Here is a 55,992-nt window from a genome sequence, read left to right as displayed (position 1 = left end):
CAGCGACTCGGCATGCCACTCGGCGGCGGGCTCGCGACGCACGGCGTCGATCATCACCTGGCACAGCCGGAGCAGCTCCCGGCGTCCTCCGCCACAGCACGACGTACTGGTCTCATGCGGCCTACGGTACTTACATCGCGAGCTCATGTCCCCCTGTTTTCTTACGGAATCCGCTTGCTTGGAGTGCACTCCAAGGCCATAGCGTGGGGGTCATGACGGTGATGCAGACCACGGTCACGGCCATTCAGGAGGCCGAGGACACAGCCACCCGAACGAACATCTGCTCCGCCCCGCCCCCGCGGCACCCCCGCCCCGACGGGCAGGACCGCTACACGATCAGCGAGGTCGTCGCCTTCACCGGCCTGACCGCCCACACCCTGCGCTGGTACGAGCGGATCGGACTGATGGACCACATCGACCGCTCGCACACCGGCCAGCGCCGGTACAGCAACCGCGACCTGGACTGGCTCGACCTCGTCGGCAAGCTGCGGCTGACCGGGATGCCGGTCGCCGACATGGTCCGGTACGCGCAGCTCGTGCGCGAGGGGGACAGCACGTACGCCGAGCGCCACGAGCTGCTCGAGGCGACCCGCCGGGACGTCCTGGCCAGGATCGCCGAGCTGCACGACACCCTCGCGGTGCTCGACAGGAAGATCGGTTTCTACGCGGAGGCCGGACGGCCCCGCGAGGCGGAGAGGACACGATGACCGACGCCAGGATCCCCACGGCACGACTCGGCGACCACGGCCCCGAGGTCGGCGTACAGGGGCTCGGCTGCATGGGCATGAGCTTCGCCTACGGCCCCACCGACGCCGAAGAGGCCAGGGCCACCCTGGAGCGGGCGCTGGACCTGGGCGTCACGCTGTACGACACGGCGGACGCCTACGGCGACGGCGACAACGAGCGCTTCCTCGCCCCCTTCGTCAAGGCGCACCGCGACGACCTCGTCATCGCCACCAAGTTCGCCCTGTCGATCCCGCCGGACGACCCGACGAAGCGGATCATCCGCAACGACCCGCCCTATATCCGCCAGGCCGTCGAAGCGAGCCTGAAGCGCCTCGACGTCGACGTGATCGACCTGTACTACATGCACCGGCGCGACCTGAACGTACCGATCGAGGACAGCGTCGGCACCATGGCCGAGCTGGTGCGCGAGGGCAAGGTCAAGCACCTGGGCCTGAGCGAGGTCACCGCCGACGAGCTGCGCGCCGCGCACGCCGTCCACCCGATCGCCGCCGTGCAGTCGGAGTGGTCGCTGTTCAGCCGGGACATCGAGGCGAAGGTGGTGCCGGCCGCCCGCGAGCTGGGCGTGGCCCTCGTGCCGTACTCCCCGCTCGGCCGGGGCTTCCTCACCGGCGCCTTCACCAGCGCCGACACGGACCTCAGTGCCGACGACTTCCGCCGCCAGCAGCCCCGCTTCACCGGCGACAACGCCACCGCCAACGCGGCCCTGCTGGACCCGATCCGCACCGTGGCCGCCTCCCACGGCGTCTCCCTCGGCCAGGTCGCCCTGGCCTGGGTCCAGCAGCAGGCGGCCGTCCACGGTCTCCCGGTGATCCCGATCCCGGGCACGCGCAAGCGGAGCAGGGTGGAGGAGAACACGGCGGCGACGAGGATCAGGCTGACGGACGAGGAGCTGTCCCTGCTCGACCCGATCGCGGCGAAGGTCGCCGGCGACAGGTACGCGGACATGACGTTCACGTCGGCGGGCAGGGAGTAGCGGAGCCGCCCTGGACGAGAAGGCGCCTACAGCTCGGAGAGCAGTTCCGCCTTCTTCATGGAGAACTCCTCGTCGGTCACCAGCCCCGCCTGATGCAGTTCCCCGAGGTGCCGGATCCGCTCGGCGATATCCGCAGGGTCACGCCGAGCGGCCGGCACCGACACCGCCGGCCGGCGGTCCCGCACCGCGGCCAGTACGGCGGCCGCGAACGGCAGCGATTCGTGCACGGGCCCGTACCCCAGCCCGAACACGACCGCGGCCGGATCCTGATCCGGGGGGACGGGCGCCCCGGTGTCGCCGTCCCGCGGTATCAGCCGCAGGTGCCCCTCGAAGACCTCGGGGGAGCGCCACTCCACCCCGCTGAGGCCGTCCACCGGAAAGCTCTGGTCGCCGGCCTTCCACTTCGCCGACGACGCACCCGTCCACGACCAGCGGAAACGAACCGTCGTCCCGTCGAAGGACGCCTTCGCGTCGTACGCCTTGAACGCCCGCGGCGGCCCCGGCGCCTCGATCAGGAACCGCCCGGCCGGGCCGGACTCGGTCAGCAGGCCGCGCAGCTCGTCGGCGTAGTACTCGGCGAGCGTCTCCTTCTCGGCCGGCAGCACCAGCCGGTAGGGGTCGCCGGCCTCCTTCAGCTGACCGTCGGCCGCCTCCAGCAGCGGATCGGCCCCGGGCCGCGGCACGGCACGCAGCACGACCGTGCCCCGTTTGCCGGGCGCCAGCGTCACCGACTCCAGCGCCGCGAGCGGGACGCGCCGCTCGCCGAGCGCCTGGAACAGCTTCGGTGTTCGAATCCCCCGTTCGTAACGGATGAGCACGGAGTCGGACTCGAACTCCCAGGCGGCATGAAATCCGGCCAGTACGTCACCCATGCGGCTCATCGTAAGCGGCTCCGCTTCTTCGGCCCATCCCCCCGCAGACCGCACTTCCTGCTGTCTCTACGCGCGTCCGGCCATCGAGGCACCGGACAAACCCACCCGGCAGGCGCCGTCGTCGTCGCCGCAACTCACCGAGTCATATGCGCCGACGCCGATGTCGGCGAAGTTGCGCAGGCTGTCCGTGCCGGGTTCGAAGTAGCCCGCGTGTCCGTCCGCGTCCCGCGCCGACAGCACCCGCGCGCCGAACGCCGGCGACACCGGGTCCGCGCCGTGGCCGAGACCGCCGAACTCCAGATACGGCACGTCCTGGATCCAGTCGGTGGCGTCCCGCATCGCCCACACCTGGGCGGAGGTGCCCAGACGCGCCGCCTTCGTCACCCGCATGCCGGGGCTGCCCGCCACCGCGATGTCGGACACCCGGCCCGGCAGCGCGCGCGCGGCGACCCCGCACACCACGGAGCCGTAGCTGTGGCAGAACAGCGAGACCGGTGAGCGTCCGGGCAGTGCGCGCACCAGCGCGTTCAGGCGTACGGCGCCGTCCTGGGCGCGCATCGCGGTCGCCGAGTCGATGCCGAGGCCGGCGGGCGCGGTGTAGTCGGCCCAGGCGATGACGGCCGTACGGGTCGAGGGGCTCGCCGCCCGCTCGGCGGCGTACAGCGAGCCGGCCATGCCGACCGGGGCCGAGTATCTGCGGTAGGTGCGCTGGAAGGTGGACAGGTCGGTGTCCACGCCGGGCACGATCACCGAGATGCGCTCGGCCTTGTCGAGGTCGCCGAAGACCTCGGCGGCGCGGCCGGAGCCGTCCGGGTCGAAAGCGAGGATCTGCCGCCCGTCACGCAGCATCGACTCGTACCGGTGCATCCGCTTGCCCGCCGCCTGCTGCCCGGCCCTGCTGAGCCGGGTGTCGTGCATGCGGTCGCGCTCGGTGCTCGCGGCCTGGGCGAGCGCGACGCGGTTGGCGTGGTAGCGCAGCTGGGCCGGGGCGCCGTTCATATTGCCGACGGCGAGCGGATAGCGGCGGGCGAGCGACGCCCGCTCCTGCGCGGTCAGCGAGGTGAAGAACCGCGTGAGGCGGGCGGGGCCGGCGGCCGGGTCGGGCAGCCGGTGGCCGTGCACCCGGCCGTGCTCCCAGTCCGAGAGCGACGCCTGCAGTGCGGTGCTCTCCGGCCCGTGGCGCAGGGCCGTCCAGCCGGTGGTCGCCAGCATCACGAAGACGACGGCCAGCGCGAGCAGCATGCGCCAGACGTTCAGGTGTGGGGAGGTGTCGAAGGAAGTCACTGGGAGGACACACTAGGAGAACGAGAGGGTCTCGCGTGAACCGAGTGACGGGGATCACGTTTCGTAAACGCGCCGCGGGGTCAGGTGGTGCGCCAGTTGCCCCTGATGGCCGGGCCCACCTGATCGAGGTACCGGGCGGTGAGTTCGCGCATCGCCTCCACGCTGCCGTCCTCGCCCACGCTCCACTGCCGCTCGGTGACCCTTATCACCCCGCCGAAGACGGCCACCACGAGCCGCGGTCGCGGGTCGGCGTCCACGTCGACGCCCTCACGATCGGCCAGCACCCGCGCGATCTTCTCCTCCGTCTCGGCGGAGCGGCGCAGATGCGCGGCGAGCAGCACCGGGGTCGACTCGATCATCCGGTACATGCGCAGGTACAGCTCGACCGGGACGACCGCCTCGATGGACTCGCCGATCCGGTCCCAGCCCTCCACGATCGCCTGACGCAGCGCCTGCATCGGCGTCTCGTGCGGCGGGCGGCCGCGCACGGCCTCCAGGAAGTACGCCTCCGTCATGGCCTGCAGGGCGAGGGCGGCGTCCTCCTTGCTCGCGAAGTAGCGGAAGAAGGTGCGCTGCGAGACGTCGACGGCCTCGGCGATCTCGTCGACGGTCGTCTGCTCGTAGCCCTGGGTGGTGAACAGCTCCAGGGCGGCCCGCACCAGCGCGTCCCGGGTGCGCTGCTTCTTGATCTCGCGCAGCCCCGGCCGCGGTGCCGTGCGCGGGGTCCCGAGCGTGCCCACAGTCCTCCTTCACAACGGTTGCCCCAGTTCAGGCTATCCGTCAGTGTCGTGTCAGTTACCGGCTTGTGAATTGGTTTGTCAATTGTCAGTGACTGTCACTAGCCTCGAACACATGACTAGTCAGATCACCCTCGACAAGACGGGACCGGGGGACGGCGGCCCGTCGGACGCGTCGGGGCAGGCGCCGGGCGCCAGCGGCCTGCGCGGCCATCCGTGGCTCACCCTCATAACCGTCGCGGTCGGGGTCATGATGGTGGCCCTCGACGGCACGATCGTGGCCATCGCCAACCCGGCGATCCAGAAGGACCTCGGCGCCACCTTCCAGCAGGTGCAGTGGATCACCAACGGCTACTTCCTGGCCCTCGCCGTCTCGCTGATCACGGCCGGCAAGCTCGGTGACCGCTTCGGCCACCGCCAGACCTTCCTGATCGGTGTCGTCGGCTTCGCCGCCGCCTCGGGTGCGATCGGGCTGTCCGACTCCATCGCGCTCGTCGTGACCTTCCGCGTCTTCCAGGGCCTGTTCGGCGCGCTGCTGATGCCGGCCGCGCTGGGCCTGCTGCGGGCGACCTTCCCGGCCGAGAAGCTCAACATGGCGATCGGCATCTGGGGCATGGTCATCGGCGCCTCCACCGCCGGCGGCCCGATCCTCGGCGGTGTGCTGGTCGAGCACGTCAGCTGGCAGTCGGTGTTCTTCATCAACGTGCCGGTCGGTGTCCTCGCCCTGCTCCTCGGCCTGCTGATCCTGCTCGACCACCGCGCGCAGAACGCCCCGCGCTCCTTCGACATCCTCGGCATCGCCCTGCTGTCGGGCGCGATGTTCTGCCTGGTCTGGGCGCTGATCAAGGCCCCCGAGTGGGGCTGGGGCGACGGGAAGACGTGGCTGTTCATCGGCGCGTCGGCCCTCGGCTTCGGCCTCTTCGCTCTGTGGGAGACGAAGGTCGCCGAACCGCTCATCCCGCTGAAGCTGTTCCGCTCGGTGCCGCTGTCCGCGGGCGTGGTGCTGATGGTCCTGATGGCCATCGCCTTCATGGGCGGCCTGTTCTTCGTCACCTTCTACCTGCAGAACGTGCACGGCATGAGCCCCATCGACGCCGGCCTGCACCTGCTGCCGCTCACCGGCATGATGATCGTCGGCTCCCCGCTGGCCGGCGCGCTGATCACCAAGCTGGGCCCGCGCGTGCCGCTCGCGGGCGGCATGGCCGTCACCGCGATCGCCATGTACGGCATGTCGACGCTGAAGGTGGACACCGGCAGCGGTCTGATGTCGCTCTGGTTCGCCCTGCTGGGCCTCGGCCTCGCCCCGGTCATGGTCGGCGCCACCGAGGTCATCGTCGGCAACGCGCCCATGGAGCTGTCCGGCGTCGCCGGCGGTCTCCAGCAGGCCGCGATGCAGATCGGCGGCAGCCTCGGCACGGCCGTGCTGGGCGCCGTGATGGCCTCCAAGGTGGACAGCGACCTGCCCGCCAACTGGAAGGACGCCGGCCTGCCGCCGCTCACCGGCCAACAGCTCGGCCAGGCCTCCGAGGCCGTCCAGGTGGGCGTGGCCCCGGTCCCGCCGGGCACCCCGGCGCAGATCGGCGAGAAGATCGCCGGCGTCGCGCACGACACCTTCATCTCCGGCATGAGCCTCGCGTCACTGGTCGCCGCCGGCGTTGCCGTGGTCGCGGTCTTCGTCGCCTTCCTCACCAAGCGCGGCGAGAACGCCGACGCGGGCGCGGGTGCGGCACACATCTGACGCAACGTCAGGAAAGTTCGCTCATCAGGGTGACAGCGCGGAGGATCCCACCCCTCCGGCGCCGGGCACACGTCACATTGGGTCAAGCCCTCCGGTACGGCACGTTCTCCGGGCATCCTCGCCCGACATGTGCGCGCCCCGCCGGAAGGCGGGCCCGGACGTCGCCGCGCTGCCGGAGGGGGACAGCGCGCCGACTCCCGGGTTTTTTCTTGAAATCCGAACTCCCGGCGGCATGACCGCGCCAAGCCGGGTTACTCGAAGCGACAGAACCCCGATCCACTTCAACTGACCCCGGGGTTCTGGGAGTTGATGATGACGGGCTTCGGCAACGGAACGCGCGGATACCCCCGGTCACGTGGCCGGATGTGGTCACGGACCGGGCCGGACCGCGCGACGCTCGGCATCATCGGAGCCGTCTGTGCGGTCGCCGGTTTCTTCACCCTGGGGATCGTCCTCGGTCCCGCGGCGATGGCCTGTGGATGGTTCTCCTTGGGCCGCACCTGGTCGGGCGCCTCCCGCCAGACCCCGGCCCTGGTCGCCTTCGTGCTGGGCGCCATCGACACGCTCCTGGCCCTGCTGTGGCTGATCGGAGCGACCACCCCGGGCAGCGGTCTGCTGTAACCGGGGACAAACCGGGAGCGAACCGGCGAAGAAAGCCGGGGAGGAACCGGAAAGAAAAGGGAAGGACCCCTGGCACCGGCCGGGGGCCCACCCCTGCGCGGACGGCCGCGACGGTCACCCGGTCATCCGCGCCCCGACAGCGCCCGCAACTCCGCGACCTCGGCCCGCAGCGCCCGGACCTCCTGCGTCAGGGACTCGATCGCCTCCGTCTGGCGCCGCTCCTCCACGTCGTCCTTCTCGAACCGGGCGATGAACCACGCCGCGATGTTCGCCGTCACCACACCGAGCAGCGCGATCCCGGACAGCATCAGCCCGACCGCGATCAGCCGCCCCAGGCCGGTCGTCGGCGCGTGATCCCCGTACCCCACGGTCGTCATCGTCGTGAACGACCACCACAGCGCGTCACCCAGCGTCCGGATGTTCCCGTGCGGAGCCGACCGCTCCACCGACAGCACCGCCAGCGAGCCGAACATCAGCAGTCCGACGACCGCCCCGACGACGTACGTGGTGAGCCGGATCTGGTTCGCCATCCGCGCCCGCCGGCCCACCAGCAGCAGGGTCGCGACGATCCGCAGCAGGCGCAGCGGCTGCAGCACCGGCACCACGACCGCGCACAGGTCCAGCCAGTGCCTGCGCACGAAGCGCATCCGGTCGGGGGCGAGCACCAGCCGGACGAGATAGTCGGTGGCGAACGCCCCCCACACGACCCACTCGACGACCGTGCAGGCGAGGGTCACGGGCCGCCCGGCGGAACCGTCCACGATCGGCACGGCGTAGGCGACGGCGAACAGCACGGCGAGCGCCAGCAGCGGCCGCTGGGTGCGCTGCTCCCAGCGGGTCTGCGCCGTTTGTGCGTCCATGCAACGCATCGTAAAGAACACATAAGGGCGGTGGAGACTCGAGCTCCACCGCCCTCAGGTCCGGCGGAGCCCTGAGCCCCACCGCCCTCAGGTCCGGCGGAGCCCCGAGCCCCACCGCGCCTCGCCCCCGGTAGGGGTTACGCGTCGCCGCCCGCCGCCCCCGGGTCCGCCGCCGTGACGTCGAGCAACTGGTAGCGGTCGACGGCCTGCTTGAGCACCGACCGGTCGATCCTGCCCTCACGCGCCAGCTCGGTCAGCACCGCCACCACGATCGACTGCGCGTCGATGTGGAAGAACCGCCGGGCGGCGCCCCGGGTGTCCGCGAAGCCGAACCCGTCCGCGCCGAGCGACTGGTACGTGCCGGGCACCCATCGCGCGATCTGGTCCGGCACCGACCGCATCCAGTCGGAGACGGCCACGAACGGCCCCTGCGCCCCGGACAGCTTGCGCGTCACATAGGGCACGAGCTGCTCCTCCTCCGGGTGCAGCAGGTTGTGCTGCTCGCAGGCCACCGCCTCGCGGCGCAGCTCGTTCCAGGAGGTCGCCGACCACACATCGGCCTTGACGTTCCACTCCTCGCCGAGGATCTTCTGCGCCTCGATCGCCCAGGGCAGCGCCACGCCGGAGGCCATGATCTGCGCCGGGATCGAGCCGGCCGTGCCCTCGGTGAACCGGTAGATGCCCTTGACGATGCCCTCGGCGTCCACGTTCTCCGGCTCGGCCGGGTGCTGGATGGGCTCGTTGTAGACGGTGAGGTAGTAGAAGACGTCCTCGCCGTGCGGGTGCTCCTCGGAGCTGCCGTACATCCGGCGCAGCCCGTCCTTGACGATGTGCGCGATCTCGAACCCGAAGGCCGGGTCGTACGCCACGCACGCCGGGTTCGTGGAGGCCAGCAGCTGCGAGTGGCCGTCGGCGTGCTGCAGACCCTCACCGGTCAGGGTCGTACGGCCGGCGGTCGCGCCCAGGACGAAACCGCGCGCCAGCTGGTCGGCCATCTGCCAGAACTGGTCACCGGTGCGCTGGAAACCGAACATCGAGTAGAAGACGTACACCGGGATCAGAGGCTCGCCGTGCGTGGCGTACGCCGAGCCCGCCGCGATCAGCGACGCCGTACAGCCCGCCTCCGAGATGCCGTCGTGCAGCATCTGCCCGGTCGGCGACTCCTTGTAGGCGAGCAGCAGCTCGCGGTCCACGGACTCGTACTGCTGACCCAGCGGGTTGTAGATCTTCGCACTCGGGAAGAAGGAGTCCATGCCGAACGTGCGGTACTCGTCCGGCGCGATCAGCACGAACCGCTTGCCGAGTTCCTTGTCCCGCATGAGGTCCTTGAGCAGCCGTACGAACGCCATGGTCGTGGCGATCGACTGCTGACCGGAGCCCTTCTTCACGGTCGCGTACGTCTTCTCGTCCGGCAACGACAGCGGCTTGGAGCGCACGAGGCGGGTCGGGACGTACCCGCCGAGCGACTTGCGCCGGTCGTGCATGTACTGGATCTCCTCGGTGTCCCGCCCCGGGTGGTAGTACGGCGGGGGCCCGCTCTCCAGCTCCTTGTCGGAGATCGGCAGGTGCAGCCGGTCGCGGAAGCCCTTGAGGTCGTCGACCGTCAGCTTCTTCATCTGGTGCGTGGCGTTGCGGCCCTCGAAGTTCGGGCCCAGCGTCCAGCCCTTGATCGTCTTGGCCAGGATGACCGTCGGCTGGCCCTTGTGCTCCTTGGCCGCCTTGAACGCCGCGTAGATCTTGCGGTGGTCGTGGCCGCCGCGGCCCAGGTGCAGGATCTGGTCGTCGGTCATGTTCTCGACCATCGCGCGCAGCCGGTGGTCGTCACCGAAGAAGTGCTCGCGGATGTACGCGCCGGACTCGGTGGCGTACGTCTGGAACTGCCCGTCCGGCGTCGTGTTCATCCGGTTGACCAGCACACCGTCGCGGTCCTGGGCGAGCAGCGGATCCCAGGTGCGGTCCCAGATGAGCTTGATCACGTTCCAGCCGGCGCCCCGGAAGACCGACTCCAGCTCCTGGATGATCTTGCCGTTGCCGCGCACCGGACCGTCCAGGCGCTGCAGGTTGCAGTTCACCACGAAGGTCAGGTTGTCCAGGCCCTCGCGCGCGGCGATGGACAGCTGGCCGAGCGACTCCGGCTCGTCCATCTCGCCGTCGCCGAGGAACGCCCACACGTGCGAGCCCGAGGTGTCGGCGATGCCGCGCGCCTCCATGTAACGGTTCATGCGCGCCTGGTAGATCGCGCCGATCGGGCCGAGGCCCATGGAGACCGTCGGGAACTCCCAGAAGTCCGGCATCGAGCGCGGGTGCGGGTAGCTGGACAGGGCGTTGGGGTACTTCGACTTCTCCTGGCGGAAGCCGTCCAGCTGCTCCTCGGTGAGCCGGTCGAGCAGGTACGCGCGCGCGTAGATGCCCGGCGAGGCATGCCCCTGGAAGAAGACCTGGTCGCCGCCGTCGCCCTCGTCCTTGCCGCGGAAGAAGTGGTTGAAGCCCACGTCGTAGAGCGAGGCGGAGGAGGCGAACGTGGCGATGTGCCCGCCGACGCCGATGCCCGGGCGCTGGGCGCGCGAGACCATCACGGCCGCGTTCCAGCGGGTGGCGTTGAGGACCTTGCGCTCGATCTCCTCGTTGCCGGGGAAGAACGGCTCGTCCTTGGTGGCGATCGTGTTGACGTAGTCCGTGCTGCGCATCTCGGGCACGGCCACGCGCTTCTCGCGGGCCCGCTCGATCAGCCGCAGCATCAGATAGCGCGCCCGCTCCCGGCCGCGCTCGTCGATGGCGGCATCGAGCGAGTCGAGCCACTCCTGGGTCTCTTCCGGGTCGAAGTCGGGGACCTGACTCGGAAGGCCGCCAATGATGATCGGGGTGCGATCGGATCCGGAAGCCACGCTGATCCTTACCTGTCGAGGGACCTGTCGAAAGGGACCTGTCCACCTGGCCGTGTTGCCGCCGACCCCATCGTCCACCCCGGGTGGGGCGCACGTCATCTCCGACGCCGTCACTACCGCGAGGTAATCCGAGGGTCGGCCGGGGTGCGAAACTCATTCGAGTCTCGTACCCACGCGTGGTTCCCAAACGCCCAAAGGGGGCAGAAAGGTGTGGTGCGCATCACCCGGGTCTGAGATCCTGTGCCGTAAGTTGCGGCGACACGGCCTGGAACGTCACCGTTTCGGCGGTCCGAACCGCCGGGTACTTGCGCGATCCGTCCCGCCCGTGTGGACTACGGCCAATGCTTCGCGCACGCGCGTGGCTGAGAAATCCCCCAAGCTCTTGAGGAGCAGGGGGTACCCCCAACCAAGACATGATCAGGAGGCAACCCGTGAGCGCGACCGCGGACCACGCGGAGGAGCGGACGAACCCTGCCGGCAGGCTGGGGTTCCAGCCCGGGCAGGTGGTCCAGGAGATCGGCTACGACGACGACGTCGACCAGGAGCTCCGCGAGGCCATCGAGGAAGCCATCGAGGGCGACCTGATGGACGAGGACTACGACGACGTGGCCGACGCCGTTGTGCTGTGGTTCCGTGACGACGACGGCGACCTGACGGATGCGCTGGTGGATGCCACCACGTACATCGAGGAGGGCGGGGCGATCCTGCTCCTCACGCCGAAGACCGGCCGTTCGGGATACGTCGAGCCCAGCGACATCTCGGAAGCCGCCACCACGGCAGGGCTGACGGCGTCCAAGAGTGTCAGCGTGGGCAAGGACTGGAGCGGCAGCCGGCTTGCCACGCCGAAGGCGGCCAAGTCGAAGCGATGAACCACGTGCCCGGGCGGGCCGGCCGACGCCGGCCCGCCCGCAGGCCTGCCGTCGCCCCCAGGTGATCGCCTCGTAGGGTGGAACCGAGCGTTCTCACCCGAACAGCGCACCGAAAGGGACGTAACGACGATGGCGATCCAGGTCGGCGACAAGGCCCCCGACTTCGAGCTGAAGGACAACCACGGCCGGACCGTGAAACTGTCCGACTTCCGCGGCAGCAGCAACGTCGTCCTGATCTTCTACCCGTTCGCCTTCACCGGCGTGTGCACCGGCGAACTGTGCGAGGTCCGCGACAACCTGCCGCAGTTCTCCGACCGCGACACCCAGGTGCTCGCCGTCTCCAACGACTCCATCCACACCCTGCGCGTCTTCGCCGAGCAGGAGGGCCTGGAGTACCCGCTGCTCAGCGACTTCTGGCCGCACGGCGAGGTCTCCCGCGCCTATGGCGTCTTCGCCGAGGACAAGGGCTGCGCGGTGCGCGGCACCTTCGTCATCGACAAGGAGGGCGTCGTGCGCTGGAGCATTGTCAACGCCCTGCCCGACGCCCGGGACCTGAGCGAGTACGTCAAGGCCCTCGACACCCTCTGATCCGGGCCGACACCCGGCGATTGTTGCGCTCCAGGGCCTGCGGGGTGCGGGAACCCGTTACTAGGATCGGTTCGTTGATCCGATGTCACAGCACGACGGGGCTCCCCGCCCCCGAACACCAATGGAGGACTCGTGGGAGTCAGCCTCAGCAAGGGCGGCAACGTATCGCTGACGAAGGAGGCCCCGGGCCTGACCGCGGTCATCGTCGGTCTGGGCTGGGACGTGCGCACGACCACCGGCACGGACTTCGACCTCGACGCCAGCGCGCTGCTGCTGAACAACTCCGGCAAGGTCGCCAGCGACCAGCATTTCGTCTTCTTCAACAACCTCAAGAGCCCGGACGGCTCCGTGGAGCACACGGGCGACAACATCACCGGTGAGGGCGAGGGCGACGACGAACAGATCAAGATCAACCTCGCCGGCGTCCCGGCGGACGTCGAGAAGATCGTCTTCCCGGTGTCGATCTACGACGCCGAGAACCGCCAGCAGTCCTTCGGCCAGGTCCGCAACGCCTTCATCCGCGTCGTCAACCAGGCGGGCGAGCAGGAGATCGCCCGGTACGACCTGAGCGAGGACGCCTCCACCGAGACGGCGATGGTCTTCGGCGAGCTTTACCGAAACGGCGCCGAGTGGAAGTTCCGCGCCATCGGCCAGGGCTACGCCTCGGGTCTGCGCGGCATCGCGCAGGACTTCGGCGTGAACGTCTGAGCCGCAGACACACCCGCCTGAAAGGCACCGTCCGGCGCCGCGCGGTTTGCGCGCGGCGCCGGACGCGCAGGACCACCACACAGGCACCACCAGGGGAGGACCAGCATCATGGGCGTCACGCTCGCCAAGGGGGGCAACGTCTCCCTGTCCAAGGCCGCACCGAACCTCACCCACATCATGGTCGGACTCGGCTGGGACGCGCGCTCCACCACCGGCGCACCGTTCGACCTCGATGCCAGCGCCCTCCTGTGCGGCGCCGGCAACCGGGTGCTGGGCGACGAGTGGTTCGTCTTCTACAACCAGCTCAAGAGCCCGGACGGCTCGGTGGAGCACACCGGCGACAACCTCACCGGTGAGGGCGAGGGCGACGACGAGTCGATCCTGATCGATCTCGCCAAGGTCCCGGCGCACTGCGAGAAGATCGTCTTCCCGGTCTCCATCCACATGGCCGACGAGCGCGGCCAGACGTTCGGCCAGGTCTCCAACGCCTTCATCCGTGTGGTCAACCAGGCGGACGGCCAGGAACTCGCCCGCTACGACCTCAGCGAGGACGCCTCCACCGAGACGGCCATGATCTTCGGCGAGGTCTATCGCTACCAGGGCGAATGGAAGTTCCGAGCCGTGGGACAGGGGTACGCGTCGGGGCTCCGGGGCATCGCTCTAGACTTCGGGGTCAACGTTTCGTAAAGCCGAGTACGGCGCGGGGGGACCCGTACCTACGGATTGGGTAGCCAGTGCTTCTGAAAACCTTCGGCTGGTCGTTCGCGATTACCGCGGTCGGCCTGGTCGCTGCGGTCTTCTACGGGGGGTGGGAGGCCTTCGGCGTCGTGGCGATCCTCTCCATCCTCGAGATCTCGCTGTCGTTCGACAACGCGGTGGTCAACGCCGGAATCCTGAAGAAGATGAGCGCCTTCTGGCAGAAGATCTTCCTCACGGTGGGTGTCCTCATCGCCGTCTTCGGCATGCGGCTGGTCTTCCCCGTCGTCATCGTCGCGATCAGCGCCAAGATGGGCCCCCTGCAGGCCGTCGACCTCGCGCTCAACAACAAGGACCGCTACCAGCAGCTGGTCACCGACGCCCACCCGGCGATCGCCGCGTTCGGTGGCATGTTCCTGCTGATGATCTTCCTCGACTTCATCTTCGAGGACCGGGACATCCAGTGGCTGCGCTGGATCGAGCGGCCGCTGGCCAAGCTCGGCAAGGTCGACATGCTGTCGGTCTGCATCTCCCTGATCGTCCTGCTGATCACCTCCTTCACCTTCGCCACCCACGCCCACCAGCACGGCGGCGCGCACGCCGACAAGGCGCAGACGGTCCTCATCGCCGGCATCGCCGGCCTGATCACCTACATGGTCGTCGGCGGCCTGTCCGGCTACTTCGAGGACAAGCTGGAGGAAGACGAGGAACGCGAGCACGAGGAGGAGGAAGAGGCCGCCCGCACCGGCAAGAAGCGCTCCCCGGTCACCCTGGCCGGCCAGGCCGCGTTCTTCATGTTCCTCTACCTGGAGGTCCTGGACGCGTCCTTCTCCTTCGACGGCGTGATCGGCGCGTTCGCCATCACCAACGACATCGTCCTGATGGCCCTCGGCCTCGGCATCGGCGCGATGTACGTCCGCTCGCTCACCGTCTACCTGGTCCGCCAGGGCACCCTCGACGACTATGTCTACCTGGAGCACGGCGCCCACTACGCCATCGGCGCCCTCGCCGTGATCCTCATGGTCACCATCCAGTACGAGATCAACGAGGTCATCACCGGTCTCGTCGGCGTCGTCCTGATCGCCTGGTCCTTCTGGTCCTCCGTGCGCCGCAACAAGGCGCTCGCGGCGGCCGGGGGAGACGCGGGCTCCGACGACAAGACGGAGGTCCCCTCCGGGGTGTGACGACCTCCCCGGCGAGGGAACGCTTCACGGCGGGGCGGCTGCGGAGGACGACTCCTCCCGGACAGCCGTCCCGCCGGTCTGTGCTGTGACACCTGGGGGCGGGAAATGGGACTCTTCGACGGGCTGCTCGGCGGACGCGCCGCCGACTTCGACTCGGGCAACGCCGCGACCAACGCCATCGAGCTGACCAAACGGCACCGCCAGGTCTCCCTCACCAAACAGGGCGCCGCCACCGGCAACCTGCGGATCAACCTGGCCTGGCGGATGCGCACCTCCGACATCGGCGGCTCCCAGCGCGAGAGCCTGCTGCGCCACCCCTTCCAGGCCCTCAAGCCACCGGAGGTGCTCGAACACAGCCAGTCCATGGTCAACGTCGACCTCGACCTGGGCTGCCTGTACGAGCTGACCGACGGCACGAAGGGGGTCGTCCAGCCGCTGGGCGGCTATCTCGGCGACGTCAACGCACCGCCGTACGTCAAACTCAGCGGCGACGACCGGTTCGGCTCGGGATCGGGGGAGACGATGTACGTCAACCTCGACCACCGCGAGGCCATCAAACGGCTGCTGGTCTTCGTCTACATCTACGACCAGACACCGGCCTTCGACCGTACACACGCCATCGTCACGCTGTACCCCAGCAACGGGCCGCGGATCGAGATCGGCCTCGACGAACGGCACCCGCAGGCCCGCTCCTGCGCGGTGGTGATGATCGAGAACGTGAAGGGCGAACTGGTCGTCCGGCGCGAGGTGAAGTTCGTGTACGGCTTCCAGGGCGAGATCGACCGGCTGTACGGCTGGGGGCTGCAGTGGGGCAGGGGCTACAAGGCCAAGGCCGAACGGTAACCGGGCGACGTCACCGCCCGACGAACTGCGGCCCCATCGGCGGCAGACGGAAGTCCGGGTCCGGGGCGCCGGTCACCGGCTGCGGATAGCCGTAGCCGTCCGCCGCCGCCGGGGGGTAGCCGTACGCCGGCCGGCTCTCCGCCTGCGGATAGCCGTACGCCGGCTGCAGCGGGGCCGTGGGCGGCGGCTGCTGGGGATAGCCGTACCCCGGCTGGGCCGGCACCGCCGACGGCGCTTCCGGCGGCAGGGGCTGGGACGGCGGTGCGGTGGCCGCCGGCTGCTCCCCGGCCGCCTCCTCCGACTCGTCCACCGAGATGCCGAAGTCCGTCGCCAGGCCCTTCAGACCGTTGGAGTAGCCCTCGCCGAGCGCGCGGAACTTCCAGCCCTCGCCCCGCCGGTACAGCTCCCCGCAGATCAGCGCCGTCTCCTCGCCGGTCTCCGGCCGGATCGCGAAGGACGCCAGCGCCTCCCCGTCCACCGCGGCGTCGTACAGCAGGATGCTCAGGTCCCGCACCCGGTCGAAGGCGACCCCGTCCGCCGAGGCGACCAGCACGATGCGCGAGACCTCCGCCTCCACCCCCGTGAGGTCCGCCTGGATCGTGTCGGTCAGGCCCTCGGCCAGCCGCTTCTTGCCCAGCCCCCACACCGCCCCCGACGGATGCCGGGGCTGGTTGTAGAACACGAAGTCCTCGTCCGAGCGCACACGGCCGTCGGAGCCCAGCAGCAGCGCCGAGGCGTCCACGTCCGGCACACCCTGCCCCGGCGACCAGCGCAGCACGGCACGGACCGTCGCGGCCTCGACCGGGACGTTCGACCCCTTCAGCATCGCGTGCGTCATGCCGTCATCCTGCCTGCTGAGTCCTGTCCACGACAATGCGGGGTGGTCCCGCGCCGACACGGCGCTGCCTCGGGTGTGTTACCGGAAATTCATGCCCCGCGGGAACCCAGGACATGGGTCCGTACGTACTATTACCGGCCACCTTTTACCGCAACCACAGGCCAGAACCTTGCGCCCCGGGGGAGATACATGCGTCATTTCGGGCACATCGCCCCTGAGGTGCGGCAGCGCCTCTTCCATCGCCAGCCCCGCGAGTTCACCGCCGACTCCCCGGCCCGGCTGCTGTCCGCCGCCCTCGGCGCCACCCTGTACAGCCCGGCGACCCGCCCCCACCTGGCCGACGACATCGTCAAGCAGGCCGCACGCGGAGTCGTGTCCATGGTGCTGTGCCTGGAGGACTCCATCGGCGACGAGGACGTCGCGCACGGCGAGGACAACCTCGTCCGCCAGTTCGCCGACCTCGCCGACCTCCCGGACGGCGACCGGCCCCTGCTGTTCATCCGGGTCCGCACCCCCCGCCAGATCCCCGACCTGGTGCGCCGCCTCGGCGCGACCGTCCGCCTGCTGTCCGGATTCGTGCTGCCCAAGTTCACCGAGGAACGCGGCATCCCCTTCCTCGAGGCCCTCACCCTCGCCGAGGCCGACTGCGGGCGCCGCCTGTTCGCCATGCCGGTCCTGGAATCCCCCGAGCTGCTCTACCGCGAGTCCCGCGTGGAGACCCTCGAAGGCATCTTCCGCGCCGTCGACAAGTACCGCGACCGGGTCCTCGCCCTGCGCCTCGGCGTCACCGACTTCTGCTCCTCCTACGGCCTGCGCCGCGCCCCCGACATGACCGCCTACGACGTCCAGATCGTCGCCTCCGTCATCTCCGACGTCGTGAACATGCTCGCCCGCGCCGACGGCACCGGCTTCACCGTCACCGGCCCCGTCTGGGAGTACTTCCGCGTCTCCGAGCGCATGTTCAAGCCGATGCTGCGCACCAGCCCCTTCCTGGAGGGGCAGGCCGTCGAACTGCGCGAGACACTGATCGAGCACGCCATGGACGGACTGCTGCGGGAGATCTCCCTCGACCAGGCCAACGGCCTGCTCGGCAAAACCTGCATCCACCCCTCCCACGTGCTGCCCGTGCACGCGCTGTCCGTCGTCAGCCACGAGGAGTACAGCGACGCCCAGGACATCCTGAAGCCCGAACGCGGCGGCGGGGGCGTCCTGAGATCGGCCTACACCAACAAGATGAACGAAGTGAAGCCGCACCGCGCCTGGGCCGAACGCACCCTGCTGCGCGCCGAGGTCTTCGGCGTCGCGGACGAGGGCGTCAGCTTCGTGGAACTGCTCGCCGCCGGCATACCCGGCCGATGACACAGGGACGGATGAAGAACGCAGTGAACAACGGGGTCTGGTCCGGCACCTGGGTCGCCGAGCGGCTCGGCATCGAACTCGTCGGCGACGGGCTCACCGAGCTGCTGGGACTCGCGCTGCGCCGCAACCCCAAGCGCGCGCACCTGCTCGTGTCCCACGTGCTCGGCAAGCACGTCCCGCAGTCACCATCGGTCGTCTACGGCTCCGGCCTGGCGCTCGGCCGCAGGGTCCGGGAACTGCTCGGAGCCGACGAGGCGGGCCGCGCCGTCGTCCTCGGCTACGCGGAAACCGCGACCGGACTCGGCCACTCCGTCGCCGACGGCCTCGGCACCGCGCCCTGCCTGCACTCCACCCGCCGCCCCGTGCCCGGCGTCGCCCGGGCCGGCGGCTTCGAGGAGTCCCACTCCCACGCCACCACCCACCTGCTGCTGCCCGAGAACCCGGCCCTGCTGGCGGGGCCGGGCCCACTGGTCCTGGTCGACGACGAGTTCTCCACGGGCAACACGGTCCTCAACACGATCCGCGACCTCCACGCACGCTATCCGCGGCGACGGTACGTGGTCGTCACCCTGGTCGACATGCGCTCACCGCAGGACACGGCCCGCCTGGAGGACTTCGCCCGGGAGATCGGCGCCCGCGTGGACCTGGTGGCAGCGGCCAAGGGGACCGTCCGGCTGCCGGAGGACGTGCTCGACAGGGGACAGGAGCTTGTCACCCGGTATGAGCACGCCGACCCAGGGGCGCGGGGAACTGCGCGAGAAACCACCACGCACCCGCAGCCGCCCCACGACCGCACCACCCGAGTCGATCTGCGCTGGCCCCACGGCCTCCCCGACGGCGGCCGGCATGGCTTCACCCCCGCCCATCGCCGGCGGCTGGACGCCGCCCTGCCGGCCATGGCGGCCCGCCTGGCCGAAGCACTGCACCGTGATGTGCGCCGCGTCCTCGTCCTCGGCAACGAAGAGCTGATGTACACCCCGCTCAAGCTCGCCCGGGAACTGGAACACCTGCTGCCCTCGGCAGAGGTCCGCTTCTCCACCACCACCCGCTCACCCGTCCTCGCCGTCGACGACCCCGGCTACGCCATCCGCACCCGCCTGGTCTTCCCCGCCCACGACAACCCCGCCGACGGCCCCGGCGAGCGCTACGCCTACAACGTGGCCGGCGCCGGCTTCGACGCCGTCGTCGCCGTCGTCGACTCCGCCGGCGACACGGACGCGCTGCACGCCCCCGGCGGACTGCTCGACCGGCTCGCCGCGCACACGCCGCACGTGCTCCTCACCGTCGTACCGTCGTACGTCCCCGAGCCCGCGCCCGCCCCCGAAAGGCCCGCCATGCTGCCCGAGCCACTCCGTGGCCCCGCCTTCTCCTCCTACGCGCCCGAGGAGGTCGGCTGGCTGCTGCAGGACCTCTCGGACGTCACGCTGGAGGCGCCCACCGAGGAGCGCGAGGAGGCCATCCAGAGCGGCGGCGCCCACTACGCCGAGTCACTGCCGGTGGAGTACCAGCCCAGCGAGCAGTACCAGAACCTCTTCCACCAGGCCCTGGACGTCTCCGCGGCCCGCATCGCGCACGCCGTCGGCATGGTCACCGAAAGCGTCATCGCCGAACGCTCGCCCCGCCCCGTGCTGGTCTCCCTCGCCCGCGCCGGCACCCCCGTCGGCATCCTCATGCGCCGCTGGGCGCAGTACCGGCACGGCCTCGACCTGCCGCACTACGCCGTGTCCATCGTGCGCGGCCGCGGCATCGACGCCAACGCGCTGCGCTGGCTGGCCGCCCACCACGACCCCGCCGACATCGTCTTCGTCGACGGCTGGACCGGCAAGGGCGCCATCACCCGCGAACTCGCCCAGGCAATAGAGAAGTTCGAGACGCAGGAGGGGATCACCGGCTTCGATCCGGAGATCGCCGTCCTCGCCGACCCCGGCTCCTGCGTGCGCACCTACGGCACCCGCGAGGACTTCCTCATCCCCTCCGCCTGCCTCAACTCCACCGTCTCCGGCCTGATCTCCCGCACCGTACTGCGCGCCGACCTGGTCGGCCCGCACGACTTCCACGGCGCGAAGTTCTACCGCGAACTCGCCGGCGCCGACCTCTCGAACGCCTTCCTCGACGCCGTCGCCGCCCGCTACCCCGAGGTCGCCGACACCGTCGACACGGCCGTCAAGGAACTCCTCGCGAGCGACCGCACCCCCACCTGGGCGGGCTGGGCCGCCGTCGAGCGGATCAGCGAGGAGTACGGCATCCACGACGTCAACCTCGTCAAACCCGGCGTCGGCGAGACCACCCGGGTGCTGCTGCGCCGGGTGCCATGGAAGATCCTCGCCCGCGAAGGGGCCGGCGCCGACCTCGACCACGTCCGCCTGCTCGCCGAGCAGCGCGGCGTCCCCGTCGAGGAGGCCGGCGACCTCCCCTACACCTGCGTCGGGCTGATCCACCCCCGGTACACGCGCGGCGCGACCGGCGCCGACGGCAAGGCGGTGACCCTGTGACGCCGGTGCTGGTGGCGAGCGACCTCGACCGCACGCTGATCTACTCCTCGGCGGCCCTCGCCCTGACCATGCCCGACGCGCGGGCCCCCCGCCTGCTGTGCGTGGAGGTCCACGAGAGCAAGCCGCTGTCCTACCTGACGGAGACGGCGGCCCAGCTGCTGACCGACCTCGGCGACACGGCCGTCTTCGTCCCGACGACGACACGCACCCGCAAGCAGTACCTGCGCATCAACCTGCCCGGACCGTCCCCGGCATACGCGATCTGCGCCAACGGCGGCCATCTGCTGGTCGACGGGGTGACCGACGAGGACTGGCACGCGGGCGTACAGGCACGGCTCGCCGACGAGTGCGCGCCGCTCGCCGAGATCCAGGACCACCTGATGCGCACCGCCGACCCCGTCTGGGTCCGCAAGCACCGCACCGCCGAGGACCTCTTCGCCTACCTCGTCGTCGAGCGCGAACTGCTGCCCGAGGAATGGGTGAAGGAACTCGCCACCTGGGCGGAACCCCGCGGCTGGACGGTGTCCCTGCAAGGCCGCAAGATCTACGCCGTCCCCCAGCCGCTGACCAAGAGCGCGGCGGTACGCGAGGTCGCCCGCCGCACCGGCGCCGACCTCACCCTGGCCGCCGGCGACTCCCTCCTGGACGCCGACCTCCTGCTCGCCGCCGACCGGGGCTGGCGCCCCGGCCACGGCGAACTGGCCGACGAGGGCTGGACGGCCCCGCACATCACGGCACTGCCGGAGCGCGGGGTGCTGGCAGGGGAGAGGATCGTACGGGAGTTCCTGAAGGCAACCAGGAGCGCAACCCCCTAGACGCCTCCTACCCGCAGCAACCCCCACCACAACAACCGCCGCCCCCGCCCCCCGCACGAGGGGCGGGCGCCGGCGCGGAGGCCGCACCGCCCACAGCCACCGTCGACAGCAACTTCACCGTGTCGCCATGCCCGGCAGGGCACTGCGCCGGCGCGGACGACTCCGCCATAGGCCGGCTCAGCTCGAAAGTGTCACCACAGGTACGGCACCGATACTCATAGCGAGGCATGGCAGAAGACTAACCGGCACCGTGGCCGCGGTCCTCGCGGATCTGCGCCACCACCCGGGCCACCGACTGCCGCACCGCTTCCGTCTCGGTCAGGAAGTGCCAGTAGTCGGGATGGCGCCCGCCCTCCAGACCGGCGACCGCCCGGTCCAGCCGCGCCACCGCGTCGTCCAGCGGCCGGGCGTGCCGCGGATCCGGCGTCGTACGGCCCGTCATCGCCAGCCGCTGCGCGTCCCGGATCGCGAACCGGGTGCGCTCGACCTCCTGCCGCGGATCCTTCTGCACGGTGTTCAGCCGCCGCAGCCGGTCACCGGCGGCCGACACGGCCTCGTCGGTGGCGTTCAGCAGCGCCCGCACCGTCGACAGCAGCGCCGTCGCGTCGGCCCACCGCTGCCCGTCCCGCGCGCCCTGCGCCTGGCGCAGCTTCAGCTCCGCCTGACGCACGTTCTCGGCGGCCTGCTCCGGCACCGGCTGCAGGTCCTGCCAGCAGGCCACCGTGAACCGCCGCCGCAACTCGCTCAGCACCGGCTCGACCTGCCCGGCCCGGGTGGTCAGCGCCTGCGCGCGGGTCCGCAGCGACACCAGCCGGTGGTCGATCTCGGCCGCCCGCTCCGGCAGCCGCCCGGCCTCCGCCCGGACCGCCTCCGCCTCCCGCGCCACCCGCTCGGCCCGCTCCAGCGTCGGCGCCACCCCGTGCTGCCCCGCCCCCTGATTCAGCCTCGTCAGCTCCGGGGACAGCGAGGCCAGCCGCGCCGCGAGATCATCGGCCTTCAGCCCCGACTGCCGTACGGCGTCCAGCGCGCCCGTCGCCGCCAGCAGCGCCTGCCGGGCCCGCTCCACGGCCGGCGCGACCCGAGCCAGCTGCGTCTCGGCCTTGCCGAGCAGCGGCCCGAGCCCCTCGCCGAACCGTTCCAGCTCCCGCTTGACCCGCTCCAGCTCGTCCTTGGCCCCGCTCAGCTCGGTGCGCGCCCGCGCGGCGGCCGACGCCTCCAGGTCGTCGCGGTCCAGTTCATGGGCGTCCACGGCCGCGATGTACTGCTGCGAGACCTCGTCGATGCGCCGCCCCAGCGCCTCGAAATCGGCGACCGCGCGCCGGGCGGCCGGGGAGTCGTCCACGGCCGCGATCGTCTCGACGGAGATCCGCAGGTCCCGCTGGGCGGTGTCCAGCTCGTAGAAAGCCGCGGCGGCGGCGTCCTTCGCGGCCTGCGCCTCGGCCCGCTGGCTCTCCGCCCGCCCGCCGAACCACCGCCGCGTGCCGCCGCCGGCGAAGGCCGCGGGCAGCGCCAGCACCGCGACCAGCGGCAGCCCCACCAAAGTGAGCGTGTCCCGCAGGGTGCGCGCGTACGACACCGACGGCGACGAGTACGGCTGCGCTGGTGTCGCCGTCACATCCCTCTCCCGTGCTGCGTTCGGCCCTGACCGCTGTCATTCTCCCACCGGTTGAAGACGAACACACGGGCCGGTCAGTTCGCCGTGCCACCGGTGTTTTTCCCGTCACCGCTCAGCGTCACCCTCCGCCCGAACACGACCCACCCACCGAAGCCGCCCCGCGGCAGGGACGGGGGCGAGACCGTGTACGGGGCGGAGGACAGCTGCCCTGCGGAGGCCGACGGGGACACGAGTTGCCGTGTCGAACGGGTGACCTTCCCGGGTGATGGTCGTTGAATGCTACGAAAGGATCTTGAGTGTCGACAGGGGCGGCGGGTGGGTGGATCGCGACAGGTGGCCGCGCCGTTCGTGGTGCCCGGACCCGTGGGCGTGTCGACCAGGACTCGGCTGCGGCTGTCACCGGTGGACGAGGCGGTGCTGACCGAGGTCGGTGTCTTCCTCGGCTCGCTCGCGTCGCGGGATCTCGCCGTGCGGTCCCGGCAGGGGACGTCTCACGACGCAAACTCCTGGGCGGCGCGCAAGCGGGCGCTGACCGCGGCCTCGTCGGCGCGGTGGGCCGGCAGCATCACCAAGGCGACCCACGATCAGTGGGCGTTGGCCCGGCGTGGCCAGGCAGCCGAGAAGGCATGGCTGCGCGCGGAGACGGCACGGATCGAGGCGAGGCTGAGCCGCCCCTTGGGAGCCAAGGCCGACAAGCGGGCGGGGCTCCCGCGCGGCTACGCCACCCAGTCGGAGTGGCACGCCAAGTCCCGTCGGCTGCACGTCTTGCAGGACCGGTCGGCCGCCGTGGAGTCCGACTGGGCGGCGGGTCGGGTGCATGTGGTGCGCGGCGGCAAGAAGCTGGCAGGCCTGCGCCACCGTCTGAACGACGCCGGACTCGATGGGCAGACGTGGCGGGAGCGATGGTGTGCCGCCCGGATGTTTCTGGCCGCCGACGGGGAGTCCGGGAAGCGCAACGGCAACGAGACCATCCGTGTCACCGATACCGGACAGCTCTCGATCAGACTGCCTGCGGCGCTGGTGCACCTCGCCAACGCCCCGCACGGCCGGTACGTACTCGAAGTCACCGTGGCCTTCAGTCACCGCTGCGAGGAGTGGCGGGACCGTATCGCCGCGGACCGAGCGGTCGGTTACCGCATCCATCGCGACGCCTTGCGCGGCCGCTGGTACGTGACCGCCTCCTGGCAGCGCGGGGCCACTCCGGTGCTGCCGCTTCGCGCGGCCCTGGCCCGAGGCGTGCTCGCGGTCGACATGAATGACGACCATCTCGCCGCCTGGCGGCTCGATGTGCACGGCAACCCGGTCGGCGGGCCCCGACGATACTTCTACGACCTCTCGGGCACCGCCTCGCATCGGGACGCCCAGCTCCGCCATGCGCTGACCCGGTTGCTGCACTACGCGCGGCGCTGCGGAGTCGGCGCGGTGGCGCTCGAGGACCTGGACTTCAGCGACGGGACAAGCCGCGAGCGGCAGGGCCGGAGCAAGAGCTTCCGTCGGATTGTCTCCCGCTTCCCCACGGCCCGGCTCCGGAACCGGCTCGTGTCGATGGCCGCTGAGCGCGGCTCGGCGATCGTCGCGGTCGACCCGGCATACACCTCTCGGTGGGGTGCGCGGTACTGGCAGCAACCACTGTCCACGCCCCGACGTGAGACCACTCGCCACGACGCGGCCGCCGTGGCGATCGGACGGCGTGCCCTCGGGTACGCGATCCGGCGGCGGACGGCACCGCCCCCACGCGACCGGAGAGATCGTGCGGGGCATCGGACCGTCCAGACCGGACGCGAGCCCCGGGGGCACGAGGGACCCCGCCCCCGCCTTCCCGGACCACGGGCACGGCCCGTGCCGCCTGGAGACGGTGCGAATGCGGGCGACCAGCGTGCTCACCACCACTCGGAGCACGCGGTCGAGCCTGCGCCCTGTCGGCAGGACGCAGATCCGCTCGATCTTCAGAAAACGGCTACTTCCGCCTCCGGTATCGGTTTGCGGGACACAGCCCGGGACAATGTAGGCTGTCGGCTTGTCCCGGGTGCGTAGCTCAGTGGTAGAGCGCCTGCCTTACAAGCAGGATGTCGGCGGTTCGAAACCGTCCGCGCCCACTGATCGTCGGCCCCTCGGAGGATTCTCCGAGGGGCCGTTGTCGTGTCCCGGGCGGAGCGTCACGCCGTTGCGCTTGTCGGCGCCGGTCACTCCTGCGCCTGGGTCTTCTCCTTCTTCGCCGGAGATCCCGCCGCCGGTGCGGTGACGCTCCGGGGCCCTTCGTCGTGTCGTCGGGGCGGGCTGCCTACGATGTGGGGCGTGAGTCGGTTCGAGGTGGGGCTTTCCGTGGTGCCGCGGGTGCGGTGGTGGCGGGTGGTTGCCGTGCTCGGACTGCTGGCCGGGTTGCTGGGGATGCACGCGCTCGCTCCCGGTGGGGTCGTGCCGGAGCGGCATGGGCACATGAGCGCCCCGGCCGTCGCCGGCGTGGTCGCCGGGGACGGGTGTGCGGGGAGTGACGGGCACTGTGGCGGAGGGCATGTGCACCATGCCGACGTCACCTGTGCCTCCGCTGCGGTGAGCGGCGGCCCCGAGCTGCCCGCGCCGGTCGCCGCCCCGGGCCCCGTCGTCGTACTGCCCGGGACCGGGTGTGCGTATGTCGGTGCCGCGCCCGACGGGGCCCGTGCGCCGCCCTCTCTGGCCGAACTCCAACTCCTGCGGATCTAGACACCGCCCGTACCGCGCCGCCGTTTCCTTCCGCGGCGTGGTGCGTCCGCGTGTCGGCAGATCCACCTTCTACCTGCAGGAGTTCATCCATGAGCAACACCACCCGTACCCTCGCGCGCCGCGCCGGTCTCGTCGCCGCGGCCGTGAGTGCCGCGCTGCTTCTCGCCGCCTGTGGGGGCGGCAGCGGTGACGGCGGGCACGAGGGGCACGCCGCCCCGTCGGCCTCCGCCTCCGCCTCCGGGGGCGTGAGCGCCGGGGCGCACAACGCGAAGGACGTGGCCTTCGCGCAGGGCATGATCCCGCACCACCGGCAGGCGCTGGAGATGGCGCGGCTCGCCGCCGAGCGGGGGTCGTCGGCGCAGGTCAAGGACCTCGCGGCGCGTATCGAGAAGGCGCAGGACCCGGAGATCCGGACCATGAGCGGCTGGCTGCGGGCCTGGGGCGAGGACGTGCCCCAGGACGGCGGCGGCTCGGACATGCCCGGTATGGAGCACCACGCGTCGCACTCCGGCGCGTCCGGCATGGCGGAGATGCCCGGGATGATGGGCGAGCAGGACATGGCCGAGCTGCAGAAGGCCTCGGGCAAGGACTTCGACCGGCTGTTCCTGACCATGATGGTCGAGCATCACAAGGGTGCCCTGGAGATGGCGAAGGCCGAACAGGCCAAGGGCGCCTACGGGCCCGCGAAGAAGACGGCCGGTGACATCGTGACCGGCCAGAGTGCCGAGATCGCGGAGATGAACGGGCTGCTCAGCTAGACCTCGGTCCGGGCCTCGCCCTCGCCGGGTGGAGTCTCGTGCGCGTGCTTGAGCCGCGAACGGGCCTCCACCCGGCTCTCGGGCGCTATTTCGGACCAGAAGCGGTGCGTGGTGACGAACACCGCCAGCTCGTGTTCGCGGCGCCGGAGCTTTTCCACCTCGGCCTGCTCGTCGGCGGTCCAGCCGGGGGAGGCGGGGCGTTCCAGCTTGCGCCAGCCGTTGTCGTCGCTGAAGCCGTCCAGTGGCTCGACCGACCAGGGGAGCCGCTTGAGCAGGGCCGACAGTTCGGCCCGGACCTGATGCAGCTCCTCCTGGCCGGCGAGGAGGTCACTGGGGAATTCATAGGTCGTAGCCACGGCACAATGCTACGCCTGTTCGAATTGAGGCAGCGAGCTGCTTCCGTGGCTTCACTCGAATGAGTGCACGAGGCGTCGGTACGTGCGTTCGCCTCCCGCCGCCGTGCTCAGTGCCCCGCTTCCCGCAGTTCCCGCACCAACCGCGCCGCCACCGGGACCGGCACACCGTGCCGCCGTGCCGCACGCAGCAAGGAGCCGCCGATCGCGTCGAGTTCGAGCGGGCGGCCCGCCTCGGCGTCACGCTGCATGGAGGACTTCGTGGCGGCCGGGAAGCTGTCGTAACGGGCGAGGGAGGCCACCGGGTCGCCGGGGCCGCCGCAGGCACGGCTGACCGCCGCCGATTCCTCGGCGAGGGCGGTGAGCTCGTCGCGGTGGCGGGTGCGCAGCTCGCCCATGGGCAGGCCGTGGCGGGTGGTCAGCAGGGCCATGGGAGCAAGGAAGGCCAGCTTCGCCCACAGAGTGGCGGCCTCGTCGGTCAGTACGCGCGCGGTGATCCCGGCGTCGGACAGCGCCCGGGCGAGCGCGGTCAGGCGGTCCTGCGGTACCGGGTCGCCGGTGAGGTCGACCTCGGCGAAGTCGGTGCCGTGTTCGATCACGCCGGGGGCGGTCCGGGTCGACTCGACGCGGATGACGGCCGGGGCGACGCGGTCGGGCCGGTAGCGCTCGCGCAGGTGCTCCGGGTGCTCGACGCCGTTGAGGAGCGGGACCAGCAGACCGTCGCCGAGGGCGGAGGGCGGGACACGGGTGAGGGCCGCGTCCAGCGCGGTGTGCTTGACGGCGACCAGGCAGGCGTCGACCGGCTCGCGCAGCTCGGTGTCCGCCTCCACCGGGACGGTGAAGTCGCCGAACCGGCCGCTGCGGACGCTGATACCGGTCGCGCGCAGCGTGCCGGCCGTGCTCTCGCCGGCCAGGCAGATCACGCGGTGGCCGGCCCGGGCCAGCAGCGCGGAGAGCAGGCCGCCGACGCCGCCGGGGCCGAGGACGGCCACGGTGAGTCCGTCGTGGGTCGGGAGGGTCATCGGGTGTGTCCTCTCGTCGGTCGGCCCCATGGGTGGTGGCCGCCTGGGAGGGAATCTTCGCAGCCGCTGCGGATCGGCCGTGGCAGGGGCCAGACTTGAGGCATGTGCCGGAGTATCAAGACCCTGCGCCCGCCCGTGCTCCCCGGTGAGGCCACCGAGGACGACATCCGGGCCGCCGCCCTGCAGTACGTGCGGAAGGTGTCCGGCTTCCGGGCGCCCGCCGCGCACAACCGGGAGGTGTTCGACCGTGCGGTGGAGGAGATCACCGCCGCAACGGCCCACCTCCTCGACGAGCTGGAGGTGCGGGGCGCCCCGGCGCGGCGGGCGGGGTAGCGGCCGGACGGAGGGCTACCGGCGCGCCGCCGTCCCCTGCACCGGCCGCCGGCGCATCACGTACAGGGCTGCCCCGCCCGCGCCGAAGAGGGCCGCCACCGACACCCCCGTGGCCAGCCAGGTGGCGCCGAGCCAGTAGGCGCCGTAGTAGCCGAGGGCTGCGCTGTAGCCGGCCCACGACAGGCCGGCCAGGGCGGACCAGGGGAGGAAGTCGCGAGCCCGGTGGTGGGCGGCGCCGGCGCCGAGGGAGACGACCGAGCGGCCGGCCGGGGCGAAGCGGGCGAGGACGACGAGGGGCCCGCCGCCCCGGGCGAGAGCGGCGCCGAGACGTTCCTGCGCGCGGCTCAGCCTGCGGGAGCGGGCGATCGCGCTGTCCAGGCGGGCCACCCCGCGCCAGGCCAGCCGGTAGGCGACGAGGTCGCCGAGGACGGAGGCCGTCGCCGCGGAGAGGATGAGGAAGAGCAGGTCGGGGACCTTGGCGGGGCTCGCCGCGCCCGCCGCTCCGGTGCCCGCGGCCGCCGCCGTGGCCGCCGTGATGACGAGGACGCCACTGGGCAGTATCGGCAGGAACACGTCCAGCAGCACCGATGTCGCGACGACCGCGTAGATCCATGGGCTGCCGGTCAGCAACCCGACACTCTCCAGCACTGCGACTCCCCGTGATCCCCCGTGGGCCGTACCGTGCCGCGCGAGCGCGGGGAGCGGCAGTAGACCGGCCGATGACAGCCATAGAGCGTACGCCCGAGGTGGGACAGGAGTTTCGGCGGGGGCTGGAGTGTCGGAAGGTGCGCCGCTCGCGGCGAGGGGCAAGCCGGCGCCGTAAGGCGGGCCGCGGCCGGACGCCGCGGTCCGCGTCACGGCGGACGGTCAGGCGGCCACCGGCGTCCGCTCCGGCGCCGGCCGCTGCGCGCTCTCGCCGCGCTGGGACAGCAGCCGGTCCACGCCGAACGCGCCGGAGCCGGTGAAGGCCAGCAGGAAGAACGCCCAGCAGAACATCACCGACGCCTCGCCGCCGTTCTGGATCGGCCACAGCCCCACCCCCTGGTGCACGTCGAAGTAGGCGTACGCCATCGACCCGGAGGCCACCAGCGCAGCGGCGCGCGTGCCCAGGCCCAGCAGGACCAGGCCACCGCAGACCAGCTGGATCACGGCCGCGTACCAGCCGGGCCAGGTACCGGCCGCGATCGTGCCGCCGTTGCCGCCGGCCGCGCCGCCCAGGACGCCGAAGAGCGAGGCGGCACCGTGGCAGGCGAAGAGCAGGCCGACGACGATGCGGAACAGTCCGAGCACGTACGGCTGGGCGCTGTCGAGGCGTGCGGTCATGTGGGGGCTCCTTCGGTGGTCGAGCGGAACGACCTCGGCGGACCGGTCGTGGGGGACGGCGGCACCGAGTGAGCCCACAGGTTAGGCAGACCTAACGAGTGCTTGCAAGTTCAACATTCATCCGGGATGGATCGATGCGGCCGCCGCCCCCGCGGGTCCCGGCGGGAGCGGCGGCCGCCTGGCTCAGCAGCTCGCGAGGTAGTTCGTGAGCGCGTTCTTCTCGGCGGTGTCCACGGAGAGGTCGTAGTAGTACTTCACCTGCACCCAGGCGCGGACGTAGGTGCAGCGGTAGGCGGTGCGCGAGGGCATCCAGGTGGCCGGGTCCTGGTCGCCCTTGGCCTGGTTGACGCTGTCGGTGACGGCGATGAGCTGCGGACGGGTGAGGTCGTTGGCGAAGGCCTGGCGCTGCGCGGTGGTCCACTTGCTCGCGCCGGAGTCCCAGGCCTCGGCGAGCGGCACGAGGTGGTCGATGTCGAGGTCGGAGGCGGCACTCCAGGTGGCGCCGTCGTACGGGGAGTACCAGCTGCCGCTGGTGGCGGCGCAGGAGGAGTCGGTGACGACGTTCGTGCCGTCGCGCTTGAGGACGGTCTCGCGGGTGTTGCAGGTGCCGCTGATGGTGATCCAGTGCGGGAAGAGGTCGCGGCTGTAGCCGGTGCGGTCCTCGGTGGCGACCGTGAGCTGGGAGAGGTAGCTGCGGGCGGTGGCGCCGCTGACCGGGGTGGGGAGGGCGGCGGAGGCGGTGGGGGAGTTGAACAGGGCGGCGGAGGCTGTCAGCGCGGTGAGCGCGGAGAGTATGCTCAGCCGTCGACGCGCGTAGAATTTGGGCATGCGAACTCCCTTGTGGGGTGGGGGTGTTGGAGCGCGGGCGCGAGAATGCTCGCGGTGCCGTGTTGCGGGGAGATGTGCGCGCGGTGAGAGATTAGTGACGTGAACATGACACGACAAGGTTCACGGTCGGACTTTCCGCGCCGCGCGAGGTCGCGCGCTCTTCCCGTACCATGGGTGGCGCAGAAGGGGAGTAGCTCTTCGCCGGTGTCGTCGACATACTGCTCGGTTCAGTCCGGGCCGGCGCCCGGAGGCGGATCCCGCGAGGATTCCGCCAGCGAGACCTTCGGCAACGCAGTGCACGCCCGTGCCGTACGGCACGGGTGCTCGAGTGTGCTGCCGTGCCGAGGCGTCTTGCGCGTGACGTACCGCACTCTCGGCGGGGCAGCCCCGACCGATTGAGGGACCTTGATCAGCATCACCGTGACGGCGCTCGTCTTCGGCGTCATCTTCCTCGCCGAGCTGCCGGACAAGACCGCGCTCGCCGGCCTCGTCCTCGGCACGCGCTACCGGGCCTCGTACGTCTTCGCCGGTGTCGCCGCCGCCTTCGCGCTGCACGTCGCGCTCGCGGTCGCGGCCGGCAGCGTACTCACCCTGCTGCCGCAGCAGATCGTGCACGCGCTCACCGGCGTGCTCTTCCTGGGCGGCGCGGCCGTGCTGCTGCTGAAGAAGGGCGAGGACGAGGAGGAGGTCCGCCGGCCCGAGAACCAGACCTTCTGGAAGGTCGCCGGTGCGGGCTTCATGCTCATCCTCGTCGCCGAGTTCGGCGACCTGACGCAGATCATGACGGCGAACCTCGCTGCGCGCTACGACGATCCGCTGTCCGTCGGTCTCGGCGCGGTGCTGGGTCTGTGGGCCGTGGCCGGTCTCGGCATCGTGGGCGGAAAGGCCCTGATGAAGCGGGTGCCGCTGGCGCTGATCACCAAGATCGCGGCTCTGCTCATGCTGGCGCTCGGGTTGTGGAGCCTGTGGGAGGCGCTCGCCGGGTGAGTGCGGCGAACTTCGCGGGGGTGGTGGCGGGATGCCGGACTTGTTTTGTACCGTAGAGGAACAAAGTGGCTCCCGCCCGTTTTCCCTGACCGGCGGGCGGGACCACCTTGTCCCTCCGGGGCATGTTCGCTCACTTCCTGGGAGTCGCCGATGCCGGCCACCGTCCTCACCGCCCGCGCCCTGCTGCTCGACATGGACGGCACGCTCGTCAACTCCGACGCCGTCGTGGAACGCGTCTGGCGGCGCTGGGCCGAACGGCACGGGCTCGACGGCGACGAGGTGATGAAGGTCGTCCACGGACGGCAGGGACACGCGTCGATGGCGATCCTGCTGCCCGACCGGCCCATGGAGCAGAACCTCGCGGACAACGCGCGGATGCTCGCCGAGGAGACGGCGGACACGGAGGGCGTGGTGCCGGTGCCGGGGGCTCCGCAGTTCCTCGCCTCACTGGCCCGGCTCGGTGTGCCGCACGCCTTGGTGACGTCGGCCGACGTCGCGCTGTCCGGCGCGCGGATGGCGGCGGCGGGGCTGGCGCTGCCGGAGGTTCGGATCACGGCGGAGAGCGTGGGGGCGAGCAAGCCGGACCCCGAGGGCTTCCTGAAGGGCGCGGCGGAACTGGGCGTACCGGCCGCGGAGTGTGTGGTCTTCGAGGACTCCGGGGCGGGCATCGCGGCGGGGCGCTCCGCGGGGATGCGGGTGGTGGGCGTCGGCCCACGCGCCGCCGCGTACGGTCCTGACGCGTGGGTGCGGGACCTTGCGCAGCTGCGGGTCTCGGACGCGGGGTCGGGACTGGTCCGACTCCACGTCGAGCCGTAACGGCGGGCTGGGCTGCGCCGGGCGTTGCGGTGACCCCGGTGAGCTGCGTTTCGTGTTGCCCGGTGCTTTGGCCGGCCGGAGCTGGGATGAGTGGCCCGGCGTTGGCTTCGCACCCGGTGCGGTGGCCGGCCGGGGGTGGGTGCGCAGCCCGGCGCGACGGGGAGCCTCCCCCAAGCTCTTCGAGCAGGGGCCCCCAGCCCACCCGTGCCGCCCCAGCGGCACGACTGCCCGCAGCGCAGCCAGATGAAGGCGCGCGCCACGGCGTTGGTGCAGTCGCCGACGGCGGGGAGGGGACGGGGTGGGGGGTGTCCGCCCGCAGCGGCCGGCACCGGCACACGGTGAGGCCGTCGGAAACGGGCGGCCGGACCGAGGACGGACACCCCCCGCCCCGGCCCCGACTCACAACGCAACCGACGGCGCTACATCAGCCGACCACCGGACAGCAACGGGCCGCCGCAGGCATATAAGGGGCGCGGGGAACTGCGCGACCAGCCACAACGAAACCCGCACAGGCCGCCGCAGGCACCCGCGCCTCACGGAGTCTCCGTCTCCGACTCCAGCATCGCCCGCGTCCGCGCCCCGTACACCCCCAGCCCGTCGTCCGTGACGCCTCTCGCCCACTGGTAGTTGCGCAACGCGTCCTCGACCTGGGCGTTGAAGTTGCCGTTGGCGTCGCCGGTGTACAGGTGCAGCTGGCGAAGGCGCAGCTGGAGCTCCGTGACCTGCGGCCCCCGGTCACCGCGCCGCAGGACCTGTTCGCCGTCGCCCGGGGCGAACGAGGAGCTGCCGGAGGAGATCGTCGCCGTAGGAGTGGACACCGGCGTAGGCGTCGGGCTCGGCCTGGCGGCCGTGGACGCCGACGCCGAGGCCGACGCGGACGCGGACGGCGTAGGAGACGGACTCGCGCTCGTACGGGTCGGGCCGGGAGCAGGCGAGGACACCGGCGCGGAGGGCGACGGCGTAGGAGAGGCCGACCGCTCGGCCGTCGTCGTGACCGTGTCCGGCACCGCCGCACGGACGCCCTCCGGTGCGGCCCCCTCCCGGGACGGCGTGTCGTACGACAGCAGTCCACTGGCCAGCCCGGCCACCGCCACCACCCCCACGACGGCTCCGCCCGCGGCCAGCAGTACGGCGGTACGCCGGCGCCGGCGCGGTACCGCGGCCCGGCGCCCACCCCGACGGGAGTCGTCGTCACCGACGTGCCCCGGCTCCGCCGCCTCGAACAGCCGCAGATCCGTCACGCTGGGCGCCATGTCCGACGGCGCGAGAGGCGTGGGCAGAACAGTGGAGACCGGGACCGCGGCGTCTTCCGCAGCAGCCACCTCCAACGGCATGGTCTCCTCAGCCGCAGCGACCCCGTCTGCCCCCGCGCCCTGCGCCGCCGCCCCCTCCAGCTCCACATACGGCCTGATCCGCAGCGGATCGAAGTCCTCCGCCGCGGCCGCCGCGGCGCTGCGCGTGGCCCGCAGGGCGTCCGAAGCCCGCCGGGTGCAACCGCACGAAGGAGTGTTGTCGGCCGCCCGAGGCGCCCCGCACTCCGGACACGGATGCGCCCGCGCATGCGCTTCCGCCCCACCCCCGTGTTCGTCCACGTGTTCGCCCTTCCCCATAGGAACTCCAGAGATTATGCGGTTCCTCCACACGAGCGAAGGCGGCTCGCCCCGGAATAGTGGGCTCCAACAGGACTCAACAGGCCATAACCGGTCACACCGAACACGATGAATGTGTCACGAAACCCGGGGAGGTCTCCATGACCGTCGACGCGCAGGCCAGGACGGGAAGTGCGCAGCAGGAGCACGTGTCCGGCAACGTTCTCGTCTCCATCGGCGCTCTGCTGCTCGGCATGCTGCTCGCGGCCCTCGACCAGACCATCGTGTCGACCGCGCTGCCCACCATCGTCAGCGACCTCGGCGGCCTGGAGCACCTGTCGTGGGTGGTCACGGCGTACCTGCTGGCCTCCACCGCCGCGACCCCGCTGTGGGGCAAGCTCGGTGACCAGTACGGACGCAAGAAGCTCTTCCAGGCCGCGATCGTCATCTTCCTCGTCGGCTCCGCGCTGTGCGGAATGGCGCAGAACATGCCGCAGCTGATCGCCTACCGCGCCGTGCAGGGACTCGGCGGCGGCGGCCTGATCGTGCTGTCGATGGCGATCGTCGGAGACGTCGTCTCGCCCCGTGAACGCGGCCGCTACCAGGGGCTGTTCGGAGCCGTGTTCGGCGCGACGAGCGTGCTCGGGCCGCTGCTGGGCGGGCTGTTCACCGAACACCTCAGCTGGCGCTGGGTGTTCTACATCAACCTCCCCGTCGGCGCCGTCGCCCTCGCCGTGATCGCGACCGCGCTGCACATCCCGCGCCGCTCGACCCGGCACGTCATCGACTACCTCGGCACCGTCCTCATCGCGTCCGTCGCCACCTGCCTGATCCTGGTCGCCTCCCTCGGCGGTACGACGTGGGACTGGGGCTCGCCGCAGATCATCGGCCTCGTGGTGCTCGGCGTCGTACTGGCCGGTGTGTTCGTCGCGGTCGAACACCGGGCCGCCGAACCCGTCCTGCCGCTGAAGCTGTTCCGCATCCGCACCTTCACCCTCTCCGCGGTGATCAGCTTCATCGTCGGCTTCGCGATGTTCGGGGCGATGACCTATCTGCCGACGTTCCTGCAGGTCGTGCAGGGTGTGACCCCGACCCTGTCCGGGGTGCACATGCTGCCGATGGTGTTCGGCATGCTGCTGTCGTCGACCGTCTCCGGGCAGATCGTCAGCCGTACCGGCCGCTGGAAGGTGTTCCCGATCGCCGGCACCGGCGTCACCACGCTCGGGCTGCTGCTGCTCCACCGGCTCGACGAGCACAGCTCGACGGCCGAGATGAGCGGGTACTTCTTCGTGTTCGGCCTCGGACTCGGCCTGGTCATGCAGGTCCTCGTCCTCATCGTGCAGAACGCCGTCTCCTACGAGGACCTGGGCGTCGCCACCTCCGGCGCCACCTTCTTCCGCTCCATCGGGGCCTCCTTCGGTGTCGCCATCTTCGGCACGGTCTTCGCCAGCCGCCTCAGCGACAAACTCGCCGACGCCTTCCGGGGCGTACGGCTGCCGGGCGGGGCCTCCGCGGACGCGCTGAAGGCCGACCCGCGCGGCATCGGCGCCCTGCCGCCCGCGCTGCGGCCGGCGGCGCTGCACGCGTACGCCTCCGCCATCACGGACGTCTTCCTGTACGCCGCGCCGGTCGCCCTCCTGGGCTTCCTGCTGGCGTGGCTGCTGAAGGAGGACCGGCTGCGCGCCTCCGTCACGGCGCCGGACGTCACCGAGACCCTCGCCAGCAACCCCGTCGAGCGTTCCTCGTACGACGAGGTGTGCCGGGCGCTGTCCGCGCTGGGCACCCGGGAGGGGCGGCGCGAGGTCTACCGGAAGATCACCGAACGGGCCGGCTACGACCTGCTGCCGGCCGCGAGCTGGCTGCTGCTGCGGACCAAGCGGTACGGGCGGGTGGAGCCGGCCGTGCTGGCCGAGCGCAGCCCTGTGCCGCTGCAGGTGATCATCGAGGCCGCCCGGCAGATCGAGGGGCGGCAGCTGGCCCGCCGGGAGGGCATCGACCTGGTGCTGACCGAGGCCGGCGGCGAGGTCGCCGCACGGCTCGCGCAGGCGCGTGAGGAGTCGTTGGCGCAGCTGCTCGGCGACTGGTGGGGCCCGGACCGCCCCACCGACCTGACCCACCTGGTCAAACTCCTCAACGAGGAACTCTGCGGCTCCACCCGCGAACAGCCGCGCACCACGGGCCGAGCCGCAACCCCCGGCTGACCCCACCGGCCCAGGGCCGGTACCCGGCCCGGGCGTCTCGCACGGGTCGGCAGATCTGCCAGCCCCCGGACGGGACCCTGCGCCGCCCGGTGGCGACCCGGCCTCGGGGCGGGACCCTGCGCCGCCCGGTGGCGACCCGGCCTCGGGGCGGGACCCCGCGCCGCCCGGTGGCGACCCGGCCCCGGGGCGGGGACCCCGCGCCGCCCGGTGGCGACCCCGCCCCCGGACGGGACCCGCATGCGCTCAGCCGAGCTTCTTGCGGAACCAGTGTTCGGCGTACGGGTCGTCGTTGTGGCGGTCGGTTTCCGTGTAGCCGAGGCGGGCGTACAGGGTGCGGGCCTCCACCAGGTCGCTGCGGGTGTCCAGGATCAGCTCGGCGGCGCCCAGGGCCCGCGCGGCGTCCTCGGCGGCGGCCACCAGCCGGCCCGCTCCGCCCCGGCCGCGCATCCCGGGCAGCAGGAACACCCGCTTCAGTTCGGCCGTCGCCGCGTCCAGCAGCCGTACGCCCGCGCTGCCGGCCGGCTCACCGCCGTACCGCGCGATCAGCAACTGCCCGCGCGGCGGCGCGAGGTCGGAGCCGTCGGCCGCGGCGATCTCCCGTTCCAGCTCGTCCGGGTCGGTGCGGCGCCCCTCGTGCAGCAGGTACCAGCGGTCGCTGACCTCCGTGTAGTACGCCCGCCACAGGGCGCGGGCGTCCGGGGAGTCGTACGGCTCGGGGGCGACGGTCCAGGTCATGGCCGTCATTGTGGGAAGGCGACCCGGGTCCGCCGCAACCCAATAAGCGAACCGACAAGCGAACCGACAAGCGAACCGACAAGCGAACCGATCGGCGCACCGGTCGGCGCACCCGGTGCACGGGCCGTTTGCCGGGCCGGGCGCGGGCAACCCGATGAGGGAAACCGGTCGGACGGGCCGGTCAGAATCGGAATGCACCCGGAAGGCATTCATGTCCACAGGCGTGCTCATCGCTGTGATCGTCATCGTGGCGGCCGTCGTCCTTGTCGCGGCGGCCCTGACCCTGCGCGCCCGCGGTGCGGGCGGCGGCCGGAGTCTGAAGCGGCGCTTCGGACCCGAGTACGACCGTGCCGTCGCCCGGCACGACGGAGACGTCAAGGCCGCCGAGCGGGACCTCGCCCGGCGCGTCGAGAAGCATGGAGGGCTGCGCGAGCAGCCGTTGGAGCCGGCCCGGCGCGAGGAGTACGAGGCTCGCTGGACGGCGCTGCAGGAACACTTCGTCGACGCGCCGCGCGAGGCGGTCGCCGAGGCGGACCGGCTGCTGGCCGAGGTGGCCGGCGCCCGCGGTTACCCCGACGGCGGGCAGTACGAGGAGCAGCTCGAAGCGCTCTCCGTGCACCACGCCGGCCGTGTGGAGGGCTACCGGCACATGCACCGCGCCGCCCGCGCGCCGCTGGCCGCGGACGGCGAGGGGCCCGGCACGGAGGAGCTGCGCGAGGCACTCGTCGAGGCGCGCGAGCTGTTCACGGAACTCATCGCCCCGGCGCCCCAGGACAGCGGGCGGCACCGCGCGGACCGCGCCGAGAAGGACGGGCGCGAACAGGTCGCCGCGCCCCGGTCCACCCATCGCACCCATCAGCCGTGGGGGCTGACCCGCGGCCACGCCAAGGGGAGTTGACCGCCATGACCGATGACAGCCGTCAAGGCATGCGCCACGCCCCGGTGACGGAGGAACGCGCGCCCGTGGCACCCGCCGGGCGCGCCGAAGGCCACACCGTGGCGCCCCCGGGGCAGGGACACACCGTGCCCGGCCTGGGCGACAGGTCCGTGACCGGCCCGGGCCCCGATCGGTCGCCCCTGCCCGGCGACCCGGACGCGCGCGGCGAAAGCGCCACCGGCACGACACGCGGCACCGGCACGACCGCCACGGGCGGCACGGCGACGGCCGGCACCACACCGACCGGCACCACGCCGAGCGGCACTGCGGCGACCGCGGCCGACAGCTCCAGTGGCGGCCCCCTCATGCCGCACGACGAGGTGGACGCGTTCCATCAGAGGCTCTCGCACGCGCTGGCCGGCTTCGTCGACGCACCGCGTGACGCGGTGGAGGAGGCCGACCACCTGCTGCAGGAGATCGCCGCGCACGTCACCGACGCCGTCTCCCGGCGCCGCCGTACCCTGCGGATGTCCTGGCAGGGCGGCGAGGCCGGCGAGGACAAGCCCGCCACCAGCACGGACACCGAGCAGCTGCGGCTGGCCCTGCGCGACTACCGCGAGCTGTCCCGCCGCCTGCTGCACCTCTGACGCAGTCCACCGGCCCCCTCAGGGGGCCGGCCGGTTCACCGGACCGCCGCCCGCGGCCGTCCGCCGCTCACGCCACTGCCGTACGACCTCCTCGACGTCGTACGGCTTGCGGCCCAGCGGCGGGCCGGGCGGCGGTTTGAACATCATGTCGCGGACCTTGACGTTGATCTCGGTGATGATCCGCCGCACCAGCTGCTCCGACGGCGCCGCGTACGCCGCCGCGAGCGCGTCGTCGGCCTCCTTGCGCAGCGCCAGCGCGGGCGGCAGGACGGACAGACCCTCGCGGTGCAACTTGCGCTTGACCCACCACAGTTCGTCGTACGTCGACTCGATCTCGGGCGGCAGGGGCTCGCCCGCGCCGGTCAGGCGGTCGAAGTCACCGCGGGCCTGCGCATCGCGGATCTGCTTGTCGACCCAGGACTCGAACGGCACCCCGGGTGGCTTTCGCTCGGTCATGTACCCATTGTGCCGGACGGGGCCCCGCCGGCCGATCTATCATGCGGCGGCGGTGGACCAACCGGGCCGCCGCACCACGACGTCGCACAGGGAGCGCACGTGCTCGAACTCACCATGGCCTCCGTCTCCGGGGCAGACGAGGGTGCCACGGCCGGGATGACCATGGCCGACGCCCCCAGTGACCCGGGCGCCGTGCTGAGGGTCGGGCGCGACGCCGCAACCTGCCGGCTCGTCACGCCCGAGGACTGGCTGTTCGTCTCCCGCGTCCACCTGGAGTTCCTCTGCGGTCCGGACGGCGGCTGGCAGCTGACCTGGCTGCGCGGCTCGCAGCCGGACCCGTCCTCCGAGGTGCGGATGATCGTCGGCGAGTACGCCCAGCCCCTGGTCTACGGCGGCACGGTCGCGCTGCCCCGGGGCGGCTCCGGCGAGATCGTCATCCAGGACCGCACGGGCCCGCGCAGCGTGAACGTCGGCTTCTACCACGAACTCTGAGCTCCGCCGGGGGCCGGCACAGCGCCCGCGGGTCTCACAGGACCCGGGCGAGCGCGAAGCCGTCGTAGCCCTTGCTGCCGACCGTCTGGATCGCGGTGCCGCTGAGCCGGGGGTGGGAGCCGATCAGTTCGATGGCTGTGCGGGTGCCGCGGACGTCGGGGTCCTCGCTGCCGGCGTCGGCGACGCGGCCGCCACGGACCACGTTGTCGACGACGATCAGGCTGCCTGCGCTGGTGAGCCGCAGCGCCCACTCCACGTAGTGGGCGTTGCTGGCCTTGTCGGCGTCGATGAAGACCAGGTCGAAGGGCGGCGGGTTCTCGTCGGCGAGCTGCGGCAGCGACTCCAGGGCCGGGCCGACGCGCACCTCGACGAGTTTGTCCAGGCCCGCCCGGGCGATGTTGCGGGTGGCGATCTCGGCGTGCTTCGGGCTGTACTCCAGCGAGATCAGCCGGCCGTCGGCGGGCAGCGCCCGGGCCAGCCAGATCGTGCTGTAGCCGGCCAGGGTGCCGATCTCCAGGACGTTGCGGGCGCCCTGGATCTGGGCGAGGAGCTGGAGGAACTTGCCCTGGGTCGGGGTGACGTTGATCCGCGGCAGCTGCGCGGCCTCGCTGTCGCGCAGCGCGGCCAGCAGCGCCTCGTCGTCCAGCGCGAGGTGGGTGGAGAAGTAGTCGTCGACGTCGTCCCAGAGCTGCGACCCGCTCATGCGTCTGCACCTTCCATGCGAATCCCGCGTCCCACGGCACAGCATTTCAGAGGTTGGGCACGGGTGCCCGGGAGGTGCGGCGTGTGGCGCGTACGGTCCACACGGCGATCACGGCCGCCAGCGCCACCAGGCCGCCGCCGGTGGCCACCAGCCACGCCGGCAGCCCGGCGATCTCGCGCAGCCGGTAGCTGTAGACGACCTCGCGGTACGTACGGTCGGTCGCGGCGCGCCGCAGCTCATGGTCGCCGTCGATGCGGGACGGCACCGGAAACTCCTGGTCGAGGGCCGTCAGGTACTCGGTGCCGTGGCTGATCTCGGCCAGCGGGCCCCAGGGGTCCCTGACGCGCCCGGCGAAGGTGACCTTCGGCCGGTCGCCGCCGATGGACGTGCGCGGCTCCATGCGGTGGGCGGCGAGCAGGTACAGGCCGAGCGACTGCGGGTTGGCGGCCAGGCGGGACAGCCGCATCGGGTAGACCGGTGCGTCGGCGGCGAAGGTGAGGTGCAGTGGGTCGAGGGCGCCGTACAGGGGGGTGTGGCCGCTCTGCGGGGCGAGGCGGATCGCCACGTACTCCCAGTGGCGGTCGACGTACGGCTGGAGTGCCTGCGGGAGGCGGGCGGGCAGGGCGAAGCCGTTGCGGTGCAGCCAGTCGCTCAGCGCGGCCGGGTCGTCGGCGGTGAGGCGGGCCACGTCGAACGGGCCGAGCCGCTGGCGGCTGACGACGCCGACACCGGCGCCGGCCGACGGCGGGGCCGCCGCGGAGGCGCCGTCGTCCCCCGAGGCGAACGGCCAGTCGCCGGAGCGGGGCCAGAAGTAGTACCGCGTGCGGTGCTCCGGGGCGGTCTGCTCCCGCAGCTGCTCGAAAAGACGGGGGTCGCCGAGGCGGACGGTGGCGCGGTGCGGGACGGGCATGATCCAGGCGGCGCGGTCGGCGGTGCCGGCGACGGTCAGGCTCATCACGATCTGCTCCTGGCGGCCGTCCCACCGCACGACGGACACCTCGCGGTCCACTCTGACCTGCTGCTGCCCGCTGGGGATCATCGCCCCACAGCCACAGGCATACGCCGGCGCGGCGAGCCAGGCGAGCTGGATGCCGAGCAGCGCGAGAACGAGGGTGAGGATACGAGGTGTTGTGCGCACGCCACGTAAGGACGACCCCCCGGAGCCAACGGTTCCGCCAGCGGGAGTGCTGTGACCGGCCGGAGTTGGGGTGAGTGGCCCGGCGTTGGCTTCGCACCCGGTGCTGCGGCTGGCCGGGGGTGGGGTGCGCAGCCCGGCGCGACGGGGTGCCTCCCCCAAGCTCTTCGAGCAGGGGGCCCCCAGCCCACCCGTGCCGCCCCAGCGGCACGACTGCCCGCAGCTGTGTCGGCAGGGCGATCGCCCGGCGCCACGGTGACCGCCGTGGGAGGCAGTGCCCGCAGCTGAGCGGGTCGAGGCGCGCGCCACGGCGTTGGTGCGCCCGCGTACGGCGGGGAGGGGACGGGGCGGGGGGTGTCCGCCCGCAGCGGCCGGCACCGGGCAAGGGTGCGCTCGTCGGGGACGGGTGGCCGGACCGAGGACGGACACCCCCCGCCCCGGCCCCGACTCACCCACCGGCACAGCGCGCGACACCAGCCACCCACGCACCGCAACGGGCCGCCGCAGGCATATAAGGGGCGCGGGGAACTGCGCGACCAGCCACAACGCACCCGCAGACAAACGACGACCCCGCCCCCAGACCGCCGGACGGCGTCACGCCGCCCGCGACACCGCCGGCGCAGACCCCGGCAGCGGACGCCCCGCCGACTCCGCCATGTACCAGACGGCCACGCCACCCACGACCGCCGCCGCCATCATGTAATACGCGGGCATCATCATGTTCCCGGTCGCCCCGATCAGCGCCGTGACCACCAGCGGCGTAGTCCCCCCGAACAGCGACACGGAGACGTTGAAGCCCACGGACAGCGACCCGTACCGCACCCGCGTCGGGAACAGCGCCGGCAGCGCGGAGGGCATCGCGGCGGTGAAGCACACCAGCAGCAGCCCCAGCGCCCCCATGCCCAGCGCGACAGCGACCAGGCTGCCCTGCCGGATCAGCAGCAGCGCCGGGACGGACAGCAGCAGGAAGCCCACGCACCCCGCCGCGATCACCGGACGACGGCCGACCCGGTCGGTCAGCGCACCCGCGAACGGCTGGACGATCATCATCAGGGCCATCACACCGAGCACCACGAGCAGCCCGTGCGTCTCGTCGTACTTCAGCTCACTCGTCAGATAGCTCGGCATGTACGACAGCAGCATGTAGTCGGTGACGTTGAAGACGAGCACCAGGCCCATGCACAGCAGCAGCGCCTTCCACTGCCCGGTGATCATCTCCCGCAGCGGCACCTTCGGGCGCGCCGACTCCGCCTTCTCCATCTCCGCCGCGAACGCCGGGGTCTCCTCCAGCTTCATCCGCAGATACAGGCCGATGATTCCCATCGGGCCCGCGATCAGGAACGGGATGCGCCAGCCCCACGAGGTCAGCTCGTCCGTGGACAGCAGCGCCGTCATCAGCGTGACCAGCCCCGCACCGCCGATGTAGCCGGCCAGCGTGCCGAACTCCAGCCAGCTCCCCAGAAAACCGCGCCGCTTGTCGGGGGCGTACTCGGCGATGAACGTGGACGCACCGGCGTACTCGCCGCCGGTGGAGAAGCCCTGCACCAGCCGCGCGGCGAGCAGCAGCAGCGGCGCGCCGACGCCGATCGAGGCGTACGACGGGATCAGTCCGATCGCGAACGTGCCCGCCGCCATCATGATCATGGTCACCGCGAGTACCTTCTGGCGGCCGACGCGGTCGCCGAGCGGTCCGAAGACCATGCCGCCGAGCGGCCGGACCAGGAAGGCCGCGGCGAAGGCGCCGAAGGTGGACAGCAGCTGGGCGGTCGGGTTGCCCGAGGGGAAGAAGACCTTGCCGAGGGTGACTGCGATGTAGCTGTAGACACCGAAGTCGAACCACTCCATGGCGTTGCCCAGCGCCGCCGCCTTGACCGCGCGCTTGACGAGCGCCGGGTCGGTGACGGTGACGTCCGGGGTCTTCTTGAGGGTGATGGGCCTGACGGGATGAGCGGCTGCGGTCGTTGCCGACAAAACTTCGCTCGCCTGCCTTTCGACGGGGACAAGGACAGGGCCCACGCGACGGCGCTGACGGCGGACCGAAAACCGACCATAGGCGCCGTTGGTCCCGTTACGGGGCGTACGCACCTCGTTGCATGATGCAGCTAAACGTCGGTTGTCCAGGGGCATCTGCCCGTTCCGGCCGCGAGCACCCGCCGTCCTGGTGTGACCCTTCTCGCGCCGCGCGCAGGCGTTCACAAGCCGGACGGTCTATCGTCTTCGGGACAAAGTCGGGCGGTCTATCACTTCCATCACCAACAGGACAGTGGGCGTCAGGGCGGGAGGACCGACCAGGCGTGGCGAATGCTGAGCACAGCGGGCAACCGGCGGCAGCCGTCGCAGCGACGGCCGCACGCGCGGCACAGGCGCGCCTGTGCGCCCTCACGCTGGGGCTGTGGCTGATCGTGGCCGCCCTCGCCGCTCGCGAGGCCGCCGCGGTGCTGTCCAGCCCGCGCGGGGAGCGGCTGACCGACCTGGAGACCTGGGTCGGCCCGCACGGCGTGCTGCACGTCAACGGCTCCCTGTACGACTCCGCGCGCTTCACCGGTACCCCTTTCGGGGGGCTCGTCCTCAAGCCGCTGACCCGGGCGGCCGAGCAGGCCCTCGGCTGGGGGTGGACCCTCTCCACCCTGCTGCTGGTCGCAGCCCTCGGCGTCGTCGCCGCGCGCGCCCTGCCCCAGCCCGCCGGCAGACGTACCTCCCTGCCGGCCGCGCCCGTCGCGATCGGCCTGCTCATGCTGTCGCTGCCGGTGCGCACCGCCCTGTGGCGGGGCCAGGCCAGCATCCTGCCGGTGCTGCTGGTCGTGCTCGGCTGCTTCGTCGTGCGCGGGCAGCGGGTGAGCGGCGTACTGATCGGCGTGGCCGCCGCCCTGCAGCCCACGCTGCTGCTGTTCGCTCCGCTGCTGTGGTGCACCGGCCGCCGCCGGGCCGCCCTGTCCGCCGGTGTCACCTTCGCCGCCTGCACCGCGCTGGCCTGGGCGGTGATGGCGCACGACTCCGCCACCTACTGGGTGCACCACATGGCCGGCGCGGGCCTCGGCGGGCGTGCCGACGCCCTCGGCAACCAGTCCCTGCACGGCACCCTGCTCCGCTTCGGCCTCACCGGCCCGCTGGAGATCGCCCTGTTCCTCGCCCTGGGCGCGGTCGTCGCCGTCCTCGGCGTACGCCGCGCCGTGCGCTACGCCCGCGACGGGCAGCTCCTCCTCGCGGTCGCCGTGACCGGCTGCGCCGCCCTCGCCGTATCGCCCACCGCCTGGCAGCACCAGCTGCTGTGGGTGCTGTTCACCGTCGTCGGACGGGTCGGCAGGCGGGCCGCCGACCGATATGTGTGGCCGGTCGCGGTCGTGCTGGTGATGAGCCTGCCGGCCCGGATGCTGCTGCCGGACAAGCTGCTGTTCCAGCCGCTGCTGGCGAACCTCGTCCTGCTCGCCGCCCTCGCCGCGGCCGCCGCCGTGCCCTTCCTGGTCCGCTCCTCGGCGTCCTTCGACAGCCCCCTGCCCACCCGGTACGCCGCCCCCGCCCCCCGCTTCCGGCACCTCCCGCGGCTGCCCGCCCTGCGCCGCGTCCTCAGCCGCCCGAACCTGCTGTTCGAGCTGCTGCTGATCCGCCTCACCTACTGGGCGTACGCGCAGATCAGGCTCGCCGCGACCGGCGGCACCAACAGCGGCGGCCGGGTCCTGGCCGAGCGGCACGGCCACCAGATCCACCACCTCGAGGCGTTCCTGCGCCTCGACATCGAGCACTGGGTCAACCACACCGTCGTCTCGGCCGGCCGGCTGGAGAGGTTCCTCAGCTTCTACTACGAGTCGTTCCACTTCGGCATCCCGCTGGCGATCCTCGGCGTGCTGTACTGGCGCCGCCCGCTCGACTACCGCTGGGCCCGCTCCGCGCTCGGCTCCGCCACCGTGCTCGCGCTCGCCGGCTTCTGGCTCTACCCGCTCGCGCCGCCGCGCCTGATGCCCGGCCTCGGCATCGTCGACACCGTCAACGGCCCGCAGGACTTCGCCAAGCCGGACTACGGCACGCTCACCGAGCTGACCAACCAGTACGCGGCGATGCCCTCGCTGCACTTCGGCTGGGCCCTGTGGTGCGGCCTGGTGATCGTGATGCTGGCGCCACGGGGGTGGATGAAGGCGCTCGGCCTGCTGCATCCGCTGCTCACCGTCTGCGCGATCGTCGCGACCGGCAACCACTGGGTGCTGGACGCGGTCGGCGGCGCGGCCGTGGTCGGCGCCGGCTTCGGGCTGACGTACCTGCTTCAGGGCCCCCGCACCACGGTGGTCAGGGCCCCGGCCGTGCGGGTCGGCAACCTGCCGAAGGAGGCGGAGAGGGACCGGGCTCCGAGCTGATCCGGAACCGGCCCGGGTATGGCGAAGGCGGCGGCCCAGGGGATCGGGGGCCGCCGCCTTCGCGTCTGCCGGGGTACGGAGGTGTGTCCGTACCGGCGCCATCAGTACCAGTTGTGGGCCTGCCAGAAGTTCCAGGCACCGCACGGGCTGCCGTAGCGCTCGTTCATGTAGTTCATGCCCCACTTGATCTGGGTCGCGGGGTTGGTCTTCCAGTCGGAGCCGGCCGAGGCCATCTTGGAGCCCGGCAGGGCCTGGACCAGGCCGTAGGCGCCGCTGGAGGAGTTGGTGGCGTTCGGGTTCCAGCCGCTCTCGCGCTCGACGATCTTCGAGAAGCACTGGTACTGCTCCGAGCTGCCGATCATCTTCTTCGCGACCGCCTGGGCCGAGGAGGCCTGCGCCGTCGCGGCCTGGGCGGGCGCGGCGGCGAGCAGGGAACCGCACGCGGCAGCGGCCACGGCGGCACCGGCGAGGGCCTTCTTGGGGGCGGAGACGCGACGGAAGAGGGAAACGGCGGACACGGGGAGCCTTTCGTCGGGGACAGTGGCGTCGCCGGCACACCGTTGAGCACGTGATGCGTGGAGCCGCCTGAGTGCGGCCGTGGCATGCGGAGGCGCCGCGGCCCTGTGGGCACGTCGGCGCCGTGCGACGTCGTCCAGAGAACCAGGCCCGACAGGCGTCCGCAATGCCCCCTTTTACTAGTTGTGGTCGCATCGAGAAGAACGGCCAAGTGTGTGACCCGGCTCTCAACGCCCAGGTCAGCGCCCATGACGACGCGTCCATGACACGTAGATGGATCTACGGCCCCGCGTCGTAGGTGACCTGGGTCATGTGGGGTGCTTCACCGCCGCGACCCCCGCACGCTCACCGTCGGCGTACGGCCTCTCACGCGTCGGCCGGATCGAACGTGACCGGCGTCTCGAACGCCGCCCGCCGCGTGGCCCGGCGCAGCGCCCTGAGGATCGCCGGGCCGAGGGTCAGGGTGAGGGCGACCGTGACGAGCGCCCGGCCCAGGTCCCAGCCGAGCGAGGTGGCGAGGCAGTACGCGACGAAGCGGGCCAGGTTGGCGCCGGGATCGGCGTCCGGGTCGAAGGCGATGTCCGAGGCATTGCCGCCCATGAAGGGCCAGCCCGCGAGGTTCATGACCGTGCCGTAGGCGAAGGCCGCCAGGAAGCCGTACCCGGCGAGCAGGACGAGTTCGGCGCGGCCGCGCAGCCGGCCGGGGCCGGGCAGCAGGCCCGCGCCCATCGTGAACCAGCCCATCGACAGCATCTGGAACGGCAGCCACGGGCCGACCCCGCCCGTCAGCAGCGCGGAGGCGAACATCGTCACCGCGCCCAGCACGAACCCGAAACCGGGACCGAGGACCCGGCCGCTGAGCACCATCAGGAAGAACATCGGCTCGATACCGGCCGTGCCCGCGCCGACGGGCCGCAGCGCGGCGCCGGTCGCCGCGAGCACCCCCAGCATCGCGACCGCCTTCGGGCCGAGCCCGGACTCGGCGATCGTCGCCGCGGCCACCGCCACCAGCAGCACGAGCAGACCCGCGAACAGCCACGGGGCGTCCTCGGCGTGCGCGAGCACCTGGGAGCCGGGCGGGGCGAGGAACGGCCACAGCAGCGCGGCCACCCCGACCGCGCCGACCAGCACGAGCGCGGCGACCGAGCGGGGGCCGAGGCGGACGGCGCGTATCCGCGCGGGGCGGGCGGCGCCGGGGGAGCGGCTCATGCGAGGGCCTTTCGCACCTGCGCGACCGTCAGCCACTGCTGCGGCGCGAGGATCTTCGTCACCTGCGGGGCGAAGGACGGGGAGGACACCACGACGTCCGCCGTGGGACCGTCGGCGATCACCTCGCCCTCGGCGAGCAGGACCACCCGGTGGGCCAGCTCGGCGGCCAGCTCCACGTCGTGCGTGGCCAGTACCACCGCGTGCCCGGCGGCCGTCAGCTCGCGCAGGACGGTGACCAGGCGGGACTTCGCCGCGTAGTCCAGGCCGCGGGTCGGCTCGTCCAGCAGGACCAGGGGCGGCCGGGCGGTGAGCACGACGGCCAACGCCAGCGCGAGACGCTGGCCCTCGGACAGGTCCCGGGGGTGGGTGCCGTCCGTCACGCCGGGCAGCAGCTCGCGGACCAGGGCACGGCAGGCCCCGGGCTCGGCGCCCGCGTCCTCGTCGGCGGCCGCGCACTCGGCGGCGACCGTGTCGGCGTACAGCAGGTCGCGCGCCTCCTGCGGGACCAGGCCGACCCGGCGCACCAGCTCGCGCGGCGGCGCACCGTAGGGGGCGGTGCCGCCGGTCAGCACGGTGCCCGACGTCGGCCGGACCAGCCCGACGAGGGTGTTGAGCAGCGTCGACTTCCCGGCGCCGTTGCGTCCCATCAGCGCGACGGTCTCACCGGGGGAGACGGTCAGGTCGACACGGCGCAGCGCCTGCACCCGGCCCCGCCGCACGGCGAGCGCCCGCAGCTCGGCGGCGTACGCCTCCGGCGCCCGGCCGTCGGCGGGGCGCCGGCCCAGCAGCCGGGCCAGGCGGGAGGGGGCCGGCCGCGGGGCCGGAAGAGCGGAGGCCGAAGTCGCCGGGAGCGTGGCGGCCGGAGCCTTCGGGGCGGTGTCCCGTCGCGCCAGCCGTTCGCGCAGGTCGTCCGCCCGGCGTCGGGCGTCGCGGACCGTCAGCGGCAGCGGGTACCAGCCCGCGAGCCGGCCCAGGTCGACGACCGGCGGGTACACCGGCGACACGGCCATGACGTCGGCCGGGGCGCCGACCACGGGTACCTCGCCGGGGCCGGGCAGCAGGGCGACGCGGTCGGCGTACTGGACGACGCGTTCCAGCCGGTGTTCCGCCATGAGCACCGTCGTACCGAGGTCGTGGACCAGGCGCTGGACGACGGCGAGGACCTCTTCGGCGGCGGCCGGGTCCAGCGCGGAGGTCGGCTCGTCGAGGACGAGGACCCGCGGGTGCGGGGTGAGCACCGAGCCGATCGCTACCCGCTGCTGCTGGCCGCCGGAGAGCGTGGCGATCGGCCGGTCGCGCAGATCGGCGAGGCCGAGCAGGTCCAGCGTCTCCTCCACGCGGCGCCGCATGACCTGCGGGGACAGCCCCAGGGACTCCATGCCGTAGGCGAGTTCGTCCTCGACGGTGTCGGTGACGAAGTGGGCGAGCGGGTCCTGGCCCACCGTGCCGACGACGTCGGCGAGTTCGCGCGGTTTGTGGGTGCGGGTGTCACGGCCGGCGACCGTGACGCGGCCGCGCAGGGTGCCGCCCGTGAAGTGCGGGACGAGCCCGCTCACCGCGCCCAGGATCGTCGACTTGCCGACGCCGGAGGGGCCGACGAGCAGCACGAGTTCCCCTTCGGGCACCTCGAAGTCGACGCCCCGGACGGTGGGTTCGCTCGCACCGTCGTAGGTCACGGAGACGTTCTCGAAGCGGATCACGACGACTCCTCGGGCTGCTTGTCGGGGGAGGGCTCCTCGCGGGTCGGCACCGCGGGCGACGGCACCTCGGGGGACGGTTCCTTCGGCGAGGGCGCCACGAACGCCGGCAGCAGGCCGAGCAGCACGGCCGCCGCCGGCCACAGCGGCAACTCGGGCGCGGTGAGCGGGACCACGCCGGGGTTCAGGGCGGGGGAGCCGGCGAGGACCAGCATCGAGGCCACGGCGATGCCGCTCGCGGCGACCGACAAGGCGCGGGCATCCCAGGGGTCGGGGCGGTAACGGGTGCGCGGCGTGCGGCGTCCGCCGAGCCACAGGCCGGCCAGCGCGGCGGCGACCCCGCCCAGCAGCACCGGCAGGCCGTAGCGGCCGCCGTCGGCGGTGAACAGCCCGTACGTGCCGGCGCACACGCCGAGCAGCCCGCCGAGCGTGAGCGCGGCCGTCGTACGCCGCACCGGCGCGGGCACGTCGGCGCCGCGGCCGTAACCGCGGGCGTCCATCGCGGCGGCCAGCGCCACGGACCGCTCCAGCGCGCCCTCCAGCACCGGCAGGGCCACCTGGAGCAGTCCCCGCAGTCCGCGGTCCGGGCGGCCCCGCAGCCGGCGGGCGGCCCGCAGCCGCTGCGCGTCGGCGATCAGATGCGGGGCGAAGGTCAGCGCGACGACGACGGCGACACCCGTCTCGTACAGCGCGCCCGGCAGGGACTTCAGCAGCCGGTGCGGATTGGCGAGCGCGTTCGCGGCGCCGACGCAGATCAGCAGCGCGGCCAGCCGCAGCCCGTCGTACAGCGCGAACAGCAGGCCCTCGGCGGTGACCCGGCCACCGAGCCGGATGCCCTGCGCCCAGTGGGGCAGCGGCACTTCGGGCAGGGTGACGACGACATGCGTGCCGGGGATCGGGGAGCCGAGGACGACCGCGAAGAAGAGGCGGACGACCAGCACGGCCAGGGCCAGCTTCAGGAACGCGGAGTAGGAGCGGGCCCAGGGCGCGTCGGGGCGGCAGGTCGTCACGACGTAGGCGGAGACCGCCACGAGCAGCGCGAGCAGCAGGGGGTTGGTGGTGCGGGTGGCGGCGGTGCCGAGGCCGAGGGCCCACAGCCACCAGGCGCCGGGGTGCACGGTGGCGGGGCCACGGTGACTACGCACGCCGCCGCCGCGCCTGCCACACCGCCGCGGCACCCAGGACGACGACGGCCGCGCCGCCCGCGATCAGGCCGACCGACGGACCGCTGTCATCGTTCTTCGTCTTCGGGGCTGCCTGCGGGGTGCCCGTGGCCTTGCCGGAGACCTGCTCCCCGCAGCCGTGCCGCGGATACCCGGCGATCGCGCACAGCAGGGCGTTGGTGTCGTAGCGCAGCGGCTTCGCGACGGTGGCCAGCGCCTCGGCCGTCGTCGCGTCCCGCGGGAGGCGGGCGCAGGCCGTGCGGGCGGCCGGCGGTGTCTCGCCGGAGGGGGCGTCGGCGGCCGTACCGAAGTCGATGACCAGCGCCACCCGCTTCGTGCCGTCCTGTCGCGGGGTGTGCGCGCAGATCGCCGCGAAGTCGGCGGTGCCGCGCGGCTGTGCGGCGTCGCCGGAGTCCTCGCTCACCGCGAACCGGAAGCCCTGCACGGCACCGTCGCCCGGGCGGGCCGTCGACGGCCCCTGCGTGGCATACGTCCATGCCGAGCCGTCGCGCTCCCAGAACGACCAGTACCGGTAGCCGACGGCGCGCGCCTGGCCCGCCGCCACCAGCGGCAGCAGCAGGGCCAGGCACAGCAGGGCGACGCGGCGGATCACTTGGTGCGGCCCTTGCGGCCGCTGATCAGGAAACCGGCGCCGATACCGGCGACCAGGCAGACGCCGACGAACCACCACACGCCGAAGGGCGAGTCGTCGTCCTTCTTCTCGTCCTTCTCGGCGTCCTTCGTCTCGGCCGCCTGCGGGGCCGGACCGGTCGCGTTCAGTCCGGCGACGAGGTCCTGGCCGCCGAAGTGGCGCGGGTCGGCGCCCGCGGTGTGCGCGGCGAAGATGAGCTGGGCGTAGGCGGCGGGGCCGCTCTGCTCGGCCCAGCCCGCGCTGTTCTTCTCCAGCCACGCCAGCGGCTTCGCGGCCTGCGCGGCACCGCCCTGCGCGGCGAGCGCGACCACGGCGTCGGCCGTGTTGCCGTAGTCGGGCTGGGGGGTGGCGCCCGGCATGGCGGAGGTCAGGTGGCCGTCCTTGGCCATCGTCTTCGCCAGGTAGGCGGCCCCGTTGGCGGCGGCCTGCGCCGGGGTGCGGGCGTCCTTGCACACCGCTGCGGCCTGCGCGCCCGCGCCGGTCACCAGACCCTTGCCCAGCAGCCCGACGACACCGGCCGCGGTCGCGTCCGCGTTGGCGGCGAGCTTGCCGGACTTGTCGGGCTGGAAGGCGAAGGCGCCGCCCTGCGCGCACGGCAGGGCGAGCTTCAGCAGGGCGTCGGCGGGCGACTTGCCGTCCTTGGTGACGGCGGCGGGCTTCTCCCCGGCCGCGGCGAGCGCGCCGACGACGACGGAGGTGGAGTTGGCGTCGCTGGCACCGCCGGCGACGTAGCCCCAGCCGCCGTCCTTGTTCTGCACGGACTTCAGCCAGGTGACCGCCTTGGTGACGACGGCGCCGTGGCCGCCGAGCGCGGTGAGCGCCTGCACGGCGGCGGCGGTCTGGTTAGTGTCGGTCATCGTCTTCGCGTCGCACGGCTTGGCCGGCTCCGCCCGGAACGGGGCGAACGCACCGCTCGCGCACTGCTGTCCGGTCAGCCAGTCCACGGCCTTGTCCGCGGGCTTCACGCCGGCCGTGTGCTGGGCGAGCAGGGCGAGCGACTGCCGCCATACACCGTCGTACGTCGGGTCGGCGGTGCCGTACAGCCCGGAGGGCAGCGCCTGCGACGGGGTCGGGGCGGGCGACGCGGCCATGGCGGGCGCGGCGGCGCCGCCGAGCACGGCGACGGCGGCAACGACCGCTGCGCTGCGACGAATGTTCATGATCGGCGGGTGCCTCTCCCTGTACCGGGAGCCGGGCAGCACGGGAGGACCCCGGGCGGCACGGCTCCGTAGACCTCGACGGTGCGTGAGCCGGTCACGTCCGTACCGGGCGATCCGGCTCGCCGCCCTGAAAGCGGCTCACGGATTGGGGTCTCCCCTGCTCGAGCGCAGTCGGGAGCTGGGGGAAGGGTCAGCGCCGGATGTGCACCGGCTTCCCCCTGTACGGGTGTGATGACGACGCCGCCACTTTACCGGGCCGTAGGAAAGGGCCGGAGGGGCGGTTGCGCCTCGGCGCCGGGGGAGCCCCCCTCACCGCTCCTCCTCGTCCTCCGTCAGGTCGATCAGCCGGCACACCGTCTCGATGTCGACCTTGACCTGGGCGATGGAGGCGCGGCCCGAGAGCCAGCTGATCAGGGCCGCGTGCCAGGTGTGTTCGATGACGCGGACCGCCGAGAGCTGGGCCGGGGTGGGGTCGTCCCGGCCCATCGCGTCCAGGATGATCGCCGTCGTCTGGCGGGAGACCTGGTCGACCTCGGGGGAGACGCTGCGATCGGCGAAGGTCAGGGCGCGGACCATCGCGTCCGCCAGATGCGGCTCGCGCTGCAGACCGCGGAAGGCGCGCATCAGGGTCTCCGCCACCCGCTCCGCCGCCGTCTCGCCGGCCGGCGGCTTCCTGCGGAGCGTGCCGTGCATGTGCTCCAACTGGTCCTGCATGGTCGCCACCAGCAGATGGATCTTGGACGGGAAATAGCGGTACAGCGTGCCCAGCGCCACCTGCGAGGCCTCCGCGACCTCCCGCATCTGCACCGCGTCGAAGCCGCCCCGGCCCGCCAACTGCGCGCTCGCGCGCAGGATGCGGCGGCGCCGCTCCTCCTGCCGCTCCGTGAGGGGCGAGGTGTCGGAGCGCGAGGTGCTGGCGTGCGCGGGCATGGGGCCGTCCGTGACAGTCGGTGAGGGCGTGCGTTCGGTCAGCATGGCAGCCGTGCGCCCGTGGTGTGAATCACCTGATCCACTGCTCACAGCGTCGCTACCTGCCGGTAGATTCAGAGCCTCCTGAGCGATCAAGTCTGAAACTTGTTCTAGATTAGCGTCCCGGCGTAATCTCGCGGGACGGAGCAGGCAGAGAGGGGCCCGGAGTGACCGCTGAGGCCAGTCGGACGGGGTCCCGTGAGGGCCTCGCCGCGGACGGCGGGCGACCGCTCGACATCGCGCTCCTGACCTACAAAGGGAACCCGTTCTGCGGCGGCCAGGGCGTCTACGTCCGCCACCTGTCCCGCGAGCTGGCCCGCCTCGGCCACCGCGTGGAGGTCATCGGCTCCCAGCCCTACCCCGTCCTCGACGAGGGTGAGGACTACGCCGGCCGGCTCTGCCTCACCGAGCTGCCCAGCCTCGACCTCTACCGCCAGCCCGACCCCTTCCGCACCCCGAAGAGGGACGAGTACCGGGACTGGATCGACGCCCTCGAGGTCGGCACCATGTGGACCGGCGGCTTCCCCGAGCCGCTGACGTTCTCCCTGCGCGCCCGCCGCCACCTGCGCGCCCGGCGCGGCGAGTTCGACGTCGTCCACGACAACCAGACTCTCGGCTATGGCCTGTTGGGTGAAGTCGGCGCACCGCTGGTGACGACCATCCACCACCCCATCACCGTCGACCGGCAGTTGGAGCTGGACGCCGCCGAGACCTGGCAGCGTCGGCTCTCGGTGCGCCGCTGGTACGCCTTCACGCGCATGCAGAAGCGCGTCGCCCGCCGCCTGCCGTCCGTGCTCACCGTCTCCGGCACCTCCCGCCAGGAGATCGTCGACCACCTCGGCGTACGCCCCGGCCGTATCCACGTCGTCCACATCGGCGCCGACACCGACCTGTTCTCGCCCGACGCGTCCGTGCGCAAGGTGCCCGGCCGGATCGTCACCACCTCCAGCGCGGACGTCCCGCTCAAGGGCCTGGTCTTCCTCGTCGAGGCGCTGGCCAAGGTCCGCACCGAGCACAGCGACGCCCACCTCGTCGTCGTCGGCAAGCGGCCCACCGAGGGCCCGGTCGCGCAGGCCATCGAGCGCTACGGCCTCGAGGGCGCCGTCGACTTCGTCAAGGGCATCTCCGACGCCGAACTCGTCGACCTGGTCCGCTCGGCCGAGGTCGCGTGCGTGCCGTCGCTGTACGAGGGCTTCTCGCTGCCGGCCGCCGAGGCCATGGCCACCGGCACCCCGCTGGTCGCCACGACCGGCGGCGCGATCCCCGAGGTCGCCGGCCGGGACGGCGAGACCTGCCTCGCGGTGCCGCCCGGCGACGCGGGCGCGCTGGCCGCCGCACTGGGCCGGCTGCTGGGCGACCCGGAGCTGCGGACCCGCCTGGGGCAGGCCGGCCGTGAGCGCGTGCTGCGCCACTTCACCTGGGCGCGGGCCGCCGAGGGGACCGTGGCCCGCTACCGCGAGGCGATCGACGCCTCCCCGGGCCACCGGCCGGGCCGTACCGCGACCGCAACTGTCTACTCCGAAAGCCACTCCGAAAGCAGGGCCACGTGCTGACCGTCGACTTCTCCCGGTTCCCGCTCGCCCCGGGCGACCGTGTCCTGGACCTCGGCTGCGGAGCCGGCCGGCACGCCTTCGAGTGCTACCGGCGCGGCGCCCAGGTCGTGGCCCTCGACCAGAACGGCGAGGAGATCCGCGAGGTCGCCAAGTGGTTCGCGGCGATGAAGGAGGCCGGCGAGGCACCCGAGGGCGCGACCGCCACCGCCATGGAGGGCGACGCCCTCGCCCTGCCGTTCCCGGACGACTCCTTCGACGTCGTCATCATCTCCGAGGTGATGGAGCACATCCCCGACGACAAGGGCGTACTGGCGGAGATGGTCCGGGTGCTCAGGCCCGGCGGGCGCATCGCCATCACGGTGCCGCGCTACGGCCCCGAGAAGGTCTGCTGGACGCTGTCCGACGCCTACCACGAGGTCGAGGGCGGCCACATCCGCATCTACAAGGCCGACGAACTGCTCGGCAAGGTCCGCGAGGCCGGCCTCAAGCCCTACGGCACCCACCACGCGCACGCGCTGCACTCGCCGTACTGGTGGCTCAAGTGCGCCTTCGGCGTGGACAACGACAAGGCGCTGCCGGTGCGCGCCTACCACAAGCTGCTGGTCTGGGACATCATGAAGAAGCCGCTGGCCACGCGGGTCGCCGAGCAGGCGCTGAACCCGCTGATCGGCAAGAGCTTCGTGGTCTACGCGACCAAGCCGCACCTGCCGGCCGTGTCCGCCGAGGCGGACGCCACGTGACCACTCCCCGGACGGAACACCTCGTCCTGCCCGGGGTCCTCACCGCCGAGCAGGCCGCCGCCACCGTGCGCGGCATCCTCGCCGTGCAGCGTGAGGACGGGGCGATCCCGTGGTTCCGGGGTCACCACCTCGACCCGTGGGACCACACCGAGGCCGCCATGGCGCTCGACGCCGCCGGTGAGCACGCCGCCGCGGAACGGGCCTACGACTGGCTCGCCCGCCACCAGAACGACGACGGCTCCTGGTACGCCGCCTACGCCGACGGCGCCCACGACGACGTCACCGACACCGGCCGCGAGACCAACTTCGTCGCCTATGCGGCCGTCGGGGTGTGGCACCACTATCTGTCCACGGGCGACGACACGTTCCTGGACCGCATGTGGCCGACCGTGTACGCGGCCGTCGAGTTCGTGCTGCGCCTGCAGCAGAGCGGCGGGCAGATCGGCTGGCGGCGCGAGGACGACGGCACGGCCACGGCGGACGCCCTGCTCACCGGGTCCTGCTCCATCCACCACGCGCTGCGCTGCGCGCTCGCGATCGCCGAACAGCGCGAAGAGCCACAGCCGGACTGGGAGTTGGCGGCGGGCACGCTGCGGCACGCGATACGCCGGCACCCGGAGCGGTTCCTCGACAAGGGCCGCTACTCCATGGACTGGTACTACCCGGTGCTGGGCGGTGCGCTGACCGGCGCGGAGGCCAAGTCCCGTATCGAGGAACGCTGGGACGACTTCGTGGTGCCCGGCCTCGGCGTGCGCTGTGTGATCCCCAACCCGTGGGTGACCGGCGGTGAGTCCGCAGAACTCGCCCTGGCGCTGTGGGCGACGGGCGAGTCCGACCGGGCCCTGGAGATCCTCCAGTCCATCCAGCATCTGCGCGACCCCGCCACCGGGTTGTACTGGACGGGCTACGTCTTCGAGGACCAGGCGATCTGGCCGCGAGAGCTGACCACATGGACGGCCGGGTCGCTGCTCCTCGCCGTCGCGGCGCTCGGGGGACATGAGGCGACGTGCGCGGTGTTCGGTGGGGAACTGCTGCCGACGGGCCTGGAGACGGACTGCTGCGCGTGAGCTGACGCGACCGGAAACGACGCGGCCCGCCCGCCCGCACGGTGACGTGGGGCGAACGGGCCGCGATTGCTTCCGCCCCCGCGCGTCGGCTAGGCCCTGTCGTTTGGATCATCCCGGTGTCGCGGGGTCTGGTACGCACATCTGCGGCGTTGTCGTCGGTTGCCAACTCCCCCGAGCTCTTCGAGCAGGGGGGACCCCCACCGCGTTGGCGCCCTCCTCCGCCTTGCAGCTGCACGCACCA

53 protein-coding genes, 1 tRNA gene and 1 pseudogene (1 of these 55 only partly in view) are annotated in these 55,992 nt (G+C 72.1%); 28 read left to right on the top strand and 27 right to left on the bottom strand.

Translation table 11 applies throughout. From position 1 onward, the window contains the following. A pseudogene (locus AB0J12_RS34210) lies at nt 1-116 on the bottom strand (GNAT family N-acetyltransferase) (it extends 388 nt beyond the left edge of the window). Between the two features lie 96 nt (nt 117-212). Between AB0J12_RS34210 and AB0J12_RS34205 the strand changes: the two are divergent. Beyond that, a complete protein-coding gene (locus AB0J12_RS34205; RefSeq protein ID WP_363268538.1) occupies nt 213-707 on the top strand; it encodes a MerR family transcriptional regulator in 495 nt (164 codons plus the stop codon). Beyond that, complete coding sequence (locus AB0J12_RS34200) at nt 704-1,720, top strand: aldo/keto reductase (RefSeq protein ID WP_363268537.1); 1,017 nt, start codon at nt 704-706, stop codon at nt 1,718-1,720. Before AB0J12_RS34205 ends, AB0J12_RS34200 begins: the two co-directional genes overlap by 4 nt. A 26-nt stretch (nt 1,721-1,746) precedes the next feature. Here AB0J12_RS34200 and AB0J12_RS34195 read toward each other — a convergent pair whose 3' ends face one another. The 3 genes from AB0J12_RS34195 to AB0J12_RS34185 form a co-directional block, all read right to left on the bottom strand. Next, nucleotides 1,747-2,592, bottom strand: coding sequence for a DUF4429 domain-containing protein (locus tag AB0J12_RS34195; RefSeq protein WP_363268536.1), 846 nt, complete (start codon nt 2,590-2,592; stop codon nt 1,747-1,749). Between the two features lie 66 nt (nt 2,593-2,658). Beyond that, the gene (locus AB0J12_RS34190) at nt 2,659-3,876 is read right to left on the bottom strand and encodes an alpha/beta hydrolase (protein ID WP_363268535.1); all 1,218 of its coding nucleotides are present in this window, start codon (nt 3,874-3,876) and stop codon (nt 2,659-2,661) included. Between the two features lie 80 nt (nt 3,877-3,956). Next, the gene (locus AB0J12_RS34185) at nt 3,957-4,616 is read right to left on the bottom strand and encodes a TetR family transcriptional regulator (protein ID WP_363268534.1); all 660 of its coding nucleotides are present in this window, start codon (nt 4,614-4,616) and stop codon (nt 3,957-3,959) included. Between the two features lie 112 nt (nt 4,617-4,728). On the opposite strand from AB0J12_RS34185, the gene AB0J12_RS34180 reads away from it, so the two are divergent. Both AB0J12_RS34180 and AB0J12_RS34175 read left to right on the top strand, forming a co-directional pair. Further along, nucleotides 4,729-6,351, top strand: a complete 1,623-nt coding sequence (locus AB0J12_RS34180; RefSeq protein ID WP_363268533.1) for an MFS transporter — start codon at nt 4,729-4,731, stop codon at nt 6,349-6,351. 309 nt (nt 6,352-6,660) lie between these two features. Then, entirely contained in the window at nt 6,661-6,972 is a 312-nt protein-coding gene (locus AB0J12_RS34175) for a small hydrophobic protein (RefSeq protein ID WP_363268532.1), read from the top strand. Between the two features lie 122 nt (nt 6,973-7,094). On the opposite strand, the gene AB0J12_RS34170 is transcribed toward AB0J12_RS34175, so the two are convergent. Further along, nucleotides 7,095-7,832, bottom strand: a complete 738-nt coding sequence (locus tag AB0J12_RS34170; RefSeq protein ID WP_363268531.1) for an ion channel — start codon at nt 7,830-7,832, stop codon at nt 7,095-7,097. A 137-nt stretch (nt 7,833-7,969) separates the two neighbouring features. Further along, a complete protein-coding gene (gene aceE / locus AB0J12_RS34165; RefSeq protein ID WP_363268530.1) occupies nt 7,970-10,717 on the bottom strand; it encodes a pyruvate dehydrogenase (acetyl-transferring), homodimeric type in 2,748 nt (915 codons plus the stop codon). A 431-nt stretch (nt 10,718-11,148) separates the two neighbouring features. Here aceE and AB0J12_RS34160 point away from each other — a divergent pair, with 431 nt between their 5' ends. From AB0J12_RS34160 to AB0J12_RS34135, 6 genes are all read left to right on the top strand, one after another. Beyond that, nucleotides 11,149-11,586 (top strand): DUF3052 domain-containing protein, encoded by a 438-nt coding sequence (locus AB0J12_RS34160; protein ID WP_361631961.1) that lies wholly within the window; start codon nt 11,149-11,151, stop codon nt 11,584-11,586. A gap of 129 nt (nt 11,587-11,715) precedes the next feature. Beyond that, entirely contained in the window at nt 11,716-12,174 is a 459-nt protein-coding gene (locus AB0J12_RS34155) for a peroxiredoxin (RefSeq protein WP_363268529.1), read from the top strand. Between the two features lie 132 nt (nt 12,175-12,306). After that, nucleotides 12,307-12,882 carry a calcium homeostasis/redox stress adaptation protein gene (locus AB0J12_RS34150; protein WP_363268527.1) on the top strand — a complete coding sequence of 192 codons (576 nt, stop codon included), beginning with the start codon at nt 12,307-12,309 and terminating at the stop codon, nt 12,880-12,882. 108 nt (nt 12,883-12,990) lie between these two features. After that, nucleotides 12,991-13,569, top strand: a complete 579-nt coding sequence (locus tag AB0J12_RS34145; RefSeq protein WP_363268526.1) for a TerD family protein — start codon at nt 12,991-12,993, stop codon at nt 13,567-13,569. Nucleotides 13,570-13,616: 47 nt separating this feature from the next. Next, nucleotides 13,617-14,762 carry a DUF475 domain-containing protein gene (locus AB0J12_RS34140; RefSeq protein WP_363268525.1) on the top strand — a complete coding sequence of 382 codons (1,146 nt, stop codon included), beginning with the start codon at nt 13,617-13,619 and terminating at the stop codon, nt 14,760-14,762. Nucleotides 14,763-14,867: 105 nt separating this feature from the next. Continuing rightward, nucleotides 14,868-15,605, top strand: coding sequence for a Tellurium resistance (locus AB0J12_RS34135; protein ID WP_363268524.1), 738 nt, complete (start codon nt 14,868-14,870; stop codon nt 15,603-15,605). A gap of 10 nt (nt 15,606-15,615) precedes the next feature. Here AB0J12_RS34135 and AB0J12_RS34130 read toward each other — a convergent pair whose 3' ends face one another. Continuing rightward, nucleotides 15,616-16,443, bottom strand: coding sequence for a TerD family protein (locus AB0J12_RS34130; protein WP_363268523.1), 828 nt, complete (start codon nt 16,441-16,443; stop codon nt 15,616-15,618). Nucleotides 16,444-16,632: 189 nt separating this feature from the next. Here AB0J12_RS34130 and AB0J12_RS34125 point away from each other — a divergent pair, with 189 nt between their 5' ends. From AB0J12_RS34125 to AB0J12_RS34115, 3 genes are read left to right on the top strand one after another with little or no spacing between them, the layout of a single operon-like run. Beyond that, nucleotides 16,633-17,802: an HpcH/HpaI aldolase/citrate lyase family protein gene (locus tag AB0J12_RS34125; RefSeq protein ID WP_363268522.1), complete on the top strand. Its 1,170-nt coding sequence runs from the start codon at nt 16,633-16,635 to the stop codon at nt 17,800-17,802. Between the two features lie 11 nt (nt 17,803-17,813). Beyond that, entirely contained in the window at nt 17,814-20,294 is a 2,481-nt protein-coding gene (locus AB0J12_RS34120; RefSeq protein WP_363268521.1) for a phosphoribosyltransferase, read from the top strand. Continuing rightward, nucleotides 20,291-21,109 carry an HAD family hydrolase gene (locus tag AB0J12_RS34115; protein ID WP_363268520.1) on the top strand — a complete coding sequence of 273 codons (819 nt, stop codon included), beginning with the start codon at nt 20,291-20,293 and terminating at the stop codon, nt 21,107-21,109. Before AB0J12_RS34120 ends, AB0J12_RS34115 begins: the two co-directional genes overlap by 4 nt. 7 nt (nt 21,110-21,116) lie before the next feature. On the opposite strand, the gene AB0J12_RS34110 is transcribed toward AB0J12_RS34115, so the two are convergent. Beyond that, the gene (locus AB0J12_RS34110) at nt 21,117-21,338 is read right to left on the bottom strand and encodes a zinc ribbon domain-containing protein (protein WP_363268518.1); all 222 of its coding nucleotides are present in this window, start codon (nt 21,336-21,338) and stop codon (nt 21,117-21,119) included. 9 nt (nt 21,339-21,347) lie between these two features. Continuing rightward, on the bottom strand, nt 21,348-22,724 hold the full coding sequence (locus tag AB0J12_RS34105; RefSeq protein ID WP_363268517.1) for a hypothetical protein: 1,377 nt from the start codon (nt 22,722-22,724) through the stop codon (nt 21,348-21,350). A gap of 276 nt (nt 22,725-23,000) precedes the next feature. Between AB0J12_RS34105 and AB0J12_RS34100 the strand changes: the two genes are divergently transcribed. The 4 genes from AB0J12_RS34100 to AB0J12_RS34085 all read left to right on the top strand — a co-directional run bounded on the left by AB0J12_RS34100 (nt 23,001) and on the right by AB0J12_RS34085 (nt 26,182). Then, nucleotides 23,001-24,758 carry an IS200/IS605 family accessory protein TnpB-related protein gene (locus AB0J12_RS34100; protein ID WP_363268516.1) on the top strand — a complete coding sequence of 586 codons (1,758 nt, stop codon included), beginning with the start codon at nt 23,001-23,003 and terminating at the stop codon, nt 24,756-24,758. Beyond that, nucleotides 24,749-24,820: transfer RNA gene (locus AB0J12_RS34095), tRNA-Val, on the top strand. Before AB0J12_RS34100 ends, AB0J12_RS34095 begins: the two co-directional genes overlap by 10 nt. Before the next feature lie 199 nt (nt 24,821-25,019). After that, a complete protein-coding gene (locus AB0J12_RS34090) occupies nt 25,020-25,424 on the top strand; it encodes a DUF6153 family protein (RefSeq protein ID WP_363268515.1) in 405 nt (134 codons plus the stop codon). A gap of 89 nt (nt 25,425-25,513) precedes the next feature. Continuing rightward, complete coding sequence (locus AB0J12_RS34085; RefSeq protein ID WP_363268514.1) at nt 25,514-26,182, top strand: DUF305 domain-containing protein; 669 nt, start codon at nt 25,514-25,516, stop codon at nt 26,180-26,182. On the opposite strand, the gene AB0J12_RS34080 is transcribed toward AB0J12_RS34085, so the two are convergent. Together AB0J12_RS34080 and AB0J12_RS34075 are read right to left on the bottom strand one after the other, a co-directional pair. Continuing rightward, entirely contained in the window at nt 26,179-26,538 is a 360-nt protein-coding gene (locus AB0J12_RS34080) for a hypothetical protein (RefSeq protein WP_363268513.1), read from the bottom strand. The genes AB0J12_RS34085 and AB0J12_RS34080 overlap by 4 nt on opposite strands. 107 nt (nt 26,539-26,645) lie before the next feature. Then, entirely contained in the window at nt 26,646-27,557 is a 912-nt protein-coding gene (locus AB0J12_RS34075) for a 2-dehydropantoate 2-reductase (RefSeq protein WP_363268512.1), read from the bottom strand. A 102-nt stretch (nt 27,558-27,659) separates the two neighbouring features. Between AB0J12_RS34075 and AB0J12_RS34070 the strand changes: the two genes are divergently transcribed. Beyond that, nucleotides 27,660-27,890 carry a DUF2277 domain-containing protein gene (locus AB0J12_RS34070; RefSeq protein WP_363268511.1) on the top strand — a complete coding sequence of 77 codons (231 nt, stop codon included), beginning with the start codon at nt 27,660-27,662 and terminating at the stop codon, nt 27,888-27,890. A gap of 15 nt (nt 27,891-27,905) precedes the next feature. Here AB0J12_RS34070 and AB0J12_RS34065 read toward each other — a convergent pair whose 3' ends face one another. The 3 genes from AB0J12_RS34065 to AB0J12_RS34055 form a co-directional block, all read right to left on the bottom strand. Then, the gene (locus tag AB0J12_RS34065) at nt 27,906-28,538 is read right to left on the bottom strand and encodes a VTT domain-containing protein (protein ID WP_363268510.1); all 633 of its coding nucleotides are present in this window, start codon (nt 28,536-28,538) and stop codon (nt 27,906-27,908) included. A 219-nt stretch (nt 28,539-28,757) separates the two neighbouring features. Then, on the bottom strand, nt 28,758-29,213 hold the full coding sequence (locus AB0J12_RS34060) for a DoxX family protein (protein ID WP_363268509.1): 456 nt from the start codon (nt 29,211-29,213) through the stop codon (nt 28,758-28,760). 183 nt (nt 29,214-29,396) lie between these two features. After that, entirely contained in the window at nt 29,397-30,041 is a 645-nt protein-coding gene (locus AB0J12_RS34055) for an HNH endonuclease family protein (protein ID WP_363268508.1), read from the bottom strand. A gap of 405 nt (nt 30,042-30,446) precedes the next feature. Here AB0J12_RS34055 and AB0J12_RS34050 point away from each other — a divergent pair, with 405 nt between their 5' ends. Both AB0J12_RS34050 and AB0J12_RS34045 read left to right on the top strand, forming a co-directional pair. Beyond that, nucleotides 30,447-31,028 (top strand): TMEM165/GDT1 family protein, encoded by a 582-nt coding sequence (locus tag AB0J12_RS34050; RefSeq protein ID WP_363268507.1) that lies wholly within the window; start codon nt 30,447-30,449, stop codon nt 31,026-31,028. Between the two features lie 150 nt (nt 31,029-31,178). Next, nucleotides 31,179-31,844 (top strand): HAD family hydrolase, encoded by a 666-nt coding sequence (locus AB0J12_RS34045; protein WP_363268506.1) that lies wholly within the window; start codon nt 31,179-31,181, stop codon nt 31,842-31,844. 533 nt (nt 31,845-32,377) lie between these two features. On the opposite strand, the gene AB0J12_RS34040 is transcribed toward AB0J12_RS34045, so the two are convergent. Then, nucleotides 32,378-33,166, bottom strand: a complete 789-nt coding sequence (locus AB0J12_RS34040) for a peptidoglycan-binding protein (RefSeq protein ID WP_363268505.1) — start codon at nt 33,164-33,166, stop codon at nt 32,378-32,380. Between the two features lie 428 nt (nt 33,167-33,594). Between AB0J12_RS34040 and AB0J12_RS34035 the strand changes: the two genes are divergently transcribed. Continuing rightward, entirely contained in the window at nt 33,595-35,634 is a 2,040-nt protein-coding gene (locus AB0J12_RS34035) for an MDR family MFS transporter (protein WP_363268504.1), read from the top strand. Nucleotides 35,635-35,877: 243 nt separating this feature from the next. Here AB0J12_RS34035 and AB0J12_RS34030 read toward each other — a convergent pair whose 3' ends face one another. Further along, the gene (locus AB0J12_RS34030) at nt 35,878-36,369 is read right to left on the bottom strand and encodes a GNAT family N-acetyltransferase (protein WP_363268502.1); all 492 of its coding nucleotides are present in this window, start codon (nt 36,367-36,369) and stop codon (nt 35,878-35,880) included. A gap of 211 nt (nt 36,370-36,580) precedes the next feature. On the opposite strand from AB0J12_RS34030, the gene AB0J12_RS34025 reads away from it, so the two are divergent. Together AB0J12_RS34025 and AB0J12_RS34020 are read left to right on the top strand one after the other, a co-directional pair. After that, nucleotides 36,581-37,267, top strand: a complete 687-nt coding sequence (locus AB0J12_RS34025) for a hypothetical protein (RefSeq protein WP_363268501.1) — start codon at nt 36,581-36,583, stop codon at nt 37,265-37,267. 5 nt (nt 37,268-37,272) lie between these two features. Beyond that, nucleotides 37,273-37,893, top strand: coding sequence for a hypothetical protein (locus AB0J12_RS34020; RefSeq protein WP_363268500.1), 621 nt, complete (start codon nt 37,273-37,275; stop codon nt 37,891-37,893). 18 nt (nt 37,894-37,911) lie between these two features. Here the strand turns inward: AB0J12_RS34020 and AB0J12_RS34015 are convergent, their stop codons facing one another. Continuing rightward, the gene (locus AB0J12_RS34015) at nt 37,912-38,349 is read right to left on the bottom strand and encodes a DUF1992 domain-containing protein (RefSeq protein WP_363268499.1); all 438 of its coding nucleotides are present in this window, start codon (nt 38,347-38,349) and stop codon (nt 37,912-37,914) included. A 99-nt stretch (nt 38,350-38,448) separates the two neighbouring features. Here AB0J12_RS34015 and AB0J12_RS34010 point away from each other — a divergent pair, with 99 nt between their 5' ends. Then, complete coding sequence (locus AB0J12_RS34010) at nt 38,449-38,841, top strand: hypothetical protein (RefSeq protein WP_363268498.1); 393 nt, start codon at nt 38,449-38,451, stop codon at nt 38,839-38,841. A 34-nt stretch (nt 38,842-38,875) separates the two neighbouring features. Here AB0J12_RS34010 and AB0J12_RS34005 read toward each other — a convergent pair whose 3' ends face one another. The 3 genes from AB0J12_RS34005 to proP all read right to left on the bottom strand — a co-directional run bounded on the left by AB0J12_RS34005 (nt 38,876) and on the right by proP (nt 42,650). Beyond that, nucleotides 38,876-39,544 (bottom strand): O-methyltransferase, encoded by a 669-nt coding sequence (locus tag AB0J12_RS34005; protein ID WP_363268497.1) that lies wholly within the window; start codon nt 39,542-39,544, stop codon nt 38,876-38,878. Between the two features lie 46 nt (nt 39,545-39,590). After that, the gene (locus AB0J12_RS34000; RefSeq protein WP_363268496.1) at nt 39,591-40,682 is read right to left on the bottom strand and encodes a DUF2330 domain-containing protein; all 1,092 of its coding nucleotides are present in this window, start codon (nt 40,680-40,682) and stop codon (nt 39,591-39,593) included. 591 nt (nt 40,683-41,273) lie between these two features. After that, a complete protein-coding gene (gene proP / locus AB0J12_RS33995) occupies nt 41,274-42,650 on the bottom strand; it encodes a glycine betaine/L-proline transporter ProP (RefSeq protein WP_363268494.1) in 1,377 nt (458 codons plus the stop codon). A gap of 323 nt (nt 42,651-42,973) precedes the next feature. Here proP and AB0J12_RS33990 point away from each other — a divergent pair, with 323 nt between their 5' ends. Next, nucleotides 42,974-45,025 carry a bifunctional glycosyltransferase 87/phosphatase PAP2 family protein gene (locus AB0J12_RS33990; RefSeq protein WP_363268493.1) on the top strand — a complete coding sequence of 684 codons (2,052 nt, stop codon included), beginning with the start codon at nt 42,974-42,976 and terminating at the stop codon, nt 45,023-45,025. 101 nt (nt 45,026-45,126) lie between these two features. Here AB0J12_RS33990 and AB0J12_RS33985 read toward each other — a convergent pair whose 3' ends face one another. The 7 genes from AB0J12_RS33985 to AB0J12_RS33955 all read right to left on the bottom strand — a co-directional run bounded on the left by AB0J12_RS33985 (nt 45,127) and on the right by AB0J12_RS33955 (nt 52,352). Continuing rightward, nucleotides 45,127-45,543 (bottom strand): lytic transglycosylase domain-containing protein, encoded by a 417-nt coding sequence (locus tag AB0J12_RS33985; RefSeq protein ID WP_363268492.1) that lies wholly within the window; start codon nt 45,541-45,543, stop codon nt 45,127-45,129. Between the two features lie 364 nt (nt 45,544-45,907). Continuing rightward, entirely contained in the window at nt 45,908-46,750 is an 843-nt protein-coding gene (locus AB0J12_RS33980) for an ECF transporter S component (RefSeq protein ID WP_363268491.1), read from the bottom strand. Beyond that, complete coding sequence (locus AB0J12_RS33975) at nt 46,747-48,450, bottom strand: ATP-binding cassette domain-containing protein (RefSeq protein ID WP_363268490.1); 1,704 nt, start codon at nt 48,448-48,450, stop codon at nt 46,747-46,749. Before AB0J12_RS33975 ends, AB0J12_RS33980 begins: the two co-directional genes overlap by 4 nt. Continuing rightward, nucleotides 48,447-49,592 (bottom strand): energy-coupling factor transporter transmembrane component T, encoded by a 1,146-nt coding sequence (locus AB0J12_RS33970; RefSeq protein ID WP_363268489.1) that lies wholly within the window; start codon nt 49,590-49,592, stop codon nt 48,447-48,449. The genes AB0J12_RS33975 and AB0J12_RS33970 overlap by 4 nt, the downstream gene beginning before the upstream one ends. After that, complete coding sequence (locus tag AB0J12_RS33965) at nt 49,585-50,223, bottom strand: SCO2322 family protein (protein ID WP_363268488.1); 639 nt, start codon at nt 50,221-50,223, stop codon at nt 49,585-49,587. The genes AB0J12_RS33970 and AB0J12_RS33965 overlap by 8 nt, the downstream gene beginning before the upstream one ends. Further along, on the bottom strand, nt 50,220-51,422 hold the full coding sequence (locus AB0J12_RS33960; RefSeq protein ID WP_363268487.1) for a prenyltransferase/squalene oxidase repeat-containing protein: 1,203 nt from the start codon (nt 51,420-51,422) through the stop codon (nt 50,220-50,222). The genes AB0J12_RS33965 and AB0J12_RS33960 overlap by 4 nt, the downstream gene beginning before the upstream one ends. A gap of 309 nt (nt 51,423-51,731) precedes the next feature. Further along, a complete protein-coding gene (locus tag AB0J12_RS33955; protein WP_363268485.1) occupies nt 51,732-52,352 on the bottom strand; it encodes a TetR family transcriptional regulator in 621 nt (206 codons plus the stop codon). A gap of 206 nt (nt 52,353-52,558) precedes the next feature. Here AB0J12_RS33955 and AB0J12_RS33950 point away from each other — a divergent pair, with 206 nt between their 5' ends. The 3 genes from AB0J12_RS33950 to AB0J12_RS33940 are packed head-to-tail and all read left to right on the top strand — an operon-like array spanning nt 52,559 to nt 55,751. After that, the gene (locus AB0J12_RS33950) at nt 52,559-53,944 is read left to right on the top strand and encodes a glycosyltransferase family 4 protein (RefSeq protein WP_363268484.1); all 1,386 of its coding nucleotides are present in this window, start codon (nt 52,559-52,561) and stop codon (nt 53,942-53,944) included. Continuing rightward, nucleotides 53,938-54,684, top strand: a complete 747-nt coding sequence (locus AB0J12_RS33945) for a class I SAM-dependent methyltransferase (protein ID WP_363268483.1) — start codon at nt 53,938-53,940, stop codon at nt 54,682-54,684. The genes AB0J12_RS33950 and AB0J12_RS33945 overlap by 7 nt, the downstream gene beginning before the upstream one ends. Next, nucleotides 54,681-55,751 carry a prenyltransferase/squalene oxidase repeat-containing protein gene (locus tag AB0J12_RS33940; protein ID WP_363268482.1) on the top strand — a complete coding sequence of 357 codons (1,071 nt, stop codon included), beginning with the start codon at nt 54,681-54,683 and terminating at the stop codon, nt 55,749-55,751. Before AB0J12_RS33945 ends, AB0J12_RS33940 begins: the two co-directional genes overlap by 4 nt. The last annotated feature ends 241 nt before the right edge of the window (nt 55,752-55,992 follow it).

The organism is Streptomyces sp. NPDC049915 (assembly GCF_040656475.1).
Taxonomy (GTDB): Bacteria; Actinomycetota; Actinomycetes; order Streptomycetales; family Streptomycetaceae; genus Streptomyces.
This window is presented reverse-complemented; position numbering and strand designations above follow the sequence as displayed.

What these genes read in the sequence shown, in the direction of transcription:
- AB0J12_RS34145 (WP_363268526.1), top strand. Translation starts at nt 12,991, where the DNA reads ATGGGCGTCACGCTCGCCAAGGGGGGCAACGTCTCCCTGTCCAAGGCC.
- AB0J12_RS34015 (WP_363268499.1), bottom strand. Translation starts at nt 38,349, where the DNA reads ATGACCGAGCGAAAGCCACCCGGGGTGCCGTTCGAGTCCTGGGTCGAC.
- AB0J12_RS34020 (WP_363268500.1), top strand. Translation starts at nt 37,273, where the DNA reads ATGACCGATGACAGCCGTCAAGGCATGCGCCACGCCCCGGTGACGGAG.
- AB0J12_RS34030 (WP_363268502.1), bottom strand. Translation starts at nt 36,369, where the DNA reads ATGACCTGGACCGTCGCCCCCGAGCCGTACGACTCCCCGGACGCCCGC.
- AB0J12_RS34060 (WP_363268509.1), bottom strand. Translation starts at nt 29,213, where the DNA reads ATGACCGCACGCCTCGACAGCGCCCAGCCGTACGTGCTCGGACTGTTC.
- AB0J12_RS34100 (WP_363268516.1), top strand. Translation starts at nt 23,001, where the DNA reads ATGCTACGAAAGGATCTTGAGTGTCGACAGGGGCGGCGGGTGGGTGGA.
- AB0J12_RS34005 (WP_363268497.1), bottom strand. Translation starts at nt 39,544, where the DNA reads ATGAGCGGGTCGCAGCTCTGGGACGACGTCGACGACTACTTCTCCACC.
- AB0J12_RS34110 (WP_363268518.1), bottom strand. Translation starts at nt 21,338, where the DNA reads ATGCCTCGCTATGAGTATCGGTGCCGTACCTGTGGTGACACTTTCGAG.
- AB0J12_RS34200 (WP_363268537.1), top strand. Translation starts at nt 704, where the DNA reads ATGACCGACGCCAGGATCCCCACGGCACGACTCGGCGACCACGGCCCC.
- AB0J12_RS34175 (WP_363268532.1), top strand. Translation starts at nt 6,661, where the DNA reads ATGATGACGGGCTTCGGCAACGGAACGCGCGGATACCCCCGGTCACGT.
- AB0J12_RS34045 (WP_363268506.1), top strand. Translation starts at nt 31,179, where the DNA reads ATGCCGGCCACCGTCCTCACCGCCCGCGCCCTGCTGCTCGACATGGAC.
- AB0J12_RS34125 (WP_363268522.1), top strand. Translation starts at nt 16,633, where the DNA reads ATGCGTCATTTCGGGCACATCGCCCCTGAGGTGCGGCAGCGCCTCTTC.
- AB0J12_RS34025 (WP_363268501.1), top strand. Translation starts at nt 36,581, where the DNA reads ATGTCCACAGGCGTGCTCATCGCTGTGATCGTCATCGTGGCGGCCGTC.
- AB0J12_RS33980 (WP_363268491.1), bottom strand. Translation starts at nt 46,750, where the DNA reads ATGAGCCGCTCCCCCGGCGCCGCCCGCCCCGCGCGGATACGCGCCGTC.
- AB0J12_RS34085 (WP_363268514.1), top strand. Translation starts at nt 25,514, where the DNA reads ATGAGCAACACCACCCGTACCCTCGCGCGCCGCGCCGGTCTCGTCGCC.
- AB0J12_RS34035 (WP_363268504.1), top strand. Translation starts at nt 33,595, where the DNA reads ATGACCGTCGACGCGCAGGCCAGGACGGGAAGTGCGCAGCAGGAGCAC.
- AB0J12_RS33955 (WP_363268485.1), bottom strand. Translation starts at nt 52,352, where the DNA reads ATGCCCGCGCACGCCAGCACCTCGCGCTCCGACACCTCGCCCCTCACG.
- AB0J12_RS34120 (WP_363268521.1), top strand. Translation starts at nt 17,814, where the DNA reads ATGAAGAACGCAGTGAACAACGGGGTCTGGTCCGGCACCTGGGTCGCC.
- AB0J12_RS34055 (WP_363268508.1), bottom strand. Translation starts at nt 30,041, where the DNA reads ATGCCCAAATTCTACGCGCGTCGACGGCTGAGCATACTCTCCGCGCTC.
- AB0J12_RS34155 (WP_363268529.1), top strand. Translation starts at nt 11,716, where the DNA reads ATGGCGATCCAGGTCGGCGACAAGGCCCCCGACTTCGAGCTGAAGGAC.
- AB0J12_RS34130 (WP_363268523.1), bottom strand. Translation starts at nt 16,443, where the DNA reads ATGACGCACGCGATGCTGAAGGGGTCGAACGTCCCGGTCGAGGCCGCG.
- AB0J12_RS34195 (WP_363268536.1), bottom strand. Translation starts at nt 2,592, where the DNA reads ATGGGTGACGTACTGGCCGGATTTCATGCCGCCTGGGAGTTCGAGTCC.
- AB0J12_RS34075 (WP_363268512.1), bottom strand. Translation starts at nt 27,557, where the DNA reads ATGACCCTCCCGACCCACGACGGACTCACCGTGGCCGTCCTCGGCCCC.
- AB0J12_RS34135 (WP_363268524.1), top strand. Translation starts at nt 14,868, where the DNA reads ATGGGACTCTTCGACGGGCTGCTCGGCGGACGCGCCGCCGACTTCGAC.
- AB0J12_RS34205 (WP_363268538.1), top strand. Translation starts at nt 213, where the DNA reads ATGACGGTGATGCAGACCACGGTCACGGCCATTCAGGAGGCCGAGGAC.
- AB0J12_RS33960 (WP_363268487.1), bottom strand. Translation starts at nt 51,422, where the DNA reads ATGAACATTCGTCGCAGCGCAGCGGTCGTTGCCGCCGTCGCCGTGCTC.
- AB0J12_RS34170 (WP_363268531.1), bottom strand. Translation starts at nt 7,832, where the DNA reads ATGGACGCACAAACGGCGCAGACCCGCTGGGAGCAGCGCACCCAGCGG.
- AB0J12_RS34070 (WP_363268511.1), top strand. Translation starts at nt 27,660, where the DNA reads ATGTGCCGGAGTATCAAGACCCTGCGCCCGCCCGTGCTCCCCGGTGAG.
- AB0J12_RS34180 (WP_363268533.1), top strand. Translation starts at nt 4,729, where the DNA reads ATGACTAGTCAGATCACCCTCGACAAGACGGGACCGGGGGACGGCGGC.